Annotated in this window: 50 protein-coding genes and 1 pseudogene (2 of these 51 running past the window's edge); 27 read left to right on the top strand and 24 right to left on the bottom strand. The window is 65.9% G+C overall.

Features of this window, described 5'->3' with window-relative positions; translation table 11 throughout:
- Both MKW15_RS08170 and idi read right to left on the bottom strand, forming a co-directional pair.
- Positions 1–703, bottom strand: the 5' portion of a protein-coding gene (locus MKW15_RS08170; RefSeq protein WP_240857100.1) for a phytoene/squalene synthase family protein. Its footprint begins 221 nt before the window's first position; only the first 703 of its 924 coding nucleotides appear in the window; it begins with the start codon at positions 701–703; its stop codon lies beyond the left edge, outside the window.
- A complete protein-coding gene (gene idi, locus MKW15_RS08175) occupies positions 700–1,245 on the bottom strand; it encodes an isopentenyl-diphosphate Delta-isomerase (protein WP_240857101.1) in 546 nt (181 codons plus the stop codon). The genes MKW15_RS08170 and idi overlap by 4 nt, the downstream gene beginning before the upstream one ends.
- 192 nt (positions 1,246–1,437) lie before the next feature.
- Here idi and MKW15_RS08180 point away from each other — a divergent pair, with 192 nt between their 5' ends.
- Positions 1,438–2,499, top strand: coding sequence for a lactonase family protein (locus MKW15_RS08180; RefSeq protein ID WP_240857102.1), 1,062 nt, complete (start codon positions 1,438–1,440; stop codon positions 2,497–2,499).
- Positions 2,500–2,671: 172 nt separating this feature from the next.
- Positions 2,672–4,894 (top strand): 6-phosphofructokinase, encoded by a 2,223-nt coding sequence (locus tag MKW15_RS08185; protein WP_240857103.1) that lies wholly within the window; start codon positions 2,672–2,674, stop codon positions 4,892–4,894.
- 2 nt (positions 4,895–4,896) lie between these two features.
- On the opposite strand, the gene MKW15_RS08190 is transcribed toward MKW15_RS08185, so the two are convergent.
- Both MKW15_RS08190 and MKW15_RS08195 read right to left on the bottom strand, forming a co-directional pair.
- Complete coding sequence (locus MKW15_RS08190) at positions 4,897–5,388, bottom strand: hypothetical protein (protein ID WP_240857104.1); 492 nt, start codon at positions 5,386–5,388, stop codon at positions 4,897–4,899.
- A gap of 156 nt (positions 5,389–5,544) precedes the next feature.
- Positions 5,545–8,127: an ATP-binding protein gene (locus MKW15_RS08195; RefSeq protein ID WP_240857105.1), complete on the bottom strand. Its 2,583-nt coding sequence runs from the start codon at positions 8,125–8,127 to the stop codon at positions 5,545–5,547.
- A gap of 128 nt (positions 8,128–8,255) precedes the next feature.
- Between MKW15_RS08195 and MKW15_RS08200 the strand changes: the two genes are divergently transcribed.
- The 5 genes from MKW15_RS08200 to MKW15_RS08220 all read left to right on the top strand — a co-directional run bounded on the left by MKW15_RS08200 (position 8,256) and on the right by MKW15_RS08220 (position 12,569).
- Positions 8,256–8,531 carry a nickel-binding protein gene (locus MKW15_RS08200; protein ID WP_240857106.1) on the top strand — a complete coding sequence of 92 codons (276 nt, stop codon included), beginning with the start codon at positions 8,256–8,258 and terminating at the stop codon, positions 8,529–8,531.
- A gap of 69 nt (positions 8,532–8,600) precedes the next feature.
- A complete protein-coding gene (locus tag MKW15_RS08205) occupies positions 8,601–8,966 on the top strand; it encodes a hypothetical protein (RefSeq protein WP_240857107.1) in 366 nt (121 codons plus the stop codon).
- Positions 8,967–8,994: 28 nt separating this feature from the next.
- Positions 8,995–9,363: a TraR/DksA family transcriptional regulator gene (locus tag MKW15_RS08210; RefSeq protein WP_240857108.1), complete on the top strand. Its 369-nt coding sequence runs from the start codon at positions 8,995–8,997 to the stop codon at positions 9,361–9,363.
- A 136-nt stretch (positions 9,364–9,499) separates the two neighbouring features.
- Entirely contained in the window at positions 9,500–10,798 is a 1,299-nt protein-coding gene (locus MKW15_RS08215; RefSeq protein WP_240857109.1) for an ATP-binding protein, read from the top strand.
- 142 nt (positions 10,799–10,940) lie between these two features.
- Complete coding sequence (locus MKW15_RS08220; protein WP_240857199.1) at positions 10,941–12,569, top strand: alkaline phosphatase D family protein; 1,629 nt, start codon at positions 10,941–10,943, stop codon at positions 12,567–12,569.
- 179 nt (positions 12,570–12,748) lie between these two features.
- Here MKW15_RS08220 and MKW15_RS08225 read toward each other — a convergent pair.
- Positions 12,749–13,183: pseudogene (locus MKW15_RS08225) on the bottom strand (VOC family protein); the annotation flags it as partial.
- Positions 13,184–13,317: 134 nt separating this feature from the next.
- Between MKW15_RS08225 and MKW15_RS08230 the strand changes: the two are divergent.
- Together MKW15_RS08230 and MKW15_RS08235 are read left to right on the top strand one after the other, a co-directional pair.
- Positions 13,318–13,857, top strand: coding sequence for an FKBP-type peptidyl-prolyl cis-trans isomerase (locus MKW15_RS08230; protein WP_240857110.1), 540 nt, complete (start codon positions 13,318–13,320; stop codon positions 13,855–13,857).
- A 69-nt stretch (positions 13,858–13,926) separates the two neighbouring features.
- On the top strand, positions 13,927–14,481 hold the full coding sequence (locus MKW15_RS08235; protein ID WP_240857111.1) for a DUF4334 domain-containing protein: 555 nt from the start codon (positions 13,927–13,929) through the stop codon (positions 14,479–14,481).
- A 108-nt stretch (positions 14,482–14,589) separates the two neighbouring features.
- Here the strand turns inward: MKW15_RS08235 and MKW15_RS08240 are convergent, their stop codons facing one another.
- On the bottom strand, positions 14,590–15,225 hold the full coding sequence (locus tag MKW15_RS08240; protein ID WP_240857112.1) for a nucleotidyltransferase domain-containing protein: 636 nt from the start codon (positions 15,223–15,225) through the stop codon (positions 14,590–14,592).
- Between the two features lie 11 nt (positions 15,226–15,236).
- Complete coding sequence (locus tag MKW15_RS08245) at positions 15,237–16,085, bottom strand: hypothetical protein (protein ID WP_240857113.1); 849 nt, start codon at positions 16,083–16,085, stop codon at positions 15,237–15,239.
- Between the two features lie 219 nt (positions 16,086–16,304).
- Here MKW15_RS08245 and MKW15_RS08250 point away from each other — a divergent pair, with 219 nt between their 5' ends.
- The 4 genes from MKW15_RS08250 to MKW15_RS08265 are packed head-to-tail and all read left to right on the top strand — an operon-like array spanning position 16,305 to position 20,504.
- On the top strand, positions 16,305–18,329 hold the full coding sequence (locus MKW15_RS08250) for a DNA/RNA non-specific endonuclease (protein WP_240857114.1): 2,025 nt from the start codon (positions 16,305–16,307) through the stop codon (positions 18,327–18,329).
- 9 nt (positions 18,330–18,338) lie between these two features.
- Positions 18,339–19,250 carry a zinc metalloprotease gene (locus MKW15_RS08255; protein WP_240857115.1) on the top strand — a complete coding sequence of 304 codons (912 nt, stop codon included), beginning with the start codon at positions 18,339–18,341 and terminating at the stop codon, positions 19,248–19,250.
- A gap of 7 nt (positions 19,251–19,257) precedes the next feature.
- Positions 19,258–19,569 carry a hypothetical protein gene (locus tag MKW15_RS08260; RefSeq protein ID WP_240857116.1) on the top strand — a complete coding sequence of 104 codons (312 nt, stop codon included), beginning with the start codon at positions 19,258–19,260 and terminating at the stop codon, positions 19,567–19,569.
- On the top strand, positions 19,566–20,504 hold the full coding sequence (locus tag MKW15_RS08265) for a M28 family metallopeptidase (RefSeq protein ID WP_240857117.1): 939 nt from the start codon (positions 19,566–19,568) through the stop codon (positions 20,502–20,504). Before MKW15_RS08260 ends, MKW15_RS08265 begins: the two co-directional genes overlap by 4 nt.
- Before the next feature lie 637 nt (positions 20,505–21,141).
- Here the strand turns inward: MKW15_RS08265 and MKW15_RS08270 are convergent.
- Complete coding sequence (locus MKW15_RS08270) at positions 21,142–21,627, bottom strand: PPOX class F420-dependent oxidoreductase (protein WP_240857118.1); 486 nt, start codon at positions 21,625–21,627, stop codon at positions 21,142–21,144.
- Between the two features lie 94 nt (positions 21,628–21,721).
- On the opposite strand from MKW15_RS08270, the gene MKW15_RS08275 reads away from it, so the two are divergent.
- The 6 genes from MKW15_RS08275 to MKW15_RS08300 all read left to right on the top strand — a co-directional run bounded on the left by MKW15_RS08275 (position 21,722) and on the right by MKW15_RS08300 (position 28,843).
- Complete coding sequence (locus tag MKW15_RS08275; protein ID WP_240857119.1) at positions 21,722–22,168, top strand: Fur family transcriptional regulator; 447 nt, start codon at positions 21,722–21,724, stop codon at positions 22,166–22,168.
- A 42-nt stretch (positions 22,169–22,210) separates the two neighbouring features.
- A complete protein-coding gene (gene katG / locus MKW15_RS08280) occupies positions 22,211–24,433 on the top strand; it encodes a catalase/peroxidase HPI (RefSeq protein ID WP_240857120.1) in 2,223 nt (740 codons plus the stop codon).
- A gap of 166 nt (positions 24,434–24,599) precedes the next feature.
- A complete protein-coding gene (locus tag MKW15_RS08285; RefSeq protein ID WP_240857121.1) occupies positions 24,600–25,853 on the top strand; it encodes a GTP cyclohydrolase II in 1,254 nt (417 codons plus the stop codon).
- On the top strand, positions 25,853–27,097 hold the full coding sequence (locus MKW15_RS08290; protein WP_240857122.1) for a URC4/urg3 family protein: 1,245 nt from the start codon (positions 25,853–25,855) through the stop codon (positions 27,095–27,097). The genes MKW15_RS08285 and MKW15_RS08290 overlap by 1 nt, the downstream gene beginning before the upstream one ends.
- A 52-nt stretch (positions 27,098–27,149) precedes the next feature.
- Positions 27,150–27,779: a uracil phosphoribosyltransferase gene (upp, locus tag MKW15_RS08295; RefSeq protein ID WP_240857200.1), complete on the top strand. Its 630-nt coding sequence runs from the start codon at positions 27,150–27,152 to the stop codon at positions 27,777–27,779.
- Between the two features lie 80 nt (positions 27,780–27,859).
- Positions 27,860–28,843: an arsenic resistance protein gene (locus MKW15_RS08300; RefSeq protein ID WP_240857123.1), complete on the top strand. Its 984-nt coding sequence runs from the start codon at positions 27,860–27,862 to the stop codon at positions 28,841–28,843.
- Positions 28,844–28,852: 9 nt separating this feature from the next.
- Here the strand turns inward: MKW15_RS08300 and MKW15_RS08305 are convergent, their stop codons facing one another.
- Positions 28,853–29,587, bottom strand: coding sequence for a glucose 1-dehydrogenase (locus tag MKW15_RS08305; RefSeq protein WP_240857124.1), 735 nt, complete (start codon positions 29,585–29,587; stop codon positions 28,853–28,855).
- 150 nt (positions 29,588–29,737) lie between these two features.
- Here MKW15_RS08305 and MKW15_RS08310 point away from each other — a divergent pair, with 150 nt between their 5' ends.
- Both MKW15_RS08310 and MKW15_RS08315 read left to right on the top strand, forming a co-directional pair.
- Positions 29,738–30,817 (top strand): NAD(P)H-dependent amine dehydrogenase family protein, encoded by a 1,080-nt coding sequence (locus MKW15_RS08310; RefSeq protein ID WP_240857125.1) that lies wholly within the window; start codon positions 29,738–29,740, stop codon positions 30,815–30,817.
- A 154-nt stretch (positions 30,818–30,971) separates the two neighbouring features.
- Positions 30,972–31,907, top strand: coding sequence for a helix-turn-helix domain-containing protein (locus MKW15_RS08315; RefSeq protein WP_240857126.1), 936 nt, complete (start codon positions 30,972–30,974; stop codon positions 31,905–31,907).
- A gap of 44 nt (positions 31,908–31,951) precedes the next feature.
- On the opposite strand, the gene MKW15_RS08320 is transcribed toward MKW15_RS08315, so the two are convergent.
- Positions 31,952–32,611, bottom strand: coding sequence for a PaaI family thioesterase (locus MKW15_RS08320; RefSeq protein WP_240857127.1), 660 nt, complete (start codon positions 32,609–32,611; stop codon positions 31,952–31,954).
- Positions 32,612–32,767: 156 nt separating this feature from the next.
- On the opposite strand from MKW15_RS08320, the gene MKW15_RS08325 reads away from it, so the two are divergent.
- Positions 32,768–33,595 carry a crotonase/enoyl-CoA hydratase family protein gene (locus MKW15_RS08325; RefSeq protein ID WP_240857128.1) on the top strand — a complete coding sequence of 276 codons (828 nt, stop codon included), beginning with the start codon at positions 32,768–32,770 and terminating at the stop codon, positions 33,593–33,595.
- A 6-nt stretch (positions 33,596–33,601) separates the two neighbouring features.
- Here the strand turns inward: MKW15_RS08325 and MKW15_RS08330 are convergent, their stop codons facing one another.
- Positions 33,602–34,078: a nitroreductase family deazaflavin-dependent oxidoreductase gene (locus MKW15_RS08330; RefSeq protein WP_240857129.1), complete on the bottom strand. Its 477-nt coding sequence runs from the start codon at positions 34,076–34,078 to the stop codon at positions 33,602–33,604.
- Between the two features lie 115 nt (positions 34,079–34,193).
- Here MKW15_RS08330 and MKW15_RS08335 point away from each other — a divergent pair, with 115 nt between their 5' ends.
- Complete coding sequence (locus MKW15_RS08335; protein WP_240857130.1) at positions 34,194–34,637, top strand: hypothetical protein; 444 nt, start codon at positions 34,194–34,196, stop codon at positions 34,635–34,637.
- Positions 34,638–34,654: 17 nt separating this feature from the next.
- Positions 34,655–35,599, top strand: coding sequence for an N-acetylglucosamine kinase (locus MKW15_RS08340; RefSeq protein WP_240857131.1), 945 nt, complete (start codon positions 34,655–34,657; stop codon positions 35,597–35,599).
- 14 nt (positions 35,600–35,613) lie between these two features.
- On the opposite strand, the gene MKW15_RS08345 is transcribed toward MKW15_RS08340, so the two are convergent.
- The 3 genes from MKW15_RS08345 to htpG form a co-directional block, all read right to left on the bottom strand.
- Positions 35,614–36,792: a hypothetical protein gene (locus tag MKW15_RS08345; protein WP_240857132.1), complete on the bottom strand. Its 1,179-nt coding sequence runs from the start codon at positions 36,790–36,792 to the stop codon at positions 35,614–35,616.
- 114 nt (positions 36,793–36,906) lie between these two features.
- The gene (locus MKW15_RS08350) at positions 36,907–37,776 is read right to left on the bottom strand and encodes a hypothetical protein (protein ID WP_240857133.1); all 870 of its coding nucleotides are present in this window, start codon (positions 37,774–37,776) and stop codon (positions 36,907–36,909) included.
- A 143-nt stretch (positions 37,777–37,919) separates the two neighbouring features.
- The gene (gene htpG, locus MKW15_RS08355; RefSeq protein WP_240857134.1) at positions 37,920–39,923 is read right to left on the bottom strand and encodes a molecular chaperone HtpG; all 2,004 of its coding nucleotides are present in this window, start codon (positions 39,921–39,923) and stop codon (positions 37,920–37,922) included.
- Between the two features lie 211 nt (positions 39,924–40,134).
- On the opposite strand from htpG, the gene MKW15_RS08360 reads away from it, so the two are divergent.
- Positions 40,135–40,890, top strand: coding sequence for a PIG-L family deacetylase (locus tag MKW15_RS08360; RefSeq protein WP_240857135.1), 756 nt, complete (start codon positions 40,135–40,137; stop codon positions 40,888–40,890).
- A 421-nt stretch (positions 40,891–41,311) separates the two neighbouring features.
- Here MKW15_RS08360 and MKW15_RS08365 read toward each other — a convergent pair whose 3' ends face one another.
- Genes MKW15_RS08365 through MKW15_RS08380 form a run of 4 tightly spaced genes read right to left on the bottom strand, consistent with a single transcriptional unit; the run spans position 41,312 to position 50,528 of the window.
- On the bottom strand, positions 41,312–43,240 hold the full coding sequence (locus MKW15_RS08365; protein WP_240857136.1) for an AAA family ATPase: 1,929 nt from the start codon (positions 43,238–43,240) through the stop codon (positions 41,312–41,314).
- Positions 43,237–46,665 (bottom strand): UvrD-helicase domain-containing protein, encoded by a 3,429-nt coding sequence (locus MKW15_RS08370; protein ID WP_240857137.1) that lies wholly within the window; start codon positions 46,663–46,665, stop codon positions 43,237–43,239. The genes MKW15_RS08365 and MKW15_RS08370 overlap by 4 nt, the downstream gene beginning before the upstream one ends.
- Entirely contained in the window at positions 46,662–50,066 is a 3,405-nt protein-coding gene (gene recC / locus MKW15_RS08375; protein WP_240857138.1) for an exodeoxyribonuclease V subunit gamma, read from the bottom strand. The genes MKW15_RS08370 and recC overlap by 4 nt, the downstream gene beginning before the upstream one ends.
- A 12-nt stretch (positions 50,067–50,078) precedes the next feature.
- Positions 50,079–50,528 carry an acyl-CoA thioesterase gene (locus MKW15_RS08380; protein ID WP_240857139.1) on the bottom strand — a complete coding sequence of 150 codons (450 nt, stop codon included), beginning with the start codon at positions 50,526–50,528 and terminating at the stop codon, positions 50,079–50,081.
- 145 nt (positions 50,529–50,673) lie between these two features.
- Between MKW15_RS08380 and MKW15_RS08385 the strand changes: the two genes are divergently transcribed.
- Together MKW15_RS08385 and MKW15_RS08390 are read left to right on the top strand one after the other, a co-directional pair.
- Positions 50,674–51,297, top strand: coding sequence for a GNAT family N-acetyltransferase (locus MKW15_RS08385; RefSeq protein ID WP_240857140.1), 624 nt, complete (start codon positions 50,674–50,676; stop codon positions 51,295–51,297).
- A 120-nt stretch (positions 51,298–51,417) separates the two neighbouring features.
- On the top strand, positions 51,418–52,872 hold the full coding sequence (locus tag MKW15_RS08390) for an NAD(P)/FAD-dependent oxidoreductase (RefSeq protein WP_240857141.1): 1,455 nt from the start codon (positions 51,418–51,420) through the stop codon (positions 52,870–52,872).
- Positions 52,873–52,899: 27 nt separating this feature from the next.
- On the opposite strand, the gene MKW15_RS08395 is transcribed toward MKW15_RS08390, so the two are convergent.
- From MKW15_RS08395 to MKW15_RS08420, 6 genes are all read right to left on the bottom strand, one after another.
- Entirely contained in the window at positions 52,900–53,205 is a 306-nt protein-coding gene (locus tag MKW15_RS08395; protein ID WP_240857142.1) for a hypothetical protein, read from the bottom strand.
- Positions 53,206–53,527: 322 nt separating this feature from the next.
- Positions 53,528–54,235 (bottom strand): urease accessory protein UreD, encoded by a 708-nt coding sequence (locus tag MKW15_RS08400; protein WP_240857143.1) that lies wholly within the window; start codon positions 54,233–54,235, stop codon positions 53,528–53,530.
- 7 nt (positions 54,236–54,242) lie between these two features.
- On the bottom strand, positions 54,243–54,923 hold the full coding sequence (gene ureG / locus MKW15_RS08405; RefSeq protein ID WP_240857144.1) for an urease accessory protein UreG: 681 nt from the start codon (positions 54,921–54,923) through the stop codon (positions 54,243–54,245).
- 42 nt (positions 54,924–54,965) lie between these two features.
- Complete coding sequence (locus MKW15_RS08410) at positions 54,966–55,643, bottom strand: urease accessory protein UreF (RefSeq protein ID WP_240857145.1); 678 nt, start codon at positions 55,641–55,643, stop codon at positions 54,966–54,968.
- 13 nt (positions 55,644–55,656) lie between these two features.
- Positions 55,657–57,375, bottom strand: coding sequence for an urease subunit alpha (locus MKW15_RS08415; protein ID WP_240857146.1), 1,719 nt, complete (start codon positions 57,373–57,375; stop codon positions 55,657–55,659).
- Position 57,376: 1 nt separating this feature from the next.
- A protein-coding gene (locus MKW15_RS08420; RefSeq protein ID WP_240857147.1) for an urease subunit beta crosses the window boundary here: on the bottom strand, positions 57,377–57,671 show its 3' portion. Its footprint extends 47 nt past the window's final position; the window shows 295 of its 342 coding nt (coding positions 48–342); its start codon lies beyond the right edge, outside the window; its stop codon occupies positions 57,377–57,379.

The following is a 57,671-nucleotide window of genomic DNA, read 5'->3' on the forward strand; positions in this document are numbered from 1 at the left end:
CCACTGCCAGGTCGGTGTCGATGTCGTCGAGCCAATAGCGCCACGCATCTGCGGACGGCTTGTCCGGGTCGATCCCGATGAGGTATCGGCGTCCCAGTTGACCACTGTCCTCACCGAGATCACGGAGAAAGTTGACCTTCTGGAACGCGGCTCCCAGGCGCCGGGCACCTGGTGCAAGCTGGTCGTAGCGCGCCTTGCGGTGGGGGTGGTCGGCGAGGAACGCGTGAACACACATCAGTCCGACAACCTCGGCCGACCCGTAGATGTACTCGGTCAGGCTCGCCTCGCTGTGCTGTTGGCAGTCCAGGTCGGCCCGCATCGACGCAAAGAACGGCGTGACCAGAGCGGTGTCGATGCCCGAGCGCCGGGCAGTTCGGGCAAACGCGTGGACCACCAGGTTGGAGCTCGACCCGGTCTGCAGCGCCGTGGCCACCTCAGATTCGAGAGAGTCGAGCGCACTGCGGCGTTGGGCCTGCGTCTGCTCGGGGCGTGGGGCGTCGACGATTTCGTCGGCGACCCGCACCAGCGCGTAGATGTTTCGGACGTCCTGCCGTACCCCTTTGGCGAGCAGTCGGGACGCCAGTCCGAACGAGGATGAATACGAGCGGATGACCAGTGCCGCGCTCTGGTCGGCGACGTCGTCGTAGTGGTGATAGGGCCGGGCCGCATCACCATCCGGGAAATGGCGAACGGTGGCTGTCATGATGCCCACCGGACTGTGTCGAGCGGTCGCGAACCCAGTGCATGCACCTGTTCGACGAACCACGGGCTGAAGACCCAGGGCGTTCGGTTGGCGGCCGCCCAGACGTCCTCTATCGGGGCCCATACGAGATCCATCACCTCATCCGGATTGGGCACCGGCGTGCCCACGGGTCGGGCCCAGTACACGGGACAGATCTCGTTCTCCACGACTCCGCCGGCGTCGACGGCCCGATACTCGAAGTCGGGAAGAATGCAGGTCAGGTCGTCGATGTCGAGGCCGAGTTCGCGCGGGGCGTAGCGCCGGATCGCATCCTCGACGTGCTCGCCGGGGCGCGGATGGCCGCAGAACGAGTTGGTCCACACGCCCGGCCACGTTGGTTTCGAGAGGGCGCGCCGCGTCATCAGAATGCGCTCGGCCGAGTCCACGAGGTGACACGAGAACGCCAGGTGAAGTGGGGTCTCGGTGCCGTGCACGCTCGTGCGCGGCGCGGTCCCACACGGCTGTCGGTGGGCGTCTACGAGAACGACGAGGTCGTCGGTCATGTGGTCCTCCGTTCGGTGTGTGGCGGTCCCCTCCGGTCGCAGGCGAACCACTCTTGTCTGAATTCGTCGCCGTCCGCGATTCGGATGTGCCCGGCGGCGTCACAGACGTGCCTCGGGCTGATAGCGTACCGATCGCTTCCCGCAACACCCTCGCCCGAACCCCCGCACGACAGGCACCGCTAGGGAGGTCACGTGCGCAGAACACGCTTTGCCTTCGTCGGATGCTTTTCGAGTGCGCGACGGCGCGGACACGGGACCGGGATTGCTGTCTTCGAGGTGACGCCCGACGATGAGTGGCGCGCGATCCACACCGTGCCGACCGCCGAGAACCCGTCATTTCTCGTGGCCGACAACGACGGCCGTCACCTGTACGCGGCACACGGCGACAGCCCGCTGGTGTCCTCGTACGAGATCGAATCGACCGGGTGGCTGCGCGAGCTGGGCCGCTACGACACCGGCGGCAGTAACGGGGTGCACCTGGCGCTGTCACCGGACCAACGTCATCTCATCGTCGCCAGTTTCACGTCCGGATCGATCGCAGTCTTGCCGCGCAACCCCGACGGCACACTCGGTCCGCGCGTATGTTCGCTCGTACTCACCGGAGTACCCGGACCGATCGCCGGCGAGCAGACCGGACCACAGCCCCACGAGGTGTGTATCGACCCGAGCGGCCGGCACATCGTCGTGCCCGACCGGGGAACCGACCGGCTGCATCTGCTGGCCTTTGACCCGACGACTGCTCAACTGACCGTCGCCGGTCCGGCACACCTCAGCGCACCAGGTTCCGGGCCGCGTCACCTACTGTTCCACCCATCGCTGCCGTTCATGTACGTCGTCGACGAATTGTCGTCGCACTTGACGGTCTACAAACACGCGTCGGCCGACGCGGAGCTCTGCGTCGTGCAATCACTCTCGACGCTGCCCGACGGTGACGACACACCCAGCGCGGCGGCTGGGATCGATTTCTCGCGCGACACCCGGTTCGTTTACGTCTCCAATCGAGGGCACGACTCGGTGGCGTCCTTTCCCGTGCTCCCGAACGGAATGGCCGGCCCGCCGACCTTTACGAAATCCGGTGGTGCGATACCTCGTTTCCTGCGGTTCGCCCCCGACTCCGACACCTTGCTTGTCGCAAACCAGGTGAGCGACAACATCATTGCGTTTCACGCCGATGTAGGTACCGGTGCACTGACCCCGACCGGCCAGACGATCATCACCGGCAGCCCGTCGTGCATCGAGTTCGTCGTCGGCTGACACACCGGTCGAGGAGGGCGCGGACATCGCCGAATCGGTTGCGCCGACACCTCGGGACCGCAATGCTCATAGCCGACGCCTGAGGAGATTCTCCGACAGCACGACGAGGACATGGGGTACCAGATGAGTAGCACACGTTCACGCGGACGCCGGTCGCAATCGGGTCGCCGACATGGCTGACACCGGGTCCACGCCGTCGAGCATCGGAGTCCTGACCAGTGGCGGTGACGCGTCGGGGATGAACCCGGCGGTGCGGGCGGTGATTCGCACGGCCCTCCATCACGGCATCGATGCGTACGCGATCCATGAGGGCTACCAGGGGCTGGTCGACGGCGGTGACCTCATCCGCCGCATGGAACTCGCCGACACCGATGGGATTCTGCACAAGGGCGGAACCGAGATCGGAACTGCGCGCTCGAAGGAGTTCCGGACCCGCGAGGGCCGCCGCGCCGCCGCCCGCAACATGCTCGAGCGCGGAATCGACGCCCTGGTGGTGATCGGTGGCGACGGAAGCCTGACCGGTGCGAACATGTTCCGCGCGGAGTGGCCGGAGTTGCTCGCCGAACTCGTCGACGCCGGTGAGATCTCGGCCGCCGACGCCGAGTCCCACTCGTTTCTCCGCCTCGTCGGGTTGGTCGGATCGATCGACAACGACATGTCCGGTACCGACATGACGATCGGTGCGGACACGGCCCTGCACCGGATCGTCGAGGCGATGGATGCCCTGCGAAGCACGGCGTCGAGCCACCAACGCTCCTTCGTGGTCGAGGTGATGGGCCGGCACTGCGGGTACCTCGCGCTGATGGCGTCGCTGGCCACGGCGGCCAACTGGGTTCTCATTCCCGAACAGCCGCCGGCCGACGACTGGGCAGATCAGATGTGTCGGGACGTCCGGACGGGCCGCCAGATCGGACGCCGGCAGTCGGTGGTGGTGGTGGCCGAGGGTGCGCAGGACCGCGCCGGCAACCCGATCACCGCCGAACAGGTCAAGAAACTTCTCGAGGACGAACTCGGCGAGGACACCCGCATCACCACGCTCGGACACGTGCAACGTGGTGGTGCGCCGAGCGCCTTCGACCGCTTCCTGGCGACCCGGTTGGGATTCACCGCCGTCGAGCGACTACTCACCGACGCACCCGGCGCGCCCGCCCAGCTCGTCGGGCTGCGCGGCAATCGGGTGGTGACGTCGCCGCTGATGGAGTGTGTCGAACAGACCCACGCCGTTGCCGAACGTATCAAGGCCCAGGATTACGACGGCGCGATGTTGTTGCGCGGAGGAAGTTTTCGCCAATCGCACCGCATCCTGCAGACTGTTCAGCAAGCGGCTGCACGACCGACGCAGACGGGCCGACGCCGCTTCCGGCTGGCGATCGTGCACAGCGGAGGCCTTGCCCCCGGAATGAACGCCGCGGTGCGAGCGGCGGTCCGCCTCGGCCTGGATCGGGGTTACTCGGTCCTGGCGGTGAAGAACGGCTTCCGCGGGCTGCGTCGCGGGCAGATCCAGGAAATGGACTGGATGGATGTCAGTGGCTGGGTGTCCGACGGTGGTGCCGAACTCGGTACGGACCGGCACATTCCGACGACGGGCGCGGGGATCGAGCAGGTCGCCGAGCAAATCGCCGCACACCGGATCGACGGGCTGCTCATGGCGGGCGGCTGGACCGGCTACCAGTCGGCCTACGAACTCCACCGCCACCGCCAGCAATACCCGGCTCTCGACATCCCGATCGTGTGCCTTCCGATGACGATCACCAACGACGTGCCCGGAACGGAACTGAGCATCGGTAGTGACACGGCGCTGAACAGCATCGTGTCCGACGTGGACAAGATCCGGCAGGCTGCGGTGGCCACCCGTCGCGTCGCCGTGGTCGAGGTGATGGGACGCCACGCCGGATACCTCGCGCTCCTGTCCGGAATCGCCTCCGGGGCCGAACGGATCTACATGCCCGAGGACGGCATCACCATCGACGACCTGACCGCCGACATCCACTCGATGGCCGAGGGATTCCGCTCGGGCAAACGATTCGGGTTGATCATCCGCAGCGAAGGCGCCGACGCGGTCTACAACACGTGGTTCATCACCTCACTGTTCGAGAAGGAAGGCGGCGAGCTCTTCGATGCCCGGCAAGCTGTTCTCGGCCACGTGCAAGAGGGCGGCGACCCCTCGCCCTTCGACCGCATCCACGCCACCAGCCTCACTGCTCGATGCATCGAATTCCTTTCCGAACAACTGGAATCCGGCGGCCGAGCCAGCGCCATGATCGGATTCCAATCCGGGCGGGTCCAGTTCACCGACCTGACCTCCTACCCCGCTCTGATCGACGCCGAGGCCAAGCGGCCCGTCGAGCAACGCTGGATGGAGAGCAAGGACCTGGCGAAGATCATGCGCCGCTGACATCAGAAGTTGCGCGACACGACCGGACTCGTGGCGTACCGATCACCGCCACGTGCGTAGTTGAGGTGGACCTGTGCGTAGATCTCATCCGTCTCGTCGAAGGCGTTGTCGTCCTCGTTGAGGTACTCGCGAGGAACGTCCATCACCTTCAGGTAGCTCAACCCCTGGTCGGTCGCGACCAGGTGGCCGCCCGGCATGTAACCGGTGCCGGTGACGATCCGCTGAAACGCCACGTCGTCGCCGGTCCCGTAATCGTCGGCCCGCAGGGTGAAAGTCACGCCGCCGGTGCGGTTGTCGACCATGTACTTGATGATGGTGTCGGCATCGACGCGACTCATCTTGAACACACCGGAGATGGTGACCCGGATGTTGTACTGGTTCGGGGCGGAGACCGCCAGCTGCGCCCCGGTGGCTCGTGGTGCGGCGTCGGCGGATGACACCGCAGCACCGGTGGCGAGGCCGGCGGCAATGGCCACCGCCCCAAGTGTCGTCATGACCCGTGTGGTCCTCGAAGTGGTCTTCATGTTCGTGCTCCTGATCTGTGTCGGGCGAGCTCAAGGGGTTTGAGCCGCACCATCAGAATCGGCACACGAATCCTCGGGGGAATCGGGAGAACATCCCTAACTTTCGCGCGGCGGCCTCAGCGGCCATCAGTCGATGACGCCGGTCTCCCGGCCTCGCCGCACCGCGTCGCGTCGATTGGTGACCGCGAGGCGATCGAGGATCGCCGACACGTGATGGCCGACGGTCTTCTCCGACAGGTACAGGCGATCCGCTAGTTCCGCATTGGTGAGTCCCTCACCCATGAGTGCCAGCACCTCGGTTTGGCGTCGGGTGAGCCCCGCGGCGTTGGATCTCGTCGATGCTCGTCGACGCGACGGAACGGCCAGCGATCCCGCGGCTCGTAGATTTCGCCGGATTCGGTCCGCGGTCGCGAACGCTCCCAACCTGTCCAGCGCTGCCAAACCCCGACCGATGCTCGACGTGTCACCGGTCTCGGTCAAGGCGACCGCCGCATCGAACTCGAGCCCGGCATCGCCGAAAGCCTGTGCCGCCGAGCTCACATCACCGGCCAGATAGCGGGCAAACGGCGGAGCAACCGAGCCGGGAACCAGCTCGCCGGCACGGTTCCCATCACCCACCCGGCTCAGCCAGACAGCGAGATCACCTCTGGTCCACTGTAATCCGTCGGCGTCATCGACGATCAGACGGGCAAACCCGGAGATCCGGTCGTCGGGCAGGCCTGTCAACCACGCCTGCTCGACCAGCGCGGCCGCGACGGGCAACACCCGCAAGGGTTCGCCATAGCTCTGGCCGATTTCCCACGCGCGTTCGAGGTCGTCACGACCATCCGCCCCACGACGAAGGGCGGTCAATCCTCGAACCAGCAACGGCCACGTTCGCGCGAGTGGGGCAGACGGACCGTCGAGCACCGACGCGCTGTCGCCGAGTGCGTCATCCCACCGGCCGCGGAGAAATTCGAGCCTGGAACGGGTGGCGAGTTGCCACACGTGACAGACCGGAAGGTCGTTGTCGACGGTCATGTCGATGCTTCGGGCCAGGACTTCGGCGGCCGGAACGAAGCGACGCTGTTCGACGTCGAAATGAACCAGGTTGCTGTAGCCGCTGGAGAACAGTTCGTCGAGATGTGTCGGCGCCCGCGTGAGGACTTGCAACAGCCGACCACGACCCGACACCTCGCCGTCGACAATGTCGCAAATGGCTTCGACGATGTCGATCCGATCACGCAACGACTGGTCGCCGGTCAGAGCCGATACCCGTTTGGCCTGCTCCAGGTGCGCGCGTGCCTGCGTGACCGATCCCCCATGAAGCGCCAGAAACGCCGCCATCGCGTGCCCGTGTCCGAGCGGCGGCGTGGGCGAGCCCGACTCGAACACCGCGATCGACTGGGCGACATGATGATTGGCTGCAGGCCGGTTGGCGTTGTACCACTCGTATACGGCCAGCGACAGATGGTCGGCACTGACGGCATCCGTGTCTCCGGCGACGGTACGCAATTGCAGGGCCCGCTCGCCGGCGTCGATGGCCTCGTCGAGGTGGTCGGTCAGGTACGACTCGGCGGCAAGCAGTTCCAGCAGTTCGGCGTCGCCGGCGGGATCGTCGTCCGCCCCCACCGCAAGGGCCATCCGGAAGAACTCGGCGCTCTGGCGATGTGCACCAGACCGTGCCGAATTCCGGCCCGCGGCGATGGCCGACGACCGGACGCGGGCGGTGTCACCCGCCCGCGATGCGTGATAGGTGATGGTCGCCTGGTCTTGTTCTCCGACAGCGTCGTACGCGGCGATGAGCCGCTGATGCAACGGCGTCTTGGCACCAGGTGGCAGCACATCTGCCACGGCAAGCCGACACAGGTCATGCCAGAACGCGATCCCCCGCACGCTCCGGCGGATCAGGTGGGCGCGGCCCAAACGGGTCAGTGTGTCGGTGCCGATGCCGAGCACTCCCAGCAATCGGTCCGGGATTGCGGACGGTGAACACGCGAGCAGGTTGAGCACATCCCAACTCGCCGAGTCGAGTCCGACAGTTCGTGCCAGGATCGCATCACGAATGGTGGGCGGCAGCTCCCGACCATCGTGGTCCAGCAATTCGGTGACGTAGAACGCATTTCCGCCACTCACGCGGTGCAGCGCCACCGGGTCGAGTGCACGCGCACCAACCATGTGCGTGACCGCGTCGATCGAGAGTGGTTGCAGGGCAATCGATGTCGCCGACGACGACCGGGCGACGTCGCCACGGAGGTACTGCACCGGGTCGGCGTGATCGGACGCCTCGTCGCGCGTCGTGATCACCACCAGGGTGGTGCTGCGCCGAACGCGACGCAGAATGTGACGCAGGAAGTCGCTCGTACCCTGATCTGCCCAGTGCACGTCGTCGATGACGAGGATCGTCGGAACCGACGCGAGGTCGCGTGCCACCGTGTCGAAGATGTCGTAGGCGTGTTCGGCCCCCTGCAGTGTGCGCCGGGAGTCGGGCGAGAGGTCGTCGACGACGTCGAACAGCGGACCGAGCGGCCGCGGTGTGGTGAGTGGATCGCATTGGCCCCACAGGACCCGCATGTCGCCCGCGGATCGAGCGGTGAACTCCTCGACGAACGCGGTCTTGCCCGCACCGGCCTCACCGGTGACCATCACGACACTGCCATCTCCCGCACGCGCCCGATCGACGTGTGCTTCGAGCCTCGTCAGCTCCCGGTCCCGCTCCACGAGCGCCACCACCAGAGAATAGGCAGGCTTTTCCTGACCAGGCAAGACGGCCAAGATAGGGAGTTCTTCCCGATGCCCGGGAATTGGGTACGCGCGACTCTGAGCAGGCAAGAAATCATCCAGCAAGGAGAATTGACATGAAGACCTTCGTCATCGAACGCGACTTTCCCGGCGCCGCCGACCTCGACGCTCCCGCACTCGCCGACATCGCGCGCACGTCCAATGACACCGCCGCGTCGCTCGGCGTCCCCTACCGGTGGATCACGAGCTATGCCGCCGGCGACAAGATCGTCTGCGTCCACCAGGCCGACGACGAGTCGACCGTGTGGGAGCATTCGCGCCGCGCCGGATTCCCGTGCACCTCGGTCACCGAGGTCGCTTCCGAGTTCGGACCGCACAGTGCGAATCCCTGACCGGCGAATCCCTGACACGCCAGTGATTGCCGAACACCGCGGTGAACGCTCGTCGACCAGGACTCCGTCATGACCGACATCGCCACCGTCGCCGGGAGCCTGTCCACCGCGGTGTTCGTCCTCTCGACGCTGCCGATGCTCAGGAAGGCGGCCACCACCCGGGACCTGTCGTCGTACAGCATCGGAAACATCGTGCTCGCCAACCTCGGCAATCTGCTGTACGCGATCTATGTGGTCAGTCTGCCCCTGGGCCCCATCTGGGTGCTGCATGCATTCCACGGCACGTCGACCGGATTCATGTTGTTCTGGTACCTGCGCCACCGCGACGGAGAACGAGGCGTTGCGCCACCACAGGACGATCAGCGCGACCATCCCGTCCTGGTGACGAGTACACGGTCGGGCGTACAAAAGTTCAAGGAGGCGGGGGTGCGATGAGGCGGCGTCGACTCTCGACCGGATCATCGTGACCGCGCACGATGATCCGTCGCGGGACACGTTGCTCTCCGAACGGACACGGACACAGGAGCTGATCGACGCACTGACCGCACGATTGGCGGCCGTCATCGACGCGACCGCCGACGAGTCAGCCGACGACGAGCATGATCCCGAGGGTTCAACCCTCGCCGTCGAGCGAGGACACCTTGTTGCGCAGGTGGAACGGTCACGCGTGCGGCTGCACGAGATCGACGCCGCCCTCGAGCGCCTCGGACGCGGGTCGTACGGGCGTTGTGAAACCTGTGGGCGACAGATCGATCCGGAGCGTCTCGAGGTCCTGCCCGCGGCGCGACAATGCGTCGACTGTGCGCGTCGCAACCCGGCTCGACAGTGGTGATCTGCGACACCCACATCACCAAACGCACCCACGTTCCGACCGTGCATCGCTGAAAAACCTGTTGTGCGTGAGGTGTCGCCGGTGCCACAGTTGACCGCTGCCCGAAAGGAGGGCCATACCAAGGAAGTTGAGGACGATGATCGACGATGCGATGGGTACGCCGCTGGACGGTGAGGCACCCGTGGTCCGTCGTGCGTTGCTCGTTCTCGGCCAGATGTTGACCGGCACCGCCGAACCGAAGCCCACCGCAGATCGTCTGCTCGCGGCGCATCTGGGTGCACCTCGAAACGAATTGTCCACGCACTACCTGAGTTTGACGCCGTCGACGCTGATTGCGGCCGGACTGGTGCTCGCCGATCTGGTGGATCAGCACAACCCGGTGATCGGACCCGACGAGGATGACGATCCGCCGAGTTGGCGCGAGTTCACCCTGGGCGGTGTCGACTACTCGATTCCCACCGACGCCACTCTCTTCTTCGGTCCGCACAACCCCTTCGGTTCCGGACCTCTGGCGGTGCAGGCTGTGATCAATCCGCAGTACAACCACCATTCGATCGCGGTGATCGCACCTCCCGGTGGGCACGAGATGGCAAAGACCGCCGTCGCCCAGATCCGCCGACGCATGACAGCACGCAACCCGCTGCGTGGACGTGTCCTCAACGCCGGATTCGACGGCCGTCTCCAGCTTTCCGTGGAGGACGTCGAACTGGGTGCACGCCGCGACGATGTTGTCGTACCCGAAACGGTATGGCGCGAAGTGGATCTCGCGGTCGCTGCGGTGACCACGCGACATGAGACCCTGCGGGCCGCCGGGTTGGCCACGAGTCGAGGGATCATGCTCGCCGGCCCTCCCGGCGTCGGCAAGACGGCCGTGGCGCGTGTCGTCATGAGCGAGTTGGTCGGTTCCTTCACGGCGATCATCGCCGATCCCGCGGCAACCGCCCACGGTATCGGCGACATCTACCGTACTGCCGACGATCTCGGACCACTCGTCGTGCTTCTCGACGACATCGATCTGCACATCAAGCGGCGAGGCAGCGGTTCCGACTCGAGTCTGGGTTCGCTGCTATCGGCCCTCGACGGCGCGACCAAGCGAGACCGGGTGCTCACCATCGCGACCACCAACGATCCGAAGTCGCTGGACAATGCGGCGACGCGTGCCGCCCGGTTCGATTCGATCGTCGAGATGGGCTGGCCGACCGACGCGGCGGTGGCGGCGATGCTGCGATCCACGTTGCGGCGCCTTCCGTCGGCCGACGTCGACGTCGCGCGGGTGGTGGATGCGTTCCCGGCCGAACGGACTGGTGCCGATGTGTCCGAGGCGATTCGGCGAGCCGTTCTCGTCGACGGTGAAGCGGTCACCACGGCAACTCTGCTGAGCGTGATCGGTGAACGGGGATATGCCGCGACGGTGCCGATCGGGACCTACCTCTAGGCCCTGTCAGGCTGACCTTCCTACCACCCGCCGCGCACCGAGGTCGCGCATGCGCGCCGATCACCGGGCGGCCGAGGGCATCAGCCTCGCCGTGGCGCCCGACTTGGCAGCACTGCTCATCCGCAGCGCCTACCCTGAATCGATGCCTCTTCTTCTCGGCCCCATCCTGCGTCATGTCGGCGACACCACCGCGTCGATCTGGGTACAGACGTCGACCTCATGTGAGGTCACCGTGTTGGGGTGTCGTGCGCAGACCTTCGAGGTGCAGGGCCACCATTACGCGCTGGTACTCGTCGACGGCCTGTCCCCGGACTCGACCTACGACTACGAAGTCTCCATTGACGACGACGTCGTGTGGCCGGAAGCAGATTCGACCTTTCCGCGCAGCGTCATTCGTACCCAGGGCCCGCGCGGTGCCGTCCGCAAGAAGGTGATCTTCGGGTCATGTCGCTATCCGAAGACCGGCGAACCGAAGATCGATGAAAAGCTCGGCACCGATGCGCTCGATTCGTACGCCAAGCGCCTTGCCACCGTGCCCGTCGACCAATGGCCGGATGTCCTCATCCTCCTCGGCGACCAGGTGTACGCCGACGAGCTGACCCCGCAGGCCCGTGCTCACCTCGCCGGGCGGCGGCGAGGTTCGGTGCGCACCAAACGCCCGCCAGATGAAGTGGTGAGTTTTCGGGAGTACGAGAGCCTGTACCGCCACACCTGGAGTGATCCCGAGATCCGCTGGATCATGTCGACGATTTCCACGGCAATGATCTTCGACGACCACGACATCCGCGACGACTGGAACACGTCGGCGGTCTGGCGGGCCGAGATGGCGTCCATCCCATGGTGGCCCGATCGGATTCGTGCGGGTCTGGCGTCGTACTGGGTGTATCAGCACATCGGCAATCTCAGCGCCGACACGCTCCGTGACGATCCCGATTACCGCGCGATCGTCACGGGCACCGGTGATCGCTGGCCCGTCCTCGCCGACCTGGCCGATCGCGCCGACGCCGAGGTCGACGGCAGCAAGGGCGTGCGGTTCAGCTTCCGCTGGGATCTCGGACGAAGCCGGCTGCTCATGATCGACTCTCGCAACGGCCGCATTCTGACCGATGGACACAGATCCATGCTCGGGGAACGTGAATTCGATTGGCTGGCAGACCAGATCGCCGATGCACACGAGGATGTGGATCACCTGATGCTGGGGACGTCGTTGCCGTGGTTGTTGCCCTATGCGGTCAGTGACCTGCAGACGATCAACGAACTCGCCGCGGGCAGGCCCGGGTGGCGCGGTCGTCTGGGTGAAAAGATCCGTCAGGCAGCAGATTTCGAGCACTGGCCGGCCTTCTTCGACTCGTTCGTGCGCCTCACCGAGCTCATCGTCGGGGCGTCTGATCGCCCGGCACATCCGCTGGCGACCGTCACCGTGTTGTCCGGCGACGTCCACCACAGTTACGCGGCGCGCGTGGATCTGCCGACGACGACACAGACGAGCGTGTATCAGCTCGTCTGTTCGCCCGTCCACAACCACGTTCCTGCCTATGTGAGACCGGTGTTGACCTATGGATGGTCGAGCCGCGTGGGCAAGGCAACCCGGGCGTTTGCCCGACGCTGGGGATCAAGGCCTCTGCCCGTGCGATGGACCAACGTCGCCGGCCCGCTGTTCGGCAATACCATTGCGACGCTTGAGCTCGACGGACGCGATGCCAGGGTGACGTTCGACCAACCAGACGACCACGGCGACCTCGTCGACGCGGCGTCGGTGCGGCTCGACTGATCGGACGAGTACGGTGCCCCCCAATGGTCGTCGGCGTGTCGCGATCTCAGAAACCGCGTGTCTGGTCAGATACCCGAGGCGCAGCAGCGGTTTCTGACCACACCTGGGGTTTCTGGCGACAAGTGCGGTTTCTGCGACGAGGCCGCGCCCGTCGTGCCTCGGCCGTCGGGTGGTATCCAGTCCAGGCAGAACTCGTTGCCTTCGGGATCGGCCATGACGATGTGGCCGCCGGCCGTCGGTGGCGCCGGTTCGTGGCGCTCGAGTCGGGTCGCACCCCGGCTGATCAGGTGTTCGGCAGTCTCTTCCAAAGCTGCCATCCGGTCGGCGCCGGTCAATCCGGGCGCCGAGCGAACGTCGAGATGCACGCGGTTCTTGGCGGACTTTCCCTCGGGTACGCGCTGGAAGAAGATTCGGGGCCCCGAGCCGTCCGGGTCCACCAGCGCCGAAGCGTCGTTGCGCCGCTCGGCCGGCACGCCAACGGCCTCGAGAAACTCGTCCCAAGACGGGTGGCCGGCCGGCGGATCCTGAATCCGGTAACCGAGGACGTGGGCCCAGAACGCGGCGAGCGCAGCTGGATCGCCGCAGTCGAACGTCACCTGGATCTCGCTGGACATGACGCCACCTTTCGTTGCTTCGGAATACATCCACCATCACATGCATCGGGGACACCTGCGGTCCTCAATCGCACCGGACCGCCGAGGAACACACCACCGATCGGCGGTCGGTGCGCTCGGGTACGGTTCACCGCATGAGATCCCGCACCGCCAAGCGCCGACCGAGGTCGGCCGAAGTAGTCGCCCTGGCGATCATCGCCACCGTGATCGCAGTCTTCGCAGCGGGATGCAGCTCTGACGATCCCGCCGACCCGCCCAGTTGGACTTTCCAGGGCACGACCGGCACGGCCGAGGTGGTCGCTTCGACCGATACCGCGCCGCCGAAGATCACGATCACCGCGCCGTTCGCGGTGACCGAAACCCAGGTGCACACACTGGAAACCGGATCCGGCGCGGTGGTGTCCGAAACCAGCTATGTAACAGTCAATTACGAGGGTGTCAACGGCCGCGACGGCCGCACGTTCGACAGCTCCTACCAGCGCGGACAGCCGGCCCCCTTCGGGCTCGGTGAGGTGGTGCCCGGTTTCCGCAAGGCCATCGCCGGCCAAAAGGTTGGCTCGCGCGTCGCAGTGGCGATGGCACCCGCCGACGCCTATCCGAACGGGGCGCCAGACGCCGGAATCCAACCCGGTGACACGTTGGTCTTCGAGATCGCCATCATCTCTGCCGAGTGATCACTGCACGTCGCGTCGACTTTGAGACATTTGGTCAAGTCTGTGTCAATGTCGCGTACGATCCAAGGCATGCAGTTGCACGAATTGATGCCGACCGTACCGACCACCTTCGCTGAGGCGGCCGAACTGTTCGATGACTCGGCCGCCGTCGAACCCGATTTCATGATCGGCACCTGGCACGGTGCCGAGGTGCCGACCGGACATCCCATCGACGGATTGCTCGGTGCAAGCGGTTGGTGGGGCAAACAGTTCGTCGACGCCGAGACCGTGCACCCGTTGCTGTTCCGAACCCGCGATGGCAAAGCATTGTGGGCGATGAACCCGGCCCTCGCCTTCAGCGGTGTAGGAGTGTCGAAAGTGTTGCCGCAGGTCAAGAATCACACCTATGTGAAGCCCATCGCCGCCACCCGACTCCTGTCGCAGACACGATCCGCCAAGGCGCGCCTGCGAACCACTCGGTACCGCGGCGTCGACTCCGCGACCATGATCTACGACCAGTTGCCCATCAACGATGTCTTTCACCGCCTCTCCGACGACGCGGTGATCGGCGCCATGGATCTCAAGGGTTCAGACAAGCCCTACTTCTTCGTGCTTCGGCGCGACGACTCGCTGTCGTTGGTGTAGCCACAACGGTCATCGACGACAACGTCGGATCCCGGCGGATGCCAAGACGACTGCCACCGTTTCGATTGCTCGAGCACCGACTCCGAGGTCCACTGCACTCGAACCACCCTACGACGCGGAGTTGAAGAGCCCGATCCAAGCGTGTCCTGGATGGCTGTGAATGAGGAACTCCCGCAGCCTCTTCCGGGCGTGGTCGTCCAGCTGCGGAATCGCCCTGCGCAGGTCCGACAGATCCTTCGAACGATTGGCCTTCGCCTTGTACATCAACACGATCTCCGGATCGAGGTAGCGAATCTCGCCCGACCGCCAAGTCACTTCGTCGAGCGGGGCCGACGAACCGTCACGGCGATGGACCCAGCGACCATCATCGTCCGGGGTCAGCAGGACATCGAGCAGCCAGGGCGACGTCGCGTCGGCGCGCAACCACAACTGCGTCGAGTCGCCGGGCAGCGGGTATTCACCCGTCACCGGCCACAGACTGCCCTGCAGGCCGGTCGCCCAGGCGTGCAATCGGTCGTCCAACGCGGCAAGCAACGCGTCCAGGTCGGTGCGGAATACACAGAGGTCCAAATCTTCGTGATCGCGCTCGGTGCCCGTGAACGCGTCGATTGCCCATCCGCCTGCCACCCACCATGGACGATCGAGATCACCCAGCAGGTCCGACACGTCGCCGGGTGTCACGTTCGCCCACGGGCCGTATCGCGAGCGAAACGCCGCTTCCTCGCTCCCCTTCGCCGGCGACACGGCGAACTCCCTCACGCTTCCGCATCCCGACGCGCAGTGTGCACACGCTGTTCCGCGACCCGCAGCCGGGTCTGCGCATCATCGTAGGCCTCACGCGCGGCGACCTGCTTGCGACGCGCAAACAGCAGTTCCTCGTCCGCGGCCGCCAGCTGGACTCGCAGCTCTTCGACCTTCGTCGACAGTCGATCGGTGCTCTCGGTGGCCTCGTCCACCGTGTCACCTGCGTGCTCGAGTTCGTCCCGGATACGTGCTGCTTCTTCGGTGGCGGCGGCGAGTTCGGCGCGCGCGGCTGCGCGGGGATCATCTGTTTCATCCGCATCGGCTTGCTCGACGGAAGTCGAGGCGGCATCGGTGGGCGGTTCCGCGTCGGGAACGAGAAAGACACCCGCGGGACCAAACCCGCTGTACTCGACCGCAGTCACGAACCGTCCGGCGGTCAACACGGCCGCAACCGCCTCGTCGGCAATCGCTGCCCGCAACGACGCCGACACCTCACCGACAGCGCCACCCGACATCGGCAGGCCGCGATCGGTCGCGAGATCGGCCACCGCGGCTGCACTGTCGGAAACCACAGTCTGTCGCTGCTGCGACAACTCACGCACCCGGGCCATCTCACCACGTCGTTGGGCCGCGGCGAGTTCGGCAGCGAGCGTGGTCAGCGCCGCCACCCCATCCGGGTCGGACCGCACCCACTGATTGAGCGCCCATGCCGAATGTGTTGGCCGTCGTAGTCCGCGAATCGCCGACGACAACTCGGGGTCGCCGTCGGCCTTCGCCTGTTTGGCGAGTTCGTTTCGGCGCGAGACGAATTCAGCGGGCATCAGCCCAAAGAGCTCGTCCGCGGCGTCGTCGAGATCCATCGTCACCTCCGACCGGCGTCGACGAAGCAACACTTCGGCAGGATCTCGACGACGACCATGGCTCGATCATAGGACCGTCGGCTACCTTGCCGTCGCAGCCCCGACGCGCACCTGAGGTCGTCAGAGCCAGGAATTCGGGTAGCCGTCTACTCATGTTGTGCTCCAACGAGCGCCGGATACTCGTTGCATCGCGACAACTCAGCGACCCGAGGTGCCACCATGACCGTCGTCTCCCCCACCCCGTCCGCGCAGGGCGCGTTCGATTCCGAACACGACCTCCAGGTGGCGGCTGCCGCCCGACGCCTGCAGGACAGATCCACCAGTCGCCGGCAGCACGAGGAAGTGCTCGCCAGGTCGAACGGCCTCGCCGAGGCCGACGATCCGGAACGGATCAGAAAGCGCTTGGCGCGCATCGCGGACTACTACTCGCCGACCGCTCAGGCGCAACCGCAGCCGACAATCGAGCTCGGCGTCGAAGAAACGGCCGCGGCGGTTGCCGCACCGTCGGCCGAGCTCGAGCGCATCATCAACACCGCCGACTTCCTCGGTGTCAGATACCTCGATGACGGGGTACTGGCAGCGCGCGCCATCGGCCGGGTCCAGATCGGAGCGGCCTCAGGCCATCTGCAGGGATACGGTACGGGCTTTCTGGTGACCCCAGACCTCCTGCTCACCAACCATCACGTTCTGCCCGACGCACAAACGGCGCGCATCAGCCTCATCGAGTTCGACTATCAGGACGGCGCGGGCGGAACCGAGTTATCCTCGCACACTTACCAACTCAATCCTGACAAGTTCTTCGTCGCAGATCGTCAACGCGACTTCGCCCTGGTGGCCGTGACCGACGACAGCGGCACGCTGAAAGGCTACGGATTCAACCGTCTGACCGCCGCGCAGGGAACGGTGATCATCGGCGAGAACGTCACCATCGTCCAGCATCCGGGTGGCCGCAAGAAGCAGATCGTACTGCGCGAGAACAAACTCATCGACATCCCCGACGGATTCGTGCATTACAGCGCCGACACCGAACCGGGTTCGTCGGGCTCACCGGTGTTCAACGATCAATGGGAAGTGGTCGCGCTCCACCACGCCAGCGTGCCCGCCCCCGAGCGATCGGAGTTCGGCGGCTTCCTGAACGAGGGTGTCCGGATCAGCAGCATCCTGAATTACCTTCGCACACAATCCTTCACCACCGAACAGCAGGCCCTGCTCGACGTTCTGCTCGGTCCCGCGGGCAGCGGCCGCTCGGAGGCGGCGCCGACCGCTGCAGCAGCACCTGCCCGGCAACCGCGTCCGCCGGAACTCGCCGTCGACGTGCCCGACGGAGTGTCGACGATACGCCTGCCGCTCGAGATCACTTTCCGGGTCGCCGAGCCCACTCCCATCACGGTGAACAGCGTTGCTGCCGAAGCGATCTCCATCGATCCGGATTACAGCACCCGGGCCGGCTACGACCCCGGTTTCCTCGATCCGACACTTCGGGCGCCGTTGCCGACCGTCGGCCCCGGACTGGCTGCGTTGGCATCGAGTGAACTGCGGTATCACCACTTCAGCGTGGTGATGAACCGCGTTCGCCGGATGGCGATGTTCACCGCCGTCAACATCGACGGCAACCAACCCGCCGAGTTGCCCCGCGAATCCGATCGCTGGATCGCCGATCCTCGGCTACCCGCCGGTGAGCAGACCGACAAAGAGTTGTACCTCGCCAACAACCTCGATCGAGGTCACCTGGTCCGACGACTCGACCCGGCGTGGGGACCAAACGCCAAGGCCGCCAACGACGACACGTTCCACTTCACCAATTGCACACCGCAGCACCACGAATTCAATGCCGGTTCGACCCTGTGGCTCGGCCTCGAAGACTACGTCTTGCGCAACAGCGCCACTCACGGCCTCAAGGTCAGCGTCCTCACCGGTCCGGTGCTCGCCGCCGACGACCCGCCTTACCGCGGGGTGTCACTCCCCCGCCAGTTCTGGAAGGTGGTCACCATCGTCACCGACAGGCACACGTTGGCATCCACCGCGTACCTGCTCAGCCAGGCCGCGCTGCTGGACGAGTTCGCGGCCGGTCCGGAGTCGTTCTCCTACGGGGCCTATCGCACCTACCAGGTCCCCGTCCGTCGGATCGCAGACCTGACCGGACTCGAACTCTCGCCCTACATCGCGGCGGATCCGCTCGAACACGTCGAATCCACGGGCACACCACGCGAACTGATCCGCCCAGAAAACCTCATTCTCTGTTAGGAGTTGAACATGACCAGTACCGAACGCCCCGTACGTCACTGTGGCGCGATGGCCGTCCATCGCCGATTGCTGACCGAATCCGCGGCCTACCGCAGCGCCCGCGCCGAACTCGAGAACGCGACCATTCGTCTGGTGAGCCTGGAACGCACGAGCACCGAGGTGGCCACCATTCCGGTTGTCGTGCACGTCGTGCACCGGATTCAGGCCGAGGACATCTCGGACGAACAGATCCGCAGCCAGATCGATGTCCTCAACCTCGACTATCGAGCCACCAATCCGGATGTCTCAACGGTTCCCGACGTCTTCGCCGACCTCGTCGCCGACGCCCGCGTGCAGTTCGAACTCGCGACCGTCGACCCCGACGGAAAGCCGACGGACGGCATCACGCGGACCAAGACAACCCGCAAGGACTTCACCGCAGACGACGCCGTCAAGTCTTCGGCCACGCGCGGCGCAGACGCATGGCCGACCGACCGCTACCTCAACATCTGGGTGTGCCGACTGGCCGGCGGGCTGCTGGGTTATGCGCAATTCCCCGGCGGACCCGCCGACACCGACGGCGTGGTCATCACCTACACCGCATTCGGCACTCTGGGTACCGCAAAGGAGCCATTTCACCTGGGCCGCACCGCGACTCACGAGGTAGGCCACTATCTGAACCTCTTTCACATCTGGGGCGACGACGGCAGCGGTTGCGGCGGAACCGACGAGGTCGATGACACACCGAACCAGGGGTCGGAGAACACCGGCAAACCGACCTTTCCCAAGCTGAGCTGTTCCAATGGACCCAACGGTGATCTGTTCATGGACTACATGGACTATGTCGACGATGATGTGATGGTGATGTTCACCACCGGCCAAGTCGCACGGATGCGTGCCTGCCTGGACGACGCGCGCAAAGCACTCTGGACGGGCGCCTGAGGCACCCATGGACGGGTTGAACCAGCGGTGGTGGCACTCCTTCGAGGAGGATCACGACCACGTTCGCGTCTACCGGCCGGATGGTTACGATTTCCCGGCGGCCCGCGGACGCCGCGGCATCGAACTCCATGACGACGGCAGTGTCACCGAGTTCGCCCTCGGGCGCGGTGACGCACCCGAGGCGCACGAGGCGACGTGGTCGGCCGACGCCGACCTCGAGAAGCTGCATATCCACGATGGTTCGGGCGCCATTCGGACCATGCGTCTGGTTCACCTGAGCCCCGAACGGCTCGAACTCGACGTCGGAGAGAGCACATGAGAAACCCGGATACGCTCCCGACAACACCGGTCCTGCATTCATGCCGACAGTCCAGGGGTCGTCGGATCGACGTCGAACTCGCGCACCCCGTGGTCACCGCGCGTGAACGCGACGAGTTCACCACGCAGCTCCTGGGACAGTTGTCGCGCGAGAAGTACCAAGACACGGTCGACACACTCACCGCCCCGCCGACCCGCCATTCGACCCGCCCCGAGTTCACCGCGACACTCTCGGCCGCAGCGGATGTGTTCACCTCGCTCGGGTATACCGTGACCCGCCAGCCGTTCTCGATTCCCGGCGGAGGCGACACAGTGAACTGCATAGCCGATCGCCGGGGGTCGTCGTCGGGTGAACGCGGACTCACGCTGATCACCGCTCATCTGGACTCCGTCAACCGAGGTGGCGCTGCGCTACCGGCTCCCGGTGCCGACGACAACGCGAGCGGCTCGGCGGGCGTGCTCGAACTCGCGCGGGTCCTGTCCACCGAGACCTGGTCCGGCGACCTGCGTCTGATCCTTTTCGGCGGCGAGGAGCAGGGCCTGTTAGGGAGCATCCACCATGTGCGGCAGTTGGACCCGCACGACCGCGCGCGGATAACCGCCGTCATCAACATGGACATGATCGCGCGGCGCAACACAGCGGACCCCGGCGTCATGGTCGAAGGCGGCGAACCCTCGCGAGATCTGATCGACGAACTCGTGGTGGCCGCGGCCACGTGGACCGACCTCGCCGTCACCACCTCCCTCAACCCGTTCGCCAGCGATCACGTCCCCTTCATCGACGCCGGACTGCCCGCCGTGCTCACCATCGAGGCCGACGATTCCGCGAACACCGATGTCCACACCGAGCACGATGTCGTCGCGAAGCTCGACCCCGATCTCGCGATCGAGATCCTTCGCATGAACCTCGCGGTCGCCGCCGGCCATCTGCGCTGATTCGAAGAGTGTGGTGACCAACGCTCTGAACTGGGTAAATACGACCCTGTCGTCGTTTGATCGGAGGTGCGACGGGCACCCTGTGTCTTGTTGGAGGATCTGTGTGCTGCAGCACACAGGTGAGCCGATTCGACACAGGGTGTGGCCAGAGCGAAGAGTTCGGTGACTAGCGCTCTGACCTGCACATAAGCGTCCACCACCCCACCGCTCTCTGAGGTGCCCGAGGCGCCGGCCGAGGGATACCTCGAAGGGCAGGCGAACGGGCCACGTCAGCGAGCCACCGGACCACGGAAAGTAGGGGAAGGTTCTTCCCCTACTTTCTGCCCCTGCTTGTTGAGTCGCCCGCGAGAAAACTCGCGGGGAAGACTCCAGGGATAGGGGACGAGTTTCTTCCCCTACTTTTCGTGGATCATCGTCGCCGCGCCGCGCTCCACGGCCCTCTTCCCGCCTCCACGATCGCCGCCGCAGGCGGCGGGTGGGCCGCTGACTCGAAAAGTTAGGTGACCGCCGCGCTGACCTGGGTAAACGCGGCGGACCGAGTGGTGTCGGGGCTGCAGAAAACAGGGTCTCGCGAGTAGCGGCTTCGAGGCTCGTCGCGCCTCAGCGGCAAAAGTGGAGGTCCTCCCGAGATCCACGATTATCCGTCGGCCGCATCCAACCGCTCGGCGACGTCGGCCGGGAAACCGCCGGTGGCCACCGGCCCCCAGCGCGTCGGGGTGATCCGGATGAGCGATTTGTTCTGCAGTCGCATCGCCGCTCGATACTCGTCCCAGTCGGAGTGCTCGCCCGCGATGCTGCGGAAGTAGTCGACCAGGGCGTCTTCGGCGTCGGGCATGTGCAGAACCTCAGCGTCTCCGTCGACCTGAACCCACCCGCCGTTCCATTCATCGGACAGCACGCACACACTCACCTTTGGGTTGCGCTGGGCGTTTCGGGTCTTCGCGCGGTTCGGGTAGGTCGCGATAACCAGGCGCCCATCGTCGTCGACGCCGCCGGAGACCGGCGATAGTTGAGGGCTTCCGTCGGCGCGAAAAGTGCTGAGCAGCATACGATGTCGGGGTCGGACGAAGTCCAGCAGTTCAGCGAGGTCGACGGTTTCTGAGGTTGCGACGGTGCGAGCCATGCTCTCCACGCTACGCGGCCGCGCATCGCGATCGATCACAAGAAATCTCGGCAAAACCTGAATCACTCCAGAAAACGATGGCATACTGACCGACATGCCCTCAGCAGCCGAGTACGCGGATCTCTTGCGTACCGCAGGTCTGCGCGTGACCCGACCACGCGTCGCGGTGATGGGCGCCGTACACGACCACCCCCACGCCGACACCGACACGATCTGCGGCGCCGCCCGCGCGCATCTCCCCGACGTGTCGCTACAGGCGATCTACGACGTACTCGGTGCCCTCACCACTGCCGGCCTGATCCGGCGCATCCAACCGGCGGGACATGTCGCCCGGTATGAGGCACGAGTCGGCGACAACCATCACCACGTCGTCTGCCGCAATTGCGGCGCCATCGGCGATGTGGACTGCGCGGTAGGCGACGCACCCTGCCTCACCGCATCCCATGACCACGGCTTTGTCCTCGATGAGGCCGAAGTCGTCTACTGGGGCCTGTGCCCCAGTTGTTCGGTAACCGTCAACACTTCGGGATCACAACCGTGATCACAGCCCGAATCACCAACTCCCGAAAGGAAAGTCAAAACCATGGCTGACGAAACCCCCGACCATCCCCCGATCGGAGAAGCGCAGACGGAGGCAGGCGAAAGCGGTTGTCCGATGCACATCAGGCCACCCGTCGAGGGCGGTGGCAACCAGCAGTGGTGGCCCGATCGTCTCAACCTGCGCATCCTCGCTCACAATCCCGACGTCATCCGGCCGCGTGACGCCGACTTCGACTACGACGCCGAACTCGAGAATCTCGATGCGAACGCGCTCGTGGCCGACCTCAAGGCGCTCATGAAGGACTCACAGCCCTGGTGGCCCGCCGACTTCGGCCACTACGGCCCCTTCTTCATCCGGATGTCCTGGCACGCAGCGGGTACCTACCGCGTCGAGGACGGCCGCGGTGGCGCAGGCACTGGAATGCAGCGTTTCGCCCCGCTGAACTCGTGGCCGGACAACGTGAGCCTGGACAAGGCGCGACGGCTGCTGTGGCCGGTGAAGAAGAAGTACGGCAAGGCACTGTCGTGGTCGGACCTGTTGGTGCTGGCCGGCAACGTGGCGATCGAGGACATGGGCCTGCCCACCAAGGGATTCGCGTTCGGCCGGCCCGACGAATGGGAGCCCGAAGAGGTGTACTGGGGTGCCGAATCCACGTGGCTGGGCACCAACCTGCGCTACTCCGGCGAGCGCAACCTGGAGAAGCCACTGGCCGCCACCACCATGGGTCTCATCTACGTGAACCCGGAGGGTCCCAACGCCAGCGCCGACTATCTCGCGGCCGCACAGGACATCCGCGACACCTTCGGCCGGATGGCGATGAACGACGTCGAGACCGCAGCGTTGATCGTCGGCGGCCACACGTTCGGCAAGACACACGGCAACGGTGACGCCGAACTGCTCGGCCCCGAGCCCGAGGCCGCGGGAATCGAAGAGATGGGTCTGGGCTGGATCAACCCGCAGGGCACCGGCAGCGGCAACGACGCCATCACCAGTGGCCTCGAGGTCACCTGGACGCACACGCCCACCAAGTGGGACAACTCGTTCCTGGAGATCCTCTACAGCAACGAGTGGGAGATGTACCACAGCCCGGCCGGTGCCCAGCAGTGGCGCCCGAAGGACAACGGCTGGGCGAACTCGGTGCCGATGGCGCAGGGCGATGGCAAGACGCATCCGGCGATGCTCACCACTGACCTCACCATGCGGTTCGATCCGGCGTTCGGCGAGATCACCCGGCGCTGGCTCGACCATCCGGAAGAACTCGCCGAGGAGTTCTCCAAGGCGTGGTTCAAACTGCTGCATCGCGACATGGGTCCGGCCATCCGTTATCGCGGTCCGCTCGTGCCGACCGAGACCTACGTCTGGCAGGACAACGTTCCCGCCCAGGACGGTGCGGTCATCTCCGATGCGGACATCGATTCGCTGAAGGCTCAGATCCTCGCCTCGGGACTGACTGTCGCACAATTGGTCTCGACGGCGTGGGCCGCCGCATCGACGTTCCGCGGCAGCGACTTCCGTGGTGGCGCGAACGGCGGGCGCATCCGTCTGCAGCCGCAGGTCGGGTGGGAGGTCAACCAGCCCGATGAACTGCGGCAGGTGATCTCGGCGCTGGAAGGCATCGCCGATTCCTTCAACGCAGAGGGCGGCACCAAGGTGTCGTTTGCCGACCTCGTGGTTCTCGGTGGTGTCGCCGCCATCGAGAAGGCCGCCGGAGACGCCGGACTCGATGTGTCGGTGCCTTTCACGCCCGGTCGTACCGACTCGACGCAGGAGTCGATCGACGCCGACTCGTTCGCTCACCTCGAGCCCAAGTACGACGGTTTCCGCAACTACGAGGGCAAGGGCAATGAGCTCTCCGCGGAGTACAACCTGGTCGACAAGGCGAACCTGCTGACGCTGTCGGCACCGGAGATGACCGTCCTCGTCGGTGGCCTTCGCGTGCTGGGAGCCAATTACCAGGCCTCGACGCACGGCGTGCTGACCGACAAGCCGGGACAGCTGACGAACGACTTCTTCGTCAACATTCTCGACATGGCCACCTCGTGGAAGCCGTCGCCGGCCGATGACGGGACCTACGTGGGCACCGACCTCGCGTCGGGCGAGCAGAAGTGGACCGGCACCCGCGCCGACCTGGTGTTCGGGTCGAACTCGGAACTCCGCGCACTCGCCGAGGTGTACGCCGAGGACGACGCCAAGGAGAAGTTCGTGTCGGACTTCATCGCCGCCTGGGACAAGGTGATGACGCTGGACCGCTACGACCTCGCCTGATCCAACCGCCTGATCCAACCGCCTGATCCACCTGGTAGACAACGACGCCCCGCGACCACGTCGCGGGGCGTCGTTGTATCCGGCGCGATCGGCGTTCGATGATTAAGCTGGCGATTTCTCCCCGTACAGCACGGAGAACGCAGCCACCCACAGTGAGGATCACGCAATGACGAGCTCACAACACCGATCACTCGGGCACATTCGGCTGACCTCGCACAGCGGCGGATTCGACGCCCCTGCCGTCGAGTGGGGTGCGCCGACCGCATCGCAGCGTGGTCCGATCATCGGCACCACCGGCACCCGCGCACACCGCAACGTCATCGGCACGCATAGCGGCTCCTACAGTGTCTATCGGGCGCTCGCGGTGGCCGCCGGGGCGTTGTCCCGCGATCACCGCGCCGACCTCACCAACACCTCGCCCACCGACCTCATCGGCCCGTATCCACAGTGGGGTGACGGTAATGCGATCGTCAGCCTCGACCCATGGGGTGCGGGCGTCGCCGAGTACTTCCCCGCCGCGATCGCCGACGGCTACGACATCCGGCCCACCATCGCGGTGACCAAGGCCCATGTCATTCTGCCCGAGGTCACCGAGGCCATCGGCAAGGGGCGACTGGTCCCCGATGGCACGGTGCTGCTCGACAACGGCGCTGCGCTCGTGACCAAGGCCGCGGTCGAACCGGTGTGGCACCTCCCGGGCGTCGCGGCCCGATTCGGTTGCAGCGAAGCCGAACTGCGCCGCGTCCTGTTCGAGGAGACCGGCGGCATGTACCCCGAACTCGTCACGCGAGCCGACCTCGAGGTGTTCCTGCCGCCGATCGGCGGCCAGACGATCTACATCTTCGGCGACCCCCGCGACCTGGCCAACCCCGCCGTCGAACTCACCGCCCGGGTACATGACGAGTGCAACGGCTCGGACGTGTTCGGCTCCGACATCTGTACATGCCGTCCATATCTCACTCACGCCATCGAGGAGTGCATCCAGGGCACCCAGCGTGGCGGCGTGGGCCTGGTGGCCTACTCCCGCAAGGAGGGCCGGGCACTGGGTGAGGTCACCAAGTTCCTCGTCTACAACGCGCGGAAACGACAAGAGGGTGGCGACACCGCCGACCAGTACTTCGCGCGCACCGAATGCGTGGCGGGTGTGCAGGACATGCGATTCCAGGAGTTGATGCCCGACGTTCTGCACTGGCTGGGCATCACCAAGATCCATCGACTCGTGTCGATGAGCAACATGAAGTACGACGCGATCACCGGATCGGGCATCGAGGTCGGCGAGCGGGTCAACATCCCCGATGAACTGGTCCCGGCCGATGCTCGTGTGGAGATCGACGCGAAGATGGCGGCCGGGTACTTCACTCCTGGTCCGGTCCCCGATGCCGACGAGTTGCGCAAGGTCAAGGGCCGGAGGCTGGGGTGATGGGGGCCGTCAACACCGACGTCCATATCGGTCTGCCGACCGCGGTCACCACGTTGCGGTCCACGACCGCGATTCGGCAACGGTCGGGCCAGTTGCTCGAGCGCGCACGCCAGGGCGATTCCCCGTGGTTCATCGTGCAGGACAACATGATTCCCGATGCCGCCGCGTTGGTTGCCGCGACAACCCGACAACGGTATCCCGACCTCGACATTCCCTTCCACAGCCGATGGCGTCACTTCGAAGCGGGTGGGATCGATCGCCTTGCCGGCGTCGGTGACGCGCTCGGGACCGACGCGGTCGATCATGCGCGAGCCCAGATCGACCTCGCGCTCGTGAGTGTGCTGCTCGACGCCGGCGCAGGAGCACAATGGCAGTTTCGGGAGCCGTCGACCGGGCTCGTGCTGCAGCGATCCGAAGGTCTCGGCGTCGCCAGTTGGCATGCATTCTTCGGCGGCCTCTTCTCCGGTGATCCCCGTCGACCCCACCAGGTCGACGCCGACGGCCTGGCAGCGCTCACGGTGGATGGTCTCGGCAACGCCTTCCAGGTCACCGCGGACAACCCGCTCGTCGGCCTCGCAGGTCGGGTGGAACTGCTTCACCGACTCGGGACCGCGATGGCCGCACAACCCGAGACATTCGGCACCACCGCGCGACCGGCCGGGCTCTATGATCGTCTCCGTGCGTCGATGGACGGAACGATTGCCGCCCATGACATCTTGGTCGCGATCCTCGACACACTGGGATCCGTCTGGCCGGCCGACAACGTGCTCGACGGCCACCACCTCGGCGACTGCTGGCACCACCGTGCGGTCAGCGGCACCGGTGACACAGCGGGCTGGATGCCCTTCCACAAACTCTCCCAATGGCTCACGTATTCGCTTCTCGAACCCATTGGCTGGTCAGGCATCGACGTGACCGGGCTCGATGCGCTCACCGGACTGCCGGAGTACCGCAACGGCGGTCTCCTGCTGGACACCGGTGTGCTGCGACTGCGCGACGACGACTGGTCCGCACAACAGTGGCGGGTCGGCGACGAGCTCATCGTGGAGTGGCGTGCACTCACCGTCGCTCTGCTCGATGAACTCGCCGATCATGTGCGCGGCGCTCTCGACCAGACCGCGGAGCAGATGCCGCTCGCCTGCGTACTCGAAGGCGGCACCTGGGCGACCGGCCGTGAGCTGGCAGAGAGCCTGAGGAGCGGCCTGCCACCGATCTCGATCATCAGCGACGGGACGGTCTTCTGACATGACCATCGAGTCGACCACCCACTTGGCAGCGACGCCGAGGAAGGACGCAATGGGCAGCGTGACCGTCATCGATCATCCTCTCGTACAGCACAAGCTGACACTGATGCGACGAAAAGAGACTTCCACCAACGACTTCCGACGTCTGCTCAACGAGATCTCCATGCTCATGGCCTACGACGTCCTGCACGACATCCCCATGCACGAGATCACCATCGACACGCCTCTCGAGACCACCACGGCCAGCGTGATCGACGGCAAGAAGCTGGTCTTCGCCGCCGTGCTGCGCGCAGGCACCGGAATTGCCGACGGAATGCTGTCGGTGGTCCCGGGCGCACGCGTCGGGCATATCGGGCTGTACCGCGACCCGAAGACCATGGTGGTGGTCGAGTACTACTTCAAGATGCCCAGCGATCTGCACGAACGTGACGTGGTGATCGTCGATCCCCTGCTCGCGACCGGCCACTCCGCGGTGGCGGCCGTCGATCGCATCAGCGAGCACGGACCGAAGTCGATCAAGTTCGTCTGCCTGCTCGCGGCGCCGGAGGGCATCGACGTCCTGCACGGTGCACATCCGGACGTCCCCATCTACACTGCCGCCGTCGACCGCGGGCTCGACGACAACGGTTTCATCCGGCCGGGACTCGGGGATGCAGGCGATCGGATCTTCGGCACGGCGTGACGGCCAGACAACAGGTCACCTCACCAGGGGCTGATGGGGCTCGCTCCTGGCCGGGGACACCCGTCACGCACAATGGCGCCATGACCGAATCAGTCGCGTTCGTCGATCGACTCGAACGTGTGCAGGTACCGCTCTATCTGATGGCCATCGTCGTCGGGGTGCTGGTGGGACTCGCGGCGCCGAGGTTCACCGAATCGCTGGACGTGGCCATCAATCCGTTGCTCGCGGCACTGCTGTTCGTGACGTTTCTGCAGATTCCGGTTGCCGACCTGGCAAAGTTGCTGCGCGACAAGCGATTCCTCGGCGCGATCGTCGTCGTGAACTTCGCCGTCGTACCACTGGTCGTCTTCGGACTGTCGCAATTCCTTCCCGACGACCTCGCCATCCAGATCGGCGTGCTGCTCGTGCTGCTGTGCCCGTGCGTGGACTATGTGGTCGTGTTCACGGGTCTGGCCGGCGGATCCGCGAGCCGCCTGCTCGCGGCGACTCCCCTGCTCCTGATCATGCAGATGCTGCTCACTCCGCTCTACCTGCTCGCATTTCTGGGGCACGACGCGGTGGACGTGGTTGAACTCGAGCCGTTCGTCGAGGCGTTCGTCCTCCTGATCGTGATACCGCTGGCGTTGGCCTGGGCGACCCAGGCGTGGGCCTCGCGGGCCCGTCCAGGTGCGGTCTTCACGAAAGGCGCCACGGCGACGATGGTTCCGCTCATGATGGCGGTGCTCGCCGTCGTGACCTGTTCGCAGATTCCCCGCGTCGACGAGAACTTCGGTGATCTGGTCGCGATCATGCCGATCTATGCAGCGTTCCTGATCGTCATGGCGTTTGCGGGCATTGCCGTGGCACGCGCCTTCGGCCTCGACGTGGCATCGACCCGGGCCGTGGTGTTCTCGGGAGCCACCCGCAACTCACTGGTGGTGCTGCCGCTCGCGCTCGCACTGCCCGCCGGGTTCGAGGTTGCCGCCGCGGCAGTGGTGACCCAGACCCTGGTGGAACTCATCGGGATGGTCGCCTACGTGTGGCTGATCCCGGTCCTGCTTCCCGAAATCACCACGAGCGCTTGACCGCTCGTGTCACTTGTGTGGGACATCGGCACTGAGGCCCCCGTCCATCACGAACTCGGCACCCGTCGCATACGACGACTCGTCACTCGCGAGGAACACCACGAAGGTCGACACTTCGCTCGACTCGGCTGCCCGCCCCAGCGGCACCTTGACCATGTCCTCGGGCAGCCCCTCGGTCATCGGTGTCCGGATCAGGCCGGGATGGATCGAGTTGACCCGAATGTTGTGTGGCGCAAGCTCCAAGGCCGCCGACTTCGCCAGGCCGCGCACACCCCACTTGGACGCCACATACCCGTGTGCCCAAGGGCTTCCGCGCAGACCCTCCACCGACGACACATTGATGATCGATCCGCCGCCCGCAGCGATCATCGGGTCGGCGACGGTCTGGATACCGATGAAGGTTCCGGTGAGGTTGACGTCGAGGATCTGGCGCCACTTGTCGAGCCGGAACTTCTGCACGGTGGAGCCGTTCACGATGCCGGCGTTGTTCACGAGCACATTGACCTTGCCGAAGTCGTCGACCGCCGTCGCGACCGCCGCCTGCCAGTCCTCGGGCGAGGTGACATCGAGATGCACATAGCGCGCCGCATCACCGAGTTCGTCGGCGAGAGCTTTGCCCTCATCGTCGAGGATGTCGCCGATCACCACCTTCGCACCTTCGGCCACGAGCGCCCGGGCATGCTCGGCACCCATCCCCCGTGAGCCACCGGTGATCACTGCAACTTTGTCGTCTACGCGTCCCATGGCGAGCAAGAGTACAGCGGTCAGAGCCAAATGAGAACACGTTCTACCGAAGTCGGGGCAAACGTGCTCTACTGATATGGACAGAAGTCCGGACAGCTGTACACCTGACCTCGGTCTTCCGGTCAAACGAGTGCAAGGAGGCACCTCTTCATGTCCGTCGCCACCCCGATTCGTGTCGGCCTCGTCGGCACCGGCAACGCTGGTCGACTCGCCCTGCGTCAGCTCATCGCGGATCCCCGATTCGAACTGACCGCCGTCGGCGTCTCCACCGCCACGAAGGTCGGACAAGACGCAGGCATCCTGGCGGGCGTGGACACCGTCACGGGAGTGCAAGCCACCGAAGGCCTCGACGGCGTGATCGCGTCGAATCCCGACTGTGTTGTGTACTGCGCCATGGGCGACACGCGTCCGATCGAGTCCTTCGACGACGTGCGGCGCCTCCTCGCCGCGGGTATCGATGTGGTCGGGTCGGCCCCCGGTACGTTGCAGTTTCCATGGGGCGTGATGCCGCAGAAGGCGATCACCAAGCTCGAGACGGTGGCGCGCGACAACGACACGAGCATCTTCATCACCGGCGTCGACCCGGGCTTCGCGAACGACCTGATTCCCTTCGCCTTCGCCAGTACGTGTCAGCGGATCGAGCAGATCAGGTGCATGGAGATTGCCGACTACGCGACGTATGACGGCGCAACCGTGATGTTCGACGTGATGGGTTTCGGCAAACCGCTCGACGAAACTCCGATGCTGTTCCTTCCGGGTGTCCTCGGCCTCGCGTGGGGAACCACCATTCGCCAGCTCGCCGCCGGTCTCGGGGTGGAGGTGGACGAGATCGAGGAGATCCACGAAAGTGAGCCCGCTCCTGAGGAATTCGAGATCGCTGCGGGCACGATTGCCAGGGGGAGCCGCGCCGCGGTGCGGTTCGAGATCATCGGCAAGGTGGACGGCAAACCCGTCATCGTCATCGAACACGTCAACCGCTTGCGCGAGGATCTGCGCCCCGACTGGGCGCAGCCCGCGCAACCCGGCGGGTGCTATCGCGTCGAGATCGTCGGCGAACCGAATTATCGGGTCGACATCTGCCCGACCAGCGAGCATGGCGACCACAATCACGCGGCAATCGTGGCAGCAGCGGGCCGGATCGTGAATGCCATCCCCGCGATCATCGACGCCCCCGCCGGGATCCGCACCACCGCCGACCTTCCGTTGGTCACCGGCAACTACACAGGTTGACCCGAGAACTCGAGTTGAATTGGAGAAGGCGAGTGCTGCAGCACTCGCCTTCTCCCATTCGGCGCCGGTTTGTCGCGGGTGCCGGCGAGTCCCGCCGGCCGAAAGGGCAAGAACGGTCGGGCCTGCGCGGCCGTTCGAGTCGCATACTCGATGCATGACGCCACCACCGCACGACCGGCTGCGCGAGCTCCTCGACGCTGTCCTCGCCGACGGCAACGACAGTCTCGACGAGATGGCGCGCGACGCGTACTCGTCGTCATTTCACTTCAGCCGCCAGGTGAATCGTGGCGCGGGTGAATCGCCGGTTGCATTGCGCCGGCGGGTGTTGCTCGAACGGGCAGCATGGGGGTTGCAGCGCGAAGAGTCGGTCACCGATGTCGCATTCGCGGCCGGTTACGAATCCGTCGACGGCTTCGCACGCGCCTTCACTCGTGCATATGGCCACAGTCCGAGCCGCATTCCCCCACTCGGCGAGCGCGGCCACTGGCTCGACGCGCCCAACGGCATCCACTTCCATTCCCCGACAGTGCTGTACGTCGACAACGGCACCGCGGTGACCGAGGGTGCCGGGAACGTCACCATGATGATGGTCCGACACGACCTCGACGACACCGCGATACTGCTCGACGCAGCGAAGGCTCTCGACGACACCGAGTACCGACGCAAGCGTCTGCCGGAACATCGTGTGCTCGCCTGGAGCGGACCTGAAGAACGACTGTGCGAGGTCATGTTTCACCTCGTCAGCGACAAGGCTCCGTGGTTGTCGAGTATCGAGGGTAGCGCGATGTCGACCGACACCCGTGACGATGTCGCAGCACTCACCGACCTCCATGAAGACATCGCTGCACGCTGGCTCGCCCTGATCCGGGACATCGACCGCCGTGGCGCATGGCAGGACCGTATCGTCGACGCCCTGTGCGAACCACCCGAGTCGTTCCTGCTGTCGCAGATCGTCGCCCACGTGCTGACGTTTTCCGCACACCGACGACAACTCGTCCGCTGGATGCTGCACGACGCAGGGGTCGACGTCTCCGGACTCGATCCAGACCCGATCATGTGGCACCGCAAGCAATCCGGAGGGTTCCGATGACGGCCGGGCCGCGTTGATCCGTAGCGTTTGACCATTCGGTGAGGTCAGCCCTCACCCACGGACTTGCGGAGTTGCTCGGAAACCCTGCCGCGCGCCCATTTCGGGAGTATGAAGATGCCCTCCGCCTCGGCGCAGACCCCGTCGGCGGTGCTCAGAGTCCCGGTCACGATCGACTTGACCCCCTCCACCCGATCAAGGCTGGCCTGGACCCGCACCTCGCCCAGCGGCGTGCCGCGAACGTAGCGGATGGTCAGGGTCCCGGTCATGCCCGGCGACCCGGCATGCTCGGCAGCCGAACCCAACACCTGGTCGAGGATCATGGCGATCACCCCGCCGTGCACCAGTCCCGCCGGCCCCTCGTACTGTGGGCCTAGCGCGAATTCTGCCCAGCTGCAATCGGTTTCGTGAACGAGCTCCACCGGAGGAGCTAACGGGTTCCGCTCCCCCACCACCGCGTTTCCCCAGGCCCGCTTGGTCGAGTCGGAGTTGAATCGAACCCCGAACGACCCGGGCAGTCGTCGGGCGGACAGGATCGCGGTGGCGGCCTCGATGTGACGCTGCGCGTCGTCGATCGCTGCGTCGTCGACGTCGGTGACGACGGTTGCCGACACGAGATCGCGAACTCGATCGGCAAGCGCTCGCGCTGTGTCGGTGCGGTGCCGCAACTCCTCCGGATCGATGTCCTCCTGGATATAGCCGCTCATACGGGCACTCCTCGTCGCCTCGAGCCGTATCACGCCGACTCACCAACGTCACTGACTCACCAAACCTCACTCGGTTGTAACAGGCCTTCTCGATCGACCGCGCGGGCGGTCCACCCATATGTAGGTCGCCATAGTGCGCCGGGTAGTCTCAGCCGCATGAGTGAACACGCGTGGAAAGCGTTCGAGGTCTCCGTTGCCGACCACATCGCCGAAGTCGCCCTGACCGGGCCGGGCAAGGGCAACGCCATGGGCCCGGACTTCTGGAGCGAGTTGCCTCAACTGTTCGGACAGCTCGACGCCGACGACGACGTCCGCGCGGTCATCCTCACCGGCTCTGGACGACACTTCTCGTACGGACTCGACCTCGTCGCCATGGGCGGCACGTTGTCGTCGGTGCTCGCCGACGGAGCCAAGGCGCGACCGCGGACCGAGTTCCTCGACAGCTTGCGCGGACTGCAGAACGCGATCACCGCGGTCGCCGACTGCCGCAAGCCGGTGATCGCCGCGATCTCCGGGTGGTGCATCGGTGGTGGTGTGGACCTCATCGCCGCTGCTGACATCCGGTATGCCAGCGCCGACGCCAGGTTCAGCGTTCGTGAGGTCAAGGTCGGCATGGTCGCCGACGTCGGCAGTTTGGCGCGTCTGCCGCTCATCCTCAACGACGGCCACCTGCGCGAACTGGCACTGACCGGCAAGGACATCGACGCTGCTCGCGCCGAGAAGATCGGACTCGTCAACGACGTGGCCGACGACCAGGACGCGGTTCTCGCGCTCGCCCGGGAGACCGCCGCCCAGATCGCCACGAATCCGCCCCTGGTGGTGCACGGCATCAAGGCGGTGCTCGACCACACGCGCAGTGCCGCCGTCCATGACAGCCTGCGCTATGTCGCGGCGTGGAACTCGGCATTCCTGCCGAGCAACGATCTGACCGAGGCCATCACCGCAGTCTTCGAGAAGCGCGCACCCGAGTTCACCGGCGAGTAACGCCGCTCAGGTGGGTTCCGCCGGCCGCAGTCGAAACACCGGGATTCGCCGGTCGGTGCGTTGCTCGTAGAGGTCGAAATTCGGCCATACCGCCCGCAACAGTTGCCATGCCTGTTCGCGGTCGGGGCCGTCGAGTTCGGTCGGAACCGCAGTCCAGGATCGTCGGTGCCTCGAGATCTCGACGGTGTCGGCGGCCCGCACGTTGAACACCCACTGCGGCATCTTCGGACCACCGAAGTACGACCCGGCGATCACCCAGTCGTCCCCGTCGGGTACCGCGAGCAGACGAGTCGTCCGGACGACCCCGCTCGATCTGCCGACGACCTCCATGGTGATGTTCGGCAAGGTGGCGATGTCGAGCAATCCCACACGATGCCCGGTGAGCTTCTGTAAAGCGCTGTCACACTTGACGATCTGCGGAAGATAAGTGGGCATCCACGGAATTGATCCGATCTTCACCGCGGTGGCGCGCAACGGGTTCACGGATACCAGTCTGGCATGCGCACGACCGACCGCTGGTCAACCCGACGTTCCACAGCGACTGCCTCCTGTGGATGGAGTTCTCGGGTTGGCGCCCTCGGGCCGTGAGGATCTGTCCATGACATTCACCGAACACACCCCGATTCCGCACATCGACACCGTCACCGAGCCGTTCCACGGCACCGAACAGCTTCGTCAACGTTGGCGAGCTCTGATGGGACCTCTGGGTTTCTCCGAGCGCCTGCTCTGGTTCGTGTTCGTCGACGACGACTGCCGGATCATTCCGGCCGCCAACAAGCTCGACCTGCCCGCCACGCCCGACGCCCGGCTCGCCGACCTCCTGATGAACCGATTGGGCGAGATCGCAACCGTCGACGGATCGGTGTCGGTGGCGTGTTTGCTGACGCGGCCCGGCGTCGACGGGATCAGCACGAGCGACGAGGGTTGGGCGCACATGCTGGCCGAGGCCGGCGCCCGCCATCGCGTGTCCTTGCATCCGATCCACCGCGCCAACGACGCGACCCTCGTGACGATGCCGAAGACGATCAGCGAGGTGGCCTGACACGCTAGCGTCGAGCCATGACTGCAGGCTCGCGCATCATCATCGACGCCGGGCAGACGGGCACGCGCGTACGTGTACACAGGTCCGACGGTCACGACGATCATGATGCCGAGCCGGTGTACACCGATCGGCCCGTCGTGGAGCAGGTCGCCGCCATCGCGCGAACGGTGCTGGCACCCTCGTCGGGCCCGGTGTCGGCACTCGCAGCGGGTGTATCGGGTCTGACACCCGATTACGCACGGCCGGATTCGCTACTCGCGATGGTGTCGGACCTCGGGATCACCGCCGTCGTCCTTGCACATGACTCGGTGTCGGCATATCTCGCCGCGAACCGCTTCGCCGACGGTGTGACCTGCGCGGTCGGCACCGGGGTCGTCGCACTCGGCGTCGGGCCGGCGGGCACGTGGCGCGTCGACGGCTGGGGTCACCTTGTCGGCGATGCCGGGAGCGCGTATTGGATCGGACGGGCGGGGATCGACGCCGCGTTGCGATCGTTCGACGGTCGGACTGAACCCTCACCGCTCGAGGACAGCGCGGTCGAGACCTTCGGGCCGCTGCCCGAGTTGTACATGAGCCTGCAGGGGGCGCCGGACCGGGTGGCGCGCATCGCCGGCTTCGCCACGCAGGTCGACGACGCGGCACGCGGCGGCGATGCGACGGCCATCGACATCTGTCGCCGGGCCGCCGCCGAACTGGCGACCTCCGCGTCGGCCGCACTGCACCGAAGCGGATGGTCGTCCGGGCGGGATGCACGGATCAGCTGGATGGGAAATGTGCTGTCGCACAACGACCTCATCCGCGAGACATTTGCCGACGAGATGATCCGGCGAGCACCCGGCGCCACCGTTGGCGCCCCGCTGGGCACCAGTCTCGATGGCGTCGACCTACTACTGGCGCTTCCTCCCGAACATGCCCTCACCGCGTCCGTTGCGCGGGCTGCAGCTCAGTGGTCCTGTCCATGAACGAACAGCACCACTCAGGACCCGGCAGTGTAGGTCGGCGGGTTCTGCGTGAGGTCCACCTTGCCGCTCATGTAGTCGCTCGACGTCGTGTTGCGCGGAGCGTCGTCGTAGGTGGGCACATAGGTGAGTCCCCACTCGACGATGCCCGACACCCTCACCTTGAGGTCGTTGTCGTAACCCAGGCTGGCATCGAGGCGCGACAGGTCGGTGGGCTTGGTCCAGCGGACGGTACCGGGCTTGGCGCTCGAGTAGGACTCCTGCTCGCAACCCGGCTTGTCGATGGATGCATCCATCTGACGCGATCCCTCGCAGTTGGTGAGGTAGGTGTTGACCGCGTTCGAGACGGCTGTCTTTCCGGATTCGCTCAGCGTCGCCTTGACCTCGGTACTGCTGATCGAGACGTAGCCCTCAGGTCCGAGCGGGAAATCGCCCGAGGCGGGGTTGCTCACGGCGATGTACTGGTTCTTCGAACCCCACACCAGCGGGCCCGGGAAGACGTACACCTTGCTGTCGTTCGAGACATCGACCCCGAACAACGTCGGCTGCGGAATCCGGAGGTAGGTGGTGTTGATCTCCAGCGCACCGTTGGTCAGCTGCCACTCGCCACCGGACTTGCTGACCAGGATGTCGACGTCGGCGTTCTTGGTGCCGAACTTGTACGTCGCCTTGACCAGGCCGCCGTTGCTGTCGAACACCTTGATGTCGGTGATCTTCGCGATGTCCTGCTGGCGCTTGAGTACCTCGTTGGTCAGCAGTGTGGTGGTCGGCGGGGTCTTGACCACGCTGAGTGCCTTCTCGGCGTCACCGTCGGCAAGAGCGTGCAGGTAGGTGCTGACCGCTTCCTTGGCCGACCCGGCTTTGTCCTCGCCGCCGCCGAGCACGAGGACCAGGGTCACCACGACCAGAACGACCACAACCAGCGCTGCCACGCCACCGATGATCAAGCCCAGCATCTTCTTGTTGGACTTGGGCGGCGGTGGGGGCCCGGCGGGCGGACCGAAACCGGGGCCTGCGACACCATGAGTGGCGGTGGCCGCGTATTGCTGTCCGGCCGGATACTGGGGAGCCGTCGGGTACTGCTGGGTCGGACCCGCGTTCGGGTACCCGGGCTGCGGTTGGCCGGGTACACCGGATGGACCGTACCCGCCGTCGACCGGCTGGAATCCGCCGCCGTATCCACCTGAATTCGTCATGCCACACTCCCCCTCGCAATCAGCAATCGTGCCACGATAACTGACGCGTACCTCCCCTTCACCTCGGCACCCCCCGACCGAATGACGGCGGGCGTGTCACGCGAGCGATGCTCGCTATCCCTCGGTGAACAAGGGTGGCTTCGCGGTCAGATCAACAGAGCCGACGAGGTAGTCGTCGTTGACCGCGGTCCGTGTTGTGTCGGCGGCGTAGGACGGGGTGTAGGTCGCTTGCCAGGACACCGCTCCCGCCACATCGACCGTCGTCACCGACGCGGTCGAAAGTGTCCGGAACAATCCGGTCGTATCGCTGGGCGCAGTCCACCGCACCGTGCCGGGCACGGCCGAACGATTGAGGTGCTGCCGGCACCCCGGTCGGTCCACCGCGGCATCCGGTTCTCGAGAACCCGCGCAATAGGTGAGATGACGTTGCACGGCCTCGCTGACGGCGGCATGCCCGGCGGCCGTGAGCTCCGGATCGAGGCGAACGGTCGACGGTGGTTGCGGTCCCACTGGAAATGGCTGGCCGTCAGCATCTTTCGCGCCCACGTAGGGATCTCTGCTGCCCCACTCGCGAGGTCCGGGATAGACGTACACCGGCACGTTCGCGGTGATCTCGGTGCCGAAGAGCGTCGGGTGCGGAACACGCGTGGGGGCCACACGTAGTTCGAGCACACCGTCGGACACCAGCCAGCCGCCGCCGGCCGCCACCGTACGGAAACCGACCTCCGCGAGGCGATCGCCGATGCGGTAGCGAGCGCTTACGACGCCGTCGGACACTGGTTCGGACACCTCGATGTCGGTGATCGGGGCGAGGTCACGCTGTCGGCGCAGCACGTCGCCGCCGAGCAGCGCAGTCGACGGGGCGGGCGTCGTCACCGCGCGGGCCCGGTCGGCGTCGGCGTCGGCCAGCGCCTGCAGGTAGCTCTGTACCGCATCGCGCGGCGAGCGCGGCATCCCGTCGGATCGCTGATCGTCCCTGGTCACGAGCACGAGGGTGATGACCAGAGCCAGCACCACAAGAACCGTGACACCGATTGCGATCCCGAGAACGACGGGCCTCGAACCGACAAACCACCGACCCCGTCGCGATGCGACAGGGTCGGTGGTCGGTGGGATCTCGGGTGCGCTCAGGAGTCGGAGCCGGCGGTCGAGGCCCCGGTCACCGAGCCGGTGAGCTGCGCCGCGAGCAACTTGGCGAACTCCGCGGGATCGTCGAGTTCGCCGCCCTCCGCGATCAACGCCATGCCGTAGATCAGTTTGGCAGTGTCCGCGAGCTCGGTCGGCTCACCGCCGGCATAGGCGTTGTTGAGCCCCACCACGAGCGGATGGTCGGGATTGAGTTCGAGTGCGCGCTTGGACTTCGGAAGTTGTTGTCCCGAAGCGCGATACAGCTTCTCCAGTTGTGGGGACATGGAGAAGGTGTCGCCGACCAGGCACGCCGGGGACTCGGTGAGCCGGGTCGACAAGCGCGCCTCGCTGATGTCGTCGGACAGGGTGGACCCCAGCCAGTCGAGCAGGCCCTCGAAGGTCTTGTTCTGCTCTTCCTTGGCCGACGAATCCGCCTCGTCGGAGTCGTCGTCGAGATCGACGGCGCCCTTGGCCACCGACTGGAACGTCTTGCCCTCGAACTCCGCGCCGCCGGTCACCCACATCTCGTCGACAGGGTCGTGCAGGACCAGCACCTCGAGGCCCTTGGCCTTGAACGCCTCCATGTGCGGAGAGTTCACGATGTGCTGTCGCGACTCACCCGTCATGTAGTAGATGGTGTCCTGGCCGCTGCGCATCCGGCCCACGTAGTCGGCCAGCGACGTCAGTTCGTCCTCGGAATGGGTGGATTCGAACGCCGACGCCTTCAGCAGGGCATCCCGGTTGTCGACGTCATTGACGAGCCCCTCCTTGAAGACGCGGCCGAAGTTCTCCCAGAAGGTGCGGTAGTCGTCGGGCCGGGATGCGCGCATGTCGCCGACGGTCGAGATCACCTTCTTGGTGAGGCGACGACGGATCGCCCGGATCTGCCGATCCTGCTGCAAGATCTCCCGCGAGACATTGAGCGACAGATCGGCCGCGTCGACCACACCCTTGACGAACCGCAGATACTCCGGCATCAGTTCGGCGCAGTCGTCCATGATGAAGACGCGCTTGACGTACAGGTGAATTCCGGTGGTGCGTTCACGCATGAACAGATCGAAGGGCGCCTGGCTCGGGATGAACAGCAGCGCCTGGTATTCGAAGGTGCCTTCGGCCTTCAGCGTGATGATGTCGAGCGGTTCGTCCCACGCGTGGGCCACATGCCGATAGAACTCGTGGTACTCGTCGTCGGACACCTCGTCCCGCGACTTCGACCAAAGAGCCTTCATGGAGTTGACGGTCTCGGTCTCGGTCACCGTGGTTGTCTGCGGCTCCTGCGCATCGTCCGCGTCGGCGTCATCCTCCGCGTCGGGGTCCTTCGCGATCGGGACGGTCTTCTCGACGTCCATCCGGATCGGCCACGCGATGAAGTCGGAGTACTTCTTGACCAGCTGACGGAGCTTGGCCTTGTCGGTGTAGTCGTACAGGTGGTCATCGGTGTCGACCGGCTTGAGCGACAACGTGACCGACGTGCCCTGCGGGGCGTCGTCGACATCGTCGATCGTGTAAGTGCCATCACCCGCCGACTCCCAGCGGGTCCCGACCGACTCCCCCGCACGGCGCGTCACGAGGGTCACCTTGTCGGCGACCATGAAGGTCGAGTAGAAGCCGATACCGAACTGGCCGATCAGCTCCTGGGCCGCCCCCGTGTCACCCTCCTGCTTCGCTTCGGCGAGCGTGCGCCGCAACTCGGCGGTGCCCGACCGCGCGAGAGTGCCGATCAGGCCTATCACGTCCTCCCGCGACATGCCGATGCCGTTGTCGGACACCACCAGGGTGCGTGCCTGCGCGTCGGGGTCGAGCGTGATGTGCAGATCGGTGGTGTCGACGTCGAGGTCCGAATCGAGCAGTGACTCCAGGCGAACCTTGTCCAGCGCATCTGACGCGTTGGAGACGAGCTCACGCAGGAAGCTGTCCTTGTTGGAATAGACCGAGTGCACCAAGAGATCCAGCAACTGCCGGGTCTCCGCCTGAAATTCGTGAACCTCTGACCGAGTCGTCATCTCCGACCTCCACCTGTACCGCTCATCGCCGCCCGAGCCGTCGACGATGACTCCTATCTGACGGGTTCCGACTTTACCGAGACGACCGGAACCGACTCACGGCACCGTCACAACAACCAGGACTGGCCGTCGCATCACCCGTTACCCTGAAGGTGCTACTCGGCTCCGTTCGCCGCTGCAGGCCGGGCCGACCGAACAGGAAGCCAGGTGGATGGGCGCACCTCGACTGCTCTGCGTGCACGCGCACCCCGACGACGAATCGATGTGGACCGGGGGACTCATCGCACGTCACGCGAGTGCAGGTGGCGAGGTGGATCTGGTGATGTGCACCTGGGCCGACGGAACCCGGCGGGCCCGAGAACTCCTCGACGCGGTCACCGCGCTGAAGATGCCCCGACCCCCCATCATGCTCGGATATGCCGACGACCGTGTCCCGGAGTCCGCCCCCGACACACAGCGGTTCTGCTTCTCTCCCTTCGATGAACAGGTTCGGGCGCTTGCCGGACACATTCGCGCACTCCGGCCCGACGTGATCGTCACCTACGACGCGTTCGGGATCTACGGACATCCCGACCATGTCCACGCGCACCGCCTCGCGTGCGCCGCGGCCGACGCTGCCGCGTGCGGCACCTTGTACCGACGCTCCGGTCCGGCTTGGCAGGTGAAGTCGCTGTACTTCGCCACCATCGCCGAGTGGATGATCGAGGAAATAGCGGCGCTGCTGTTTCCGACAGTGCCACGAGAACAGCTGCCCGGCACTCCCGCCGACGCGATCGACGTCTCGATCGACGTGACCGACTTCCTCGCCGAGAAGTCGGCAGCCATCTCCGCCCACCGCACCGAGATCGACCGCAGCCGAACGATCGCGATGTTCATGTCGCTGCCCGACGACATCCGCGGGCGGTTGCTCGGATCGGAGAACTATCAACGTCGCGACCTGGTACCCGGTGGGTGCGACCTGGTCTGATCGCGTTGACGATCGTCGACTTGGGAAGCACGCTCGGCGCTCACACGACCACACACCCGACATCAATTAGCCCATCACCGAACTCAACGAGTCAGCGACCCACGCGCCGCCTGCGGCGGCGATCGTGGAGGCGGGAAGAGGGCCGTGGAGCGCGGCGCGGCGACGATGATCCACGAAAAATAGGGGAAGAAACTCGTCCCCTATCCCTGGAGTCCTCCCCGCGAATTTTCTCGCGGACGACTCAACAAGCAGGGGCAGAAAGTAGGGGAAGAACCTTCCCCGACTTTCAGTGGCCCGGCGCCTCGCTGACGTGGCCCGTTCACCTGCCCTTCGAGGCATCCCTCGGCCGGCGCCTCGGGCACCTCAGAGAGCGGTGGGGTGGTGGACGCTTATGTGCAGGTCAGAGCGCTAGTCACCGAACTCATCGAGTCAGTGGCGTGACCGGCGAGCGAAGACCGCTGGCCCGCTGCACCCGCCGATCCACCGCCGCTCGAACCACATCGGGCGTCGCGATGATGCGGACGGCCTTCTGTGCCCGGGTGATGGCGGTGTACAGGAGTTCCCGCGTGAGCAGTTCCGAACCCGTCGGCGGCAGTACCACGGTCACCCGCTCGAACTGGCTGCCCTGGCTGCGGTGAATGGTCATCGCGTGCACCGTGGTTGCCTCCGCGAGAGCGGTGGGATGCAGCATCCGGATCTCGCTGCCGCGTCGGAAGGCCACCCGCAACGCGTCGGAACGGTCCGGCGCCGGGAGCGAAGCGAGCGGGCCGAATGTACCCGGCGCCGGGAGCGAAGCGAGCGGGCCGAATGTACCCGGCGCCGGGAGCGAAGCGAGCGGGCCAGGGGTTCCCGGGTCGACGATGACCACACCGGTGTCGCCGTTGAACGTCCTGGTCTGCCGATCGTTGGCGGTCACCAGGATCGGTTGTCCCGCATACCATCCGACGCCGTCGCCATCGGCGTGTCCGAGCCATTCGGCGATCCGGCGCGACCAGCCGCGGACCCCCCAGAATCCCTCCCGGTGAGCGCAGAGAACCCGATGTGAATCGAGCGCGTCGACCGCCGCATCCGCGTCGGCGGCCAGCGCAGCGGTACGCAATTCGTCGCCCCACGAAATGACGTCGTGCCGTGTGGCCTCGAGTGCGTCGGGTGCCACGAGTTCGATGTCGGCCAGCCCGGGGTCGGTGAGCAGGTCGAGGACCCGCGACGCATCACCGGCGTTCACCGCCGCGGCCAGTTCGGCAATCCCGCCGGCGAAACGGTACTCGCGGCGCAGCGTGATGACTCCGTCACCGACCTCGTTGTCTGGCCCGTCAGCGGCGCCGGTTCGTTCCACGAGGTCGGCGAGAACCGCACCGGCATCCACGGAGGCCAGCTGGTGCGGGTCGCCGACGAAGATCACCCGTGCGTCGGGCCGCGCCGCTTCGAGGACGCGGCTCATCGCCGTCATCGAGAGCATCGAGGTCTCGTCGACCACGATCACGTCGTGGGGAAGCGAGTGTCCCCGACCGAACCGCGGATTCGAGCCGGGATACCACCCCAGCAGCGAATGCACCGTCACCGCCTGTGGTGGAGCACCCGACGGGAGGCCATCGTCTCGTAGAGACGCCGATGCCTGGAGTTGTGCGGCGGCACGGCCGGTCGGCGCGCACAAGCCGACCCGGAGTCCACCGCCGTGCACCATTCGCAGGACGGCGAGAATTCTTGCGACGGTGTAGGTTTTGCCGGTTCCCGGCCCACCGGCCAGGATCGTGGTCCAGCGCGTGGCCGCCACGACAGCCGCGTGCCGTTGCAGGTCGCCGGCCTCGTGATCAGACGAATCCGGCTTACCGAACACCTCGCCGACGGCTGTGCGCAATTGTGTCTGGTCCACCTCGGGCGCACTCTGTGATCGTGTGTGCAGGATGTCCCGGATTGCTTGTTCCTGACGAAAGTACTTCTGCAGGTACAGGAGTGGGCCGTCGTCGGAGGTCATCAGCACCAACGGTCGGAGCGGACCAGCGTCGGTACCGACCACCAGCGGACTGTCGAGCAGCTCGGTGATCAACTCTTCTCGGGGTGGCAGTGCGAGGGACGGATCGTCGGGAATATCGTCGAGTCGGTCGAGGGCGAGGCAGGTGGAGCCCAGTCGGACTGCCCGAATCGCCAGCGCGGTGCCGAGAAGCGCGGGGTCCGAGAGTCGTTCTCCGCACATTCGAACCAGGCGCTCGGTGATGTGCACGTCGGCTGGGGCGAGCACACCTGCGTCGTTCCAGCGACCCAGGATGCCGCGCGCGCCGACGACCCGGGTGAGGTCGCCGGTAGAGCGTGCGCGCTGGTCGTGGTGCGACGCCGATGCGCCCCCGTTCATCGGTCACCGGCCAATGCGTCGGAGATGTCGGTGATCAACTGCACGGCTGGCTTCCACTCGAACACACCACAGCCAGGCGGGGTGTCGGGACCCGCCATTCCGCGGACAAAGTGGTACTGGACCGGACCGAGGTGGTCTGCAGGTCGGTAATCGGCGAGTCGCCATCGCAGATATCGATGCAGCGCAACTGAATACAGGAGAGCCTGCAACGGGTAGTGGGACTTGATCATCTCGGCGGCCATGGCGTCGGAATCGAAGTCTTCCACGACGAGGTCACCCGGTCGGAGTCGGTTTGTCTTGTAGTCGACCACCACGAACCGGCCGTCGGAAGTGCGCAGCACCGAATCTATGCTGCCGGTCAGATACCCCCGCAGGCGGTGCCGCGGAAGCTGTCCCAGCACTTCACAATACGGCCGCAGCGGGTCGTCAGCGGCGAGATGACGCCTCATGAGGTCGGCTATCGCGCCGACGGTGGTACCACCGTCGGCCGTTTCCCCGGAACCAAGCGGGAGTTCGAAATCCAATTCCGACAACCGGTTTCGGGGTTTGATCGACCACAGATCGCCGAAGCCGAGCGGAGTTGTCAGCACACCGGACAGGGCGTTCGCCAACACGTCGAGATCGACGGCGCCGCCCCGCACATCCGCCGAACGCGCACACAACTCGCGAACATGCGCACGCATGTCCGGCGCCGAGGTGTCGACGTACTCGAGTACCTCGTGGACAAGGGTGCCAAAGCTCGCGCCGAAGGGCAGACCGGACATCGGCGAAGGCGTTCCAGGCAGTGCGGTCGTGTCAGCGAACTCGGGTTCCGCCGTGTAATCGAGGTCTGCGGCAACCGGTTCGTCGTCAAGAGCCGTGTCGAGGCGGGCGCCGTCGGTTTCGCTGCCGGTCTGGATCGCGGCCTGCACCTGGGCACTCCCGTGCGGGATCGGCGCGGGCACGTCGGCGTGTCCCACCGCGGCGACGATCGCCGAGTACGAGGTCCTGCGCCACTCCTGATCGATCGGTCGCTCGAACGCCGCGACCGCCAGGTCGGGTTCGGGCTCGGCATCGGCGTCGGGCAATCGCTCGACACCCGTCGGCCGACCCGCCGGGGACACCTCGATCAACGGATTACGTTGCGCGAGTTCCCGAATCACGGCCACACACTGATGGTCGTCGGGCACGTCCACGGACTGCGCGACGGTCCAGGTCGGCTCCGTCGTGTGACCGTCGTCGTCGCGGCCCGCGTCCGCACGGCCGAAGATCAACCGATGCAGCGGGCCAGTCGGGGTGGTCGCGGTGGGAGCCCACCAGAGGACCGCCTGCGACTGCGCGCGAGTGAGAGCCACGTACAGCAGTCGGAGATCTTCCCCGGCGACCTCGGACGCATACCGTGCTCGCCGGTCGTTTCGACCCGGCGCCGCGGGTCCTCCGACGTCGAGCATCCGGTCGCCGTCGTCGTCGTGGTAGGTCAGGTCGCCGTCGTCGTCGATCCACGTTCCGTCCCACCCGAACGGCGCGTACACGATCGGGAACTGTAAACCCTTGCTGGCATGCACGGTCATGATCGCGACGGCATCGGTGTCGCGATCGAGGCGGCGACTCTGATCCTCGTGGCGCTGCCGGCGTGACGTGTCGGCGATCCGGTCCGTCAACCATTCGACGAGACCGCTGATCCCCTCGCCGGATTCGACGACGTGCCGGTTGCACAGCGCCGACACCTGCAGCAGATCGGTCAGCAGCCGCTCACCGTTGTGAATTCCGAGTACCCGTGCGGACACCTGCTGCGCGGCGATCAGCCGCTGGGCCATCGCAGCGAAGCCCGCCTGCGTCAGGAGGTGACCGAGTGCGGCGAATTCGGAACCGAGTTCGGCGGTCCCCGCTTCGGCGTCGTGCGCCAGCCGCTGTGGGGTCCACCCGAGCAGCGGGGTGAGTGCCGCCAAGCGCACCCGATCAGGGCGCGAGGGCTGCTCGATCGCACGCAACACCCACAACCAGTGTTGTGCAGCGATCGTCTGGAACACCGTCGACCCCGACCCGATGACGGCGTTGACCCCGCGCTGGGCGAGCTCGGCCTGCAACGGCTCGATGGTTTTGTTCGAGCGGACGAGAACCGCGATGTCGCCCGGCTCGACCGGCCGTCGCTCGCCCTCCACCTCGATGGTGAGTCCGGCGGTCAGTGTGGCGGTGATGTCGTCGGCCACGTCGACGATGACGCTTTTGCGCGCGTTCGGGGCGGAGGGCACTCCGAAAGAGTTGAGGGAGCTGAAGTCCTGCCGGGTGAACACCCGGATCCGCAACGGGCACACGGCGCTCGCCGCAGAGTGCAGACGGGAGCCGGAAAAGGCGGCCTCGACGGGGCGCACGACAATGTCGGGATGGCCGAGCGTCGCGCCGCCGTACAGGGTGGACAGCGCCGACACCAGTGCCCCGTCCGACCGTCGATTGGTATCGAGGACTCGCAGGGTGTCCGCCGATCGGACCGCGGAGAGGTAACTCAGCACCTCTGCCCCGCGGAAGCCGTAGATGGACTGCTTGGGATCGCCCACCAGGATCAACGTGCGGGTCCCGTGGAAGCATCGCCGGAGAATCTCCCATTGCAGGGGGTCGGTGTCCTGGAACTCGTCGACGAGAGCCACGTCGAATGAGTTCCGGATGCGGCGACACGCTGCTTCACCGACGTCTTTGTCGGTGATGATCCGGTGAAGGATGGTCTGCAGATCGTCGTAGGTGCGCAACCGCGACGTCCGTTTGCGGGATTCGACGATCTCACGCACCTTGGTCGCGAATCGGACGCGCATCCCCGCTACTCGTCCGGCCGCCCGGCCGGTGTCGAGTTCGGTGGGGTCGGGGGCCAAGGTCACGGCAGGCTGCCGCACGGCCGACCGCGCGATGTTCGTGGCCTGCTCGAAGGTGAATTCCGGTGCGTCGCTTGCCGAGAACCCGCGTAGGTAGAGATCGAGAGCGGCCTCGTCGGTGAGATCGTCGACCTCTTCGACGATCTGGTAAACCATTTCGCGTTCGCCCAGGAAGCCCAGGGTTTCCAGCATCCGATTGCAGAAGGTGTGAGTGGTCGCGATGGTGGATGCATCGAAATCCGACAATGCCCGCACGAGATTGTCACGGCGCGATCGCACGGCGTCTTCCGTTCCGGTCGCAAGCAAACGTTCCAACGGATCAGGAGATGAGCGTGCGGCCTCGGGATCGGCGAGTCTGTCGAGGAGACCACGAACGCGTTCGCGCATGCGTTCCCGCAGTTCGGCGGTCGCCGCACGGCTGAAGGTGACCAGCAACATCCGGGAGATGGGCACGCCATCGGCAAGTTGTCGTGCTGCGAGTCCGACGATCGCGTACGTCTTGCCTGTGCCCGCACTCGCTTCGAGGACGGTGGTGGCATCGGGCAGACTCTCGGTGACGTCGAAGGGGGCCGGGACGTTCATCGAATCCCTTCCGCGCGCTCGAGCAGCGGCTGCCAGATTCGGCGGGCGAGACCGCAGAACAGCGGTTCCTCCGGGTCGAGGTCGAGGGCGTCGGCAACCGTTGCGTCCGCAGGACGACGCACGATCACGTCATCGAAGGCGACGGTCGCCAGAACGTCCCCGCCGAGGACCAGCCGGACACTCGGATCGCGATGCGCACCATAGCGATCGGCGAAGCTTCGTTCTGCCGCACGCAGTCCCCACTCACGTCGGCGGCCGCCTGCGTCGTGCTGGGCGAATGCCTGCGCCGCGTCCAGCGGCAGCGGCAGCGGCGTGCGCAGCCCTTCGTCGCGAATCCGGACGAGATCGTGCAGAGTCGCGACGGCGTCGTCAGGCGGGGTGAAGGTCACGCGGGCGGCACCTGCACCGCCGACGGCGCGTCCGACGACGATTCCGGTGGTCATGCGTCCCGCGGGAACACTGCCCGACGCCGCACCGGCAGCGACGGCGACGATCCGAATCCATTCGGTGATCAGAGCTTTCGCCTTCAGCCGCGAGTAGGTGGCCGTGACGAGTCGCGTCCCGAACACATTCGGGACCGTTCCGAATACTCGGCGCCCGTCCGGCAGCGTGACGTCGATGTCGAGCATCGCCGGTGATCCGGTACGCACATCCGCGACGGCCTGATGCAGATTCTGCGCGACCTGAGAGATCCGAGACAGGGTTCGAGTTCCGAATGCGAAGGGCGGCAACGTACCTCGTCGTAGTTCCGCGGCCTGGCACTCCTCGATGGTCGCGCCGGTGAGCATCCGCGACAGGAACCGGTCGCCGATACCCCAGGCTTCCAGCGGATCGAGTGCGACGTCGAGTTGATCGTCGTGTGCGCGTTCTTCTCTCGGTACTCGGGTGCCCAGACGCTGCCGCAGGAAGCCGGCAATCGTATCCACATGGAAGTCGATCAGGGCGTCGAGATCGATGTCGGTCTCCGCCGGATCGGCGGCCGCCTCGTCGAGCGGCTCGGCCGCTGCCATCGGGCGGGTCGCCTCGGTCGGGTTGCGCAGGGCAAGGGCACCCTCGAGCAGGGCGGCATCGTGGCTGAACGGCGCGGCGACACCCGGCAGCGCACCCGCGATGAAGTTGCGCCGATCGAATCCATGAAGCGTGTGATGCCGGACCGGATCTTCATCGGCGTCGATCAGCGTCGAGACGGTGTCCACCAACTCACTCACCACGACGGCAGGTGGGATGCGTCGGCCCGACACCGGGTCGGCGCCGCTGTAGAACACCAGCAACGATTCGCCTGCCGCGCACATCGCGTCCAGGAAGCACTGGCGGTCCTCGTCGCGTGGGTTGCGTTCGCCCACAAGCGGATCTGTGCCCAAGACATCGTCGCCGTCGACTCGTTGGACACGGGGGAAGACCTCGGCGTCGATGCCGAGGAGCACGATGACCCGGTGCGGTACCGAGCGCATGGGCACCATCGTGCAGACCGTCAGTTCGCCGGTGCGGAAATTGGATCGCGTCGGTCGTCCGGCGACCAGGGCCGAGATCAGATCGCGTACATCGGGCAGGCGCAGCAGCGTTGCCGCGTCCCCGTTGTCGCTGTCGCGGTCTTCGCCGAATGCCTCGGTGATCAGCCGGATCGTTTGTGCGCGTTGCCAATCATCGACAGGGTCGGTCGTCGTCATGGTGTCCACGATGTCGATGAGCGCCTCGCGCCATCGGGCTGCCGGAGCGCTTCCGCTCAGTTCGTCCAGAACCGCGGACAGGCGTGCCATCAGTTCCGCGAACCGGCCGGCGAGGTCGATCTCGGTACTCTCCACCCCGGCCAGCGGCAGCGCGGTGCCCAACCACTCGCCGTCTTGTTCCTCGGCCACTGCGCCCAGCGTGATCCGGTCGAGGCCCGATTCGAACGTGCCCTGCCCGAATCCGGCCAGGCCGAACCGAGCACGCTGATCGACGTCGATCCCCCATCGAATGTTCCCGGTGGCCAACCATTCTCGTAGGCGGTCCACCTCGCTGTCGGTGAAGGCGAACCGCCTCCGAACGGGCTCGTGCCCGATGAGATCGATGACTTCTCCCGCTCTCACTCGACTGGCCGCAAGCTCGACGACCGCGGCGACGACGTCGAGGATGGGATTGACACGGCGGATCGTGCGGTCGGCGAGTCGGACGCGCAGCGCGAATGCGGGATGCGACAAGCCTGCTTGTCCAAAGGCCCCGCGGATGAGTGGCGCGAAGGTCTCGACATCGGGACACATGACGAGAACATCGCGAGGCTGCAGGGTCGGGTCGGCGGCGAAAAGATGCAGCAAGCGGTCGCGGAGGACCTCCACTTGACGCTCGGGACCATGACATGCGTGAATCTCCACCGACGAATCCGGTTGTACTGCAGAATCTTCGAGCCGATCGTCGCGAAGGCCGGTTTGCAGGGCGCCGAGCAGTGTCCGGGGTGCTGCGCTGCGTGCGGCATGATAGATGTCCTCATCGGCCGACGGGAGCAACCGGGCCTGCAGTTCTTGCACGTCGCGCGACAGGCTCGCGAGCAGCGGGTGCCCGACCGGCACCTCGGGACGGTCGGTGCGTCGTGGTGGTGCTGTGGCGTCCGGATCGACGACCGCTGCCAGTGCGTCCCACAGTGCGGGGCTCGGATGGGGCAGAAACAGGTGCACGTCGTGGTGATGCGAGGCCGCGACGATGATTTGACGGAACTCCTCGGTGATCCGGGTGGGACCGAAGATCGAGAACCGCTCGGGCAGGCCACCCGCGGCCGGATCGTCGCGGAGACGTTCACACAGTTGCGGTAACGATTCCGCGGGATGCGGCCGGCCGATCTCGTCACGCAGAGCGCGCCAGAAGTCGGGCTGCCATTTGAGGTCGGACGCGATGGGGCCGCCGGCGCCGTCTTCATCGCGTCCGTTCGCCCAGGCGGCGACCATCGACGGCCGGGTACGTCCGTAGCGTTCGAACAGATCGGCCAGGTGCCGGGCAGTGGCGAACCGGCGTCCGACGCGGGGCGAGGCGTCGTCGCCTGCGCCGATGTGTCGCGCGATCACGGCCAGCGCGGGGTCGGTGATCCGGCGGTCGAGCACTCGCAAGACCGGCCAGACGAGGGCTGCGGCACGCCACGGCTCGTCGACCGGCAACCGAGGTTCGGTTGCCGCGTCGCCCTGTACCGCTGCGACGATCGTGTCCACCAGGTGCGAGGGTGACGAGAAGTCGATGTTGGCCGCGATGCCGTCGGCATTCGACGGTCCGCAGCCGAGGCGGCGGGCCAGGTGCTGCTGCAGCCACCGCTCGACACCGACCGCAGGCACGGACACGATCTCCGCCTGCATGGGGTCGGCGAGGGGTGTTGCGATCAGATCGGCCAGTGCGTCGGCCAGGGTGTCTGTTCGCTCCGCGCGGTGCAGAAACAGCATGTTCGTCGGCGGTCAGTTGACGGTCGTGGACCGGCTCGCGTGAAAGGCCACCGGCTCTCCGAGACGGCCGCCGAGCATCTCGCGCATATCGTCCGAAATCGGTTTCGGTCGGCCGGATGCGGGATCGATGACGACCATCGTCGTCTCCGCAGAGGCGCACAGGACTCCCCGATCGTCGAAGAGGCGCAGCGCCATAACGAACGACGACGTACCGACTCGGCTCACCGCACTGCGCACGCAGATCGGCTCGGCCGTGTATTCCAGAGGTGCCGAGAACTGGATGTCCTGCCTCGCGACCAGCATCGAGAAACCCTCGGGCCGCTGCGGGAGCCAGTCCGCGAACGATCGGACCCGAGCTTCTTCGAACAAGCGCGCAAATTGCACGTTGTTGATGTGGTTGTTGATGTCCATGTCGCCCCAGCGCAGCTGCAGCGGAATGTCGAGGTGGTAGTCGTCGGCCACCCTTGGCACATTAGCGACGTCGGCCGACACGATCGCACCAACCCCGACACCAGCAGTCCGACACACCCGTACGCGAACGACGGGTCACAACGTCTCACGAGGTCGTACACTCACGCGCGGGGAGCATCAAGGGCAGGGGACGAACGTGAACATCGACACGCCGCGCACCCGCCTGCGACCGTTGGGCCCCGACGACGTCGAGGATCTGGTTCACCTCGACGGCGATCCCGAGGTCATGCGGTATGTCAGCGCAGGTGTACCGACGTCCCGCGCGGTGATCGAGGAATGGGTGCTGCCTCGTGCAGAGGCAGAACGCGTCGCGCACGGGACCGGAATGTGGTCGATCGTCGATCCGGCGTCGTCGTCGTTCCTGGGGTGGGTGTCGTTGCGGACGCCACGCCACAGCAACCGCACCGAGTTGGAGCTCTCCTACCGGCTCAGACGTGCGGCATGGGGCCGAGGTCTTGCGACCGAGGCGTCGCGTGCGGTTCTCGCCTTCGCTTTCGGCCACCTCGGGACAGAACGGGTCTTCGCCGGGACCATGGCGATCAACGTGGGCTCACGACGCGTGATGGAGAAGCTGGGCATGAGCCTCGCCGCCATCCATGTCTCCGACGAGCGTTTCGACGAGCTGTCCCCACCCCCGTCGGTCCTGGGTTTCCTGGCCGATGGCGGTTTCGATCAGGCCGAAGTCGAGTACGAGATCGTCCGGGCCCAGTGGACATTCTTCACCTCGCGATGGTCCGGTTCGACCGACCTCACCGCCTGAGTGGTGCTCGACGCGAACAACCCAGCATCATTGACTACCGTTAGTGGTTGTGCGGCGTGATCGCGACGGATCCGCCCGCGACGATCGAGTCCCACGATTCGAGCCAGAGGAGATGTTCTCGTGAGCAGCCCAACCCCGCACTCCCGTAAGCGTGTGGTCATCATCGGCTCCGGCTTCGGCGGTCTGTTCGCTGCCCAGCGACTGGGCAAGGCCGATGTCGACGTCACCCTCATCGCCAAGACGACCCACCACCTGTTCCAGCCGATGCTGTACCAGGTGGCGACCGGCATCGTCGCCGAGGGTGAGATCGCACCGGCGACCCGCGTCGTGTTGCGCAAGCAGAAGAACACCCGGGTACACCTCGGCGATGTCTTCGAGATCAACCTCGAGGCCAAGACGGTCACGTCGCGGCTACTCGAGCGAGTCACGGTCACTCCCTACGACGACCTCGTCATTGCGGCCGGAGCCGACCAGTCGTACTTCGGGAACGATCATTTCGCCGAGTTCGCACCCGGTATGAAGACCATCGACCATGCGCTCGAACTGCGCGGCCGCATTCTCGGCGCATTCGAGCAGGCCGAGCTCTCCGACGATCCCGCCGAACGCGCCAAGCTGCTGACCTTCGTGGTGGTCGGTGCCGGGCCGACCGGCGTCGAACTGGCCGGTCAGATCGCGGAGATGAGTGACAAGACCCTCAAGGGTGCGTTCCGCAACATCGACCCCACCGAGGCGAGGGTGATCTTGCTCGACGCAGCGCCCGCGGTGTTGCCTCCGTTCGGCGAGAAGCTGGGCGGCAAGGCGGCGAAACGCCTCGAGCGCATGGGTGTGGAGATCCAGCTCAACGCGATGGTCGTCGATCTCGACTACGACGGCCTGGTCGTCAAGGAGAAGGACGGCACCACCCGTCGCATCGAATCGCAGTGCAAGGTGTGGTCGGCCGGCGTGCAGGCGAGCCCGCTGGGCAAGCAGCTCGCCGAGCAATCCGGCGTCGAACTCGACCGTGCGGGCCGCGTGAAGGTGCAGCCCGACCTCTCACTTCCGGGTCACCCGAACGTGTTCGTGGTCGGCGACATGATGGCCGTCGACGGCGTGCCCGGCGTGGCGCAGGGCGCAATCCAGGGCGGACGCTACGCGGCCGACGCGATCAAGGCCGAGCTGAAGGGCCACACCCCCGACGAGCGCAAGCCGTTCAGTTACTACGACAAGGGCTCGATGGCCACCATCTCCCGGTTCAGCGCGGTGATGCAGGTCCCGATCCCGGGCACCAAGAAGAAGTTCGAGACCGAGGGCTACTTCGCGTGGCTCGGCTGGCTGGCCCTGCACCTCGTGTACCTGGTGGGCTTCCGGAACCGGTTGAACACGCTCGTCAACTGGTTCTTCGCGTTCACCACCAAGGGCCGCACGCAGCTGGCCGTCACCGAACAGCAGGTCTACGCGCGTACCGCGATCGGCCAGCTCAGTGAACTCGAGAAGAAGTCGATCGAGGAGACCGAGGCGGAATCGGCCGGGGCGACCCCGGAACCCGAGAAAGCCGATGAGTCCAAGCCGGCTGAGGAAAAAGCCGAGGCCAGCTGATCCGGTCCACACTGGTCAGCAAGGTAGTCACCAGGACTTCGGGTCAGCGACCCACCCGCCGACGTCGTCGGCGATCGTGGAGAGTGTGGCCCCGTCGCCGAAACCGCAATCGTCGCCAGAAACCTTCGGTGTGGCCAGAAACCGCTGGTGCGCCCGGGTTTCTGACCAGACACGCGGTTTCTGCAATTGCGACATGCCCACCAGGCGACTCTGCGGTCGGCAACTCTTACCCGAATCGAGCGGTCGCCGCGTCGGATGGCTGAGATCGGGCCCCGCAGCGGGGTCCTCGGGAATATGCCGGAAGCCGACGCTGACAGGCCCGATCTCAGTCACCGATCGGCGGTCTTCGCCCTGCGTCGAACGCAATGCAGGCACACGCGCCCCCAATAAACTAGGGGAAGAGAGTTCGTCCCCTACCCTTGGTGTCCTCCCCCGGAAATTTCTGGCGGACGACTGTGAAACCCGGGGAAGAAACTCTTCCCCTAGATTTTGCTGGCACGAGGGCATCCTGTTCCCCCAGGTCAGAAGGCTGGTCACCTAACTCTTCGGGTCAGCGACCCACGTCGTCGGCTCGCCAGGCCCTTCGAGCTCCGCTCGCACCTCAGGGAGCGGTGAGGGTGTCGCGTTTCCGCAGGTCAGAAGGCTGGATGCCGGGTCAGGTGAGGACGGCTCGGGTGTCTAGGGCGTCGTACAGTGTCCGGCACCGGGCGGCGGTGTCGGCCAGCGCTGTCGTCAGGGTGCCGCCACCGGCGAGGGAGAGGCGCGCCACGAATTCGTTCGGGTCGACGTCGTCGCCGCGGGTGTCGGGAAACCGGAACACGCTTCCGAATGCCCGGTGCGTGGTGGGGACCCCGGGATGTTCCCCGATGACCGTCTGATGACGCAGTAGCGGGTCACCGTCGAGGTCGACGGTGAGAGCGCCCTGCCACGAACCACCCGCATCGACCACTTGCCGATCCACCGATCGCCGACCGATCTGCGCGCGTTCGTGGATCGCGACGGCGGCGTCGGATGCAAGATGGGCGATCATCCGGGACCTGTGCTGCGCACCCGCAGCAACTATCGTCGGTTCCGGGTCGACGACGAGCAGGCCACCCTCGCCGACCGTCAACTCCCAACGGGCGGTCGAATCGGCACGCCCGACCGATGGCAACGCGATCGTCGCGGCGACCGAACGCACCTCGAGGTGGGCGCCCGGGGCGACCTCTACCCGCACGGAGATGTCGTCGCCACCGAGCGGGGTGGCCGCTGCACCGACGAGGTGGATGGTGTGACGACCGGTCTGACGCACCGTGATCGCGCCCGTTGCGGTGATCCGCGGTGACCTGTCGGGCCGGGCGGTGATCGTCACCTCGGTCTGCATGATCCCCTCAGGCCGACACCGTGGCGAGTTGCGTCCGGACCCACGCCAGGACGTCGCCCGCGGTCGGGTCCTCGGTCAACGAGATCATCGCCGTCGGCCGTCCCTCACGGACCCGTTCGGCATCCGTGCGCATGACGTCGAGGTCTGCATTCACCCGCTCGGCGAGGTCGGTCTTGTTGATGACGAGTAGGTCCGAGTAGGTCACGCCCGGACCACCTTTGCGCGGCACCTTGTCGCCGCCCGCCACATCGATCACGAAGATCTGGACGTCGACGAGCCCGGTGGAGAAGGTCGCGGTCAGATTGTCGCCGCCGGACTCCACCAGGATGAGATCGAGCGGCGGGTTCTTCTCGACGAGGTCGTCGATCGCGTCGAGATTGGCGGTGATGTCGTCGCGGATTGCGGTGTGGGGACAACCGCCGGTCTGGACGGCGGCGATCCGCTCGTCGGGCAGCACAGCGTGCCGTCGGAGGAAGTCGGCGTCCTCGGTGGTGTAGATGTCGTTGGTGAGCACGGCTACCGACAGTTGGTCGCGGAGTTCGCGGCACAATGCCGCCACGAGATGGGTCTTGCCGACGCCGACGGGACCGCCGATCCCGACGCGCAGCGCCTCACCGGGTTCGCGACGTCGCCGGGGGCGGTCGAGGTCGTGCGAATGCGGCTGGCCATCCATCAGATGCGGGGGCATGGGGTTCTCCTCTGCGTTGGTTGTCCGTCGGTCGAGACTCGGTCAGGAAGTGAACAGGGGCATGGCGCGACGCTCGTGCCGTTCGGCGAACACGTCCATCGTAGGGTCGGACAGGTCGGCCGGCTCGACAGCTGCTTGCGCCGCGATGCGCTCGCAGGCCACACCCAGATCGGCGATGACGAGTGCGACGTCAGCCGGGTCGAGCGCCAGCAGACGCTGTCCGGCGGTGGCCGCCCCGCTGGTGGTCGTGTACGCCAGGATCAGCGCGGTGTGGAAACCCGAAAGCGCACACAGGGATCCGATCGAGCCGACGATCACCGGATGATGGGTGCGCGGGGTGTGCTCGGCCCACTCGGTGTCGGGCCACATTCGGCGGGCCAGTCGCAGCATCCCGCGGCCCTGCGCGTAGGACGCCTTCCTTGCGGCGGAAGACGGTGTGCGCGCGTCCATCTCACGCATCGCGGTGGGGACGTCCATGGTCGCGTCGGCCACCGCCGCCGCGATCGACGCGGCGACCAGGCCGGTGGTCGCAAGCCGACGGTGCAGATGGCGCGAGAGGTCGTCGACGGTGCGGATGTGCCCATCGCTGATGGCCTGTTCCACCCCGCCGGAATGAACATGGCCACCCACCGGCAGTCGCGAGTCGGCGAGCGTGAGCATCATCGCCAGTGGCGAGTTGTCGTACCGGCCGGTGTCGCGAGATGCGTTTGCGGAAGTCATGTCGGATCGGGACTCAGAAGAGGAAATACCGTTGGGCCATGGGCAATTCGGAGACCGGTTCGGATTCCCACACCTCGCCGTCGACGCGCACGGTGAAGGTGTCGGGGTCGATTTCGATGGTCGGGCACGCATCGTTGTTCGGCATGTCCGCCTTGCCGGTCGAGCGGGTGTTCTTCACCGCGACGAGCCGACGGTCGAGGCCGATTCGGCCGGCGAGGTCGTCGTCGCATCCCGGTGCGACGAAGCTGACCGAGGTGGCCGCGGCGACCTTGGGCGCCGCCCCGTACATGGGACGGGGAAAGACGGGTTGCGGTGTCGGGATCGAGGCGTTGGCGTCGCCCATCGCCGCCCACGCAATCGCGCCGCCCTTGATCACCACGTCCGGACGCACGCCGAAGAACGCGGGATCCCAGAGCACCAGGTCGGCGAGTTTCCCGACCTCGACCGACCCGATCTCGTCGTCGAACCCGTGCGCGATCGCCGGACAGATCGTGTACTTCGCCACGTACCGCTGAGCGCGGGTGTTGTCGGCCGCGCCGTCGCCGGCCAAGGAACCGCGTTTGCGCTTCATCACGTGGGCGGTCTGCCAGGTACGCAACACGACCTCACCGATCCGCCCCATCGCCTGTGCGTCCGAGCCGATCATCGAGATGGCCCCGAGGTCGTGCAGCAAGTCCTCGGCGGCGATGGTCGACGGTCGAATCCGGCTCTCCGCGAACGCAAGATCCTCCGGCACGGTCGGATTGAGGTGGTGACACACCATGAGCATGTCGAGGTGCTCGTCGAGCGTGTTGACGGTGTGCGGCCGGGTCGGATTGGTGGAACTGGGCAGCACGTTGGGGTAAGCGGCGACAGTCATGATGTCGGGCGCGTGACCGCCACCGGCACCCTCGGTGTGATACGCGTGAATCGAACGCCCCGCGATCGCGCCGAGCGTCTGCTCGACGAACCCCGCCTCGTTCAACGTGTCCGAGTGCAGCGCGACCTGGACCCCGGTCTCGTCGGCCACCCGCAGACAGGCGTCGATCGCTGCCGGGGTACTCCCCCAGTCCTCGTGAAGTTTGAAACCCGATGCGCCGGCCCTGATCTGCTCGTGCATCGCCTCCGCGCTCACCGTGTTGCCCTTACCCAGCAACGCGATGTTCATCGGCCAACCGTCGGTCGCGGCGAGGATCGAACTCAGGTGCCACGCACCCGGGGTCACTGTGGTCGCCTTGCTGCCCTCGGCGGGTCCGGTGCCGCCGCCGATGAGCGTGGTGATCCCGTTGCCGAGTGCCTCGTCCATGATCTGCGGACAGATGAAGTGGACATGGCAGTCGATCCCGCCGGCGGTGATGATCTTGCCGTTGCCCGCGATGATCTCGGTGGACGGTCCGATCACCAGGTCTGGATGAATCCCGTCCATGGTGTCGGGGTTGCCGGCCTTACCCATCGCGACGATGCGTCCGTCACGAATACCCAAGTCCGCCTTGATAATTCCCCAGTGGTCGAGGATCACGACGCCGGTGATGACGGTGTCGGGGGCGCCGTCGGCGCGGGTGGCCCGGCTCTGCCCCATCGATTCCCGGATCACCTTGCCGCCGCCGAAGACCGCCTCCTCGCCGGCCCGGCCCGGTCCGCCGCTGCGGTCCTCGGTGACCTCGATCAGCAGATCGGTGTCGGCGAGGCGAATACGGTCGCCCGTCGTCGGGCCGAACAACTGTGCATACCGCCCGCGGTCGAGTGTCGCCACGTCAGATCCTTCCCGGTGGGTCGAGCGAGATCCCGTGGACCTCTCGGGTACCACCGAGCGGTACGACCGTGACGGTCATCTCGATGCCGGGCTCGAAGCGCACCGCCGTGCCCGCCGGGATGTCGAGCCGACAACCCCGAGCCGCGGCGCGGTCGAAGTCGAGCGCCGCGTTGGCCTGCGGAAAATGAACGTGGCTGCCCACCTGGACCGGCCGATCGCCGGTGTTGACCACCGCGAGGGTGACGCCCTGTGCACCCTCGTTGAGCTCGATCGTGCCGGGTGCAGCGATCACCTCG

Source organism: Gordonia gummivorans (assembly GCF_022513585.1).
GTDB lineage: Bacteria > Actinomycetota > Actinomycetes > Mycobacteriales > Mycobacteriaceae > Gordonia.

Excerpts from the sequence above, each read along its gene's own strand:
- upp (WP_240857200.1), top strand. The coding sequence starts at position 27,150 with ATGGGCAGCGTGACCGTCATCGATCATCCTCTCGTACAGCACAAGCTG.
- MKW15_RS08235 (WP_240857111.1), top strand. The coding sequence starts at position 13,927 with ATGCAGTTGCACGAATTGATGCCGACCGTACCGACCACCTTCGCTGAG.
- MKW15_RS08315 (WP_240857126.1), top strand. The coding sequence starts at position 30,972 with ATGACGCCACCACCGCACGACCGGCTGCGCGAGCTCCTCGACGCTGTC.
- MKW15_RS08410 (WP_240857145.1), bottom strand. The coding sequence starts at position 55,643 with ATGACTTCCGCAAACGCATCTCGCGACACCGGCCGGTACGACAACTCG.
- MKW15_RS08340 (WP_240857131.1), top strand. The coding sequence starts at position 34,655 with ATGACTGCAGGCTCGCGCATCATCATCGACGCCGGGCAGACGGGCACG.
- recC (WP_240857138.1), bottom strand. The coding sequence starts at position 50,066 with ATGCTGTTTCTGCACCGCGCGGAGCGAACAGACACCCTGGCCGACGCA.
- MKW15_RS08325 (WP_240857128.1), top strand. The coding sequence starts at position 32,768 with ATGAGTGAACACGCGTGGAAAGCGTTCGAGGTCTCCGTTGCCGACCAC.
- MKW15_RS08220 (WP_240857199.1), top strand. The coding sequence starts at position 10,941 with ATGCCTCTTCTTCTCGGCCCCATCCTGCGTCATGTCGGCGACACCACC.
- MKW15_RS08215 (WP_240857109.1), top strand. The coding sequence starts at position 9,500 with ATGATCGACGATGCGATGGGTACGCCGCTGGACGGTGAGGCACCCGTG.
- MKW15_RS08250 (WP_240857114.1), top strand. The coding sequence starts at position 16,305 with ATGACCGTCGTCTCCCCCACCCCGTCCGCGCAGGGCGCGTTCGATTCC.
- htpG (WP_240857134.1), bottom strand. The coding sequence starts at position 39,923 with ATGACGACTCGGTCAGAGGTTCACGAATTTCAGGCGGAGACCCGGCAG.
- MKW15_RS08345 (WP_240857132.1), bottom strand. The coding sequence starts at position 36,792 with ATGACGAATTCAGGTGGATACGGCGGCGGATTCCAGCCGGTCGACGGC.
- MKW15_RS08305 (WP_240857124.1), bottom strand. The coding sequence starts at position 29,587 with ATGGGACGCGTAGACGACAAAGTTGCAGTGATCACCGGTGGCTCACGG.
- MKW15_RS08285 (WP_240857121.1), top strand. The coding sequence starts at position 24,600 with ATGACGAGCTCACAACACCGATCACTCGGGCACATTCGGCTGACCTCG.
- ureG (WP_240857144.1), bottom strand. The coding sequence starts at position 54,923 with ATGCCCCCGCATCTGATGGATGGCCAGCCGCATTCGCACGACCTCGAC.
- katG (WP_240857120.1), top strand. The coding sequence starts at position 22,211 with ATGGCTGACGAAACCCCCGACCATCCCCCGATCGGAGAAGCGCAGACG.
- MKW15_RS08290 (WP_240857122.1), top strand. The coding sequence starts at position 25,853 with ATGGGGGCCGTCAACACCGACGTCCATATCGGTCTGCCGACCGCGGTC.
- MKW15_RS08400 (WP_240857143.1), bottom strand. The coding sequence starts at position 54,235 with ATGCAGACCGAGGTGACGATCACCGCCCGGCCCGACAGGTCACCGCGG.
- idi (WP_240857101.1), bottom strand. The coding sequence starts at position 1,245 with ATGACCGACGACCTCGTCGTTCTCGTAGACGCCCACCGACAGCCGTGT.
- MKW15_RS08190 (WP_240857104.1), bottom strand. The coding sequence starts at position 5,388 with ATGACGACACTTGGGGCGGTGGCCATTGCCGCCGGCCTCGCCACCGGT.
- MKW15_RS08300 (WP_240857123.1), top strand. The coding sequence starts at position 27,860 with ATGACCGAATCAGTCGCGTTCGTCGATCGACTCGAACGTGTGCAGGTA.
- MKW15_RS08320 (WP_240857127.1), bottom strand. The coding sequence starts at position 32,611 with ATGAGCGGCTATATCCAGGAGGACATCGATCCGGAGGAGTTGCGGCAC.
- MKW15_RS08265 (WP_240857117.1), top strand. The coding sequence starts at position 19,566 with ATGAGAAACCCGGATACGCTCCCGACAACACCGGTCCTGCATTCATGC.
- MKW15_RS08230 (WP_240857110.1), top strand. The coding sequence starts at position 13,318 with ATGAGATCCCGCACCGCCAAGCGCCGACCGAGGTCGGCCGAAGTAGTC.
- MKW15_RS08335 (WP_240857130.1), top strand. The coding sequence starts at position 34,194 with ATGACATTCACCGAACACACCCCGATTCCGCACATCGACACCGTCACC.
- MKW15_RS08275 (WP_240857119.1), top strand. The coding sequence starts at position 21,722 with ATGCCCTCAGCAGCCGAGTACGCGGATCTCTTGCGTACCGCAGGTCTG.
- MKW15_RS08270 (WP_240857118.1), bottom strand. The coding sequence starts at position 21,627 with ATGGCTCGCACCGTCGCAACCTCAGAAACCGTCGACCTCGCTGAACTG.
- MKW15_RS08205 (WP_240857107.1), top strand. The coding sequence starts at position 8,601 with ATGACCGACATCGCCACCGTCGCCGGGAGCCTGTCCACCGCGGTGTTC.
- MKW15_RS08370 (WP_240857137.1), bottom strand. The coding sequence starts at position 46,665 with ATGAACGTCCCGGCCCCCTTCGACGTCACCGAGAGTCTGCCCGATGCC.
- MKW15_RS08260 (WP_240857116.1), top strand. The coding sequence starts at position 19,258 with ATGGACGGGTTGAACCAGCGGTGGTGGCACTCCTTCGAGGAGGATCAC.
- MKW15_RS08360 (WP_240857135.1), top strand. The coding sequence starts at position 40,135 with ATGGGCGCACCTCGACTGCTCTGCGTGCACGCGCACCCCGACGACGAA.
- MKW15_RS08255 (WP_240857115.1), top strand. The coding sequence starts at position 18,339 with ATGACCAGTACCGAACGCCCCGTACGTCACTGTGGCGCGATGGCCGTC.
- MKW15_RS08365 (WP_240857136.1), bottom strand. The coding sequence starts at position 43,240 with ATGAACGGGGGCGCATCGGCGTCGCACCACGACCAGCGCGCACGCTCT.
- MKW15_RS08185 (WP_240857103.1), top strand. The coding sequence starts at position 2,672 with ATGGCTGACACCGGGTCCACGCCGTCGAGCATCGGAGTCCTGACCAGT.
- MKW15_RS08310 (WP_240857125.1), top strand. The coding sequence starts at position 29,738 with ATGTCCGTCGCCACCCCGATTCGTGTCGGCCTCGTCGGCACCGGCAAC.
- MKW15_RS08200 (WP_240857106.1), top strand. The coding sequence starts at position 8,256 with ATGAAGACCTTCGTCATCGAACGCGACTTTCCCGGCGCCGCCGACCTC.
- MKW15_RS08245 (WP_240857113.1), bottom strand. The coding sequence starts at position 16,085 with ATGGATCTCGACGACGCCGCGGACGAGCTCTTTGGGCTGATGCCCGCT.